Source organism: Paenibacillus sp. (assembly GCF_035645235.1).
Lineage (GTDB): Bacteria > Bacillota > Bacilli > Paenibacillales > YIM-B00363 > Paenibacillus_AE.
This window is the reverse complement of sequence record NZ_DASQMZ010000211.1, coordinates 1-47,739: the sequence shown is the minus strand read 5'-3', so window position 1 is coordinate 47,739 and position 47,739 is coordinate 1. Positions and strand designations below refer to the sequence as shown.

The window sequence follows — 47,739 nt, the reverse complement described above, 5'->3', positions numbered from 1 at the left end:
CGGGCGCGCCTTGCGCGGTCGATCCACGCGTTGAACGCGATGCGGCGTACATACGCTTGATTTATCGGCGCGCCGCCGGTTCGGACGAACCGGCGGAACGCCTTTTCTAACGTGTCTTGCATGAGATCGTCCGCATCCCACCGATTGCGGGCGACGAATCGGCAATATTGTTGCAGCGATGGCAAGAGCGGCGCTACCGCGCGTTCGAACGCGGGCGCGTCGCCGATCGACGGCTTCTCCTTGGCGCCAAGGATCAACATCGAAGGGATCCCTCCTTCGTCGGATTACGCTTATCATAACGAAAACGCCGCCCGAAAAGATACGGGCGGCGCCAAAAATCAATCGTTCGTAAATTTGCGCGTCAGCGACGGGATCGCCGACGCCGGGCGGAAGCGCAGCGCCGACCACGTGTCGTCCACCGCGATTTGGGTCACCGCCTCGTACCCCGCGTCGCGCACGACCTTCCAGCCAGCGTCGCGGTTGATGTCGGTCTTGATCTTCGACGTCTTCTTCGGATACGAAAACCAAAGCAGCCCGTCCGGCTTAATCGCCGCGAGCGCCGTCCCGGCCTTCTCCTCCAGCTCCGCGACGCTCGTAACGAACAGATGCACGAAGTCGTACGTTCCGTTCTCCCCCGCCGGCTCGGCGTCGAGCGCCACCCCCTCCGGCACCCCGCCTACGACGGCGCCATAGTCGCCGCCCGGCGCGTGCAGCGCCAGCGCGCGCGACGCTTTATGCAATTGCAGCTTCTTCCATACCTCCGCCATTGAAAATCGATTGTCCCCTTCCGGTCCCGCAGGTATAATGATTCCATTCTGCCATGAAAGGCCCGTGAACCTCAACGTCATGCTAGCCTCTTTATTTTTCTCCGGCTTCGCCCTCTCGCTCAGCCTCTGCCTCGATCTCGGCACCGTCAACGTCGCGATCGTGCGCGAGGGCATCGCGCGGGGCTTCTGGCCTTCGTTCCTGATCGGCGTCGGCTCCTCGTTCGGCGACCTGACCTACGCCGTGCTCGCCACGACCGGCGTGGCGCTGCTGCTCGGCTACCCCGCGGTCCGATGGTCGCTCTGGATCGGCGGCACCGCCGTCCTGCTCTATTTCGCCGCGACGATGGTTCGCGCCGCCGTCCGACCAAAGCCGATCGACGCCGCCGAACCGGACGGGGCGCCGCGACGGTCGCTGCGCCGCTCCTTCTTCTGGGGTTGGGGGCTCGCCGTCGCATCTCCGACCTCGATCCTGTGGTTCGCGACCGTCGGCGGCAGCGTCGTGGCGAAGTCTCCGGTTCGCGGAGCGACGGCGCTGACCGTCTTCCTCGCCGGCTTCTTCTGCGCCGGCATCCTCTGGTCGCTCGGCATGGCGCTGCTTTCGTCGGCGAGCGGGCGGCGGCTCGGGCCGGCGTTCGTGCGCACGATTTCCGCGATGTCCGCGCTGCTGTTCCTGTACTTCGCCGTCACTGTGTTTCTGGACGGGTATACGTCCCTACTCGCACCCGCAAGCCTAGAAAAATAGCCGCTTACCGCCCGAAACCCGTCTATACCGATCTACGAGTGCCACATAGAATACACCATCTTCTGCGAAAGAGGTGCATTCCATGGCAAATAGCGATGTCAGATTGGCCTTGTTCTCGGGCCGGGATTTCGAGGGGCGGCGCATCCTGCTCCGGCGCGGCGGCGTCGCGGTGCGCGACGCGTCCGCCTTCCGCTTCGACAACCAGCTGTCCAGCTTCCGGCTGCGCAACACGGCGAACGGCTCCGACGTGACGCTCATTTTGTTCGCGAACACGAACTACCGCGGCGACTTCCGCGTCTACCGCGGCAACACGGCGATCTCGGACCTCGGCAATTTCAACGACCGCATGTCCTCGTTCATCGTCGTCGGCCGCCGGCTGACGGACGCGCAGGTACAGCAAATCCGCAATACGCGGACGGCTCCGACGGACGTTCTGCATATCCGCTCGTAATCGTTTCCGACGCTCGGACACAAGACGGGGCGATCCCATGAAGCTATACGCTTCCGGGGTCGCCCCGTCCTTTTCCATAATGTTGCGTGTAACCGCGCGTTATGCGCCGAGCTGCCGCTTGATCGTCCGGATCGCCGCCATGTGAAGCCCTTCGTGATACAACGAGTAGCCGACGAGCGCGCCGATCGTATCGAAGCGCCCGTCGAACCGGGAAAACGGCACGACCGTCGGCTCGAGCAGCTTCTCGCCGAGCAGCGTTCGAATGCGCCCCGGCTGCTCCGTCAGCCGGCAGCCGAGCTCCGCGAGCGACGGCGGCTCCCCCGTCCAATCCATCGGCTTCGTCCCGTTGGCGAACAGGTCGATATAAGGCTGCGGCACCTCCAGCGGGAAGCCGGCATGATAGAACGCCAGCCGCTCCTGCACCAAATAGATGTGCCCGAGATGCCAACGGATCGTATTATTGAAGCCTTCCGGCTGCACGTCCGCCTCTTCCTCGTGCAGCGACTCCACCGCTTGCAGCGTAATGGAGCGGATCACGTCCACCTGCGTCAACAGCGCGCTAGCGTTCACTGCCTTCCCTCCTCATCGTCAGCGAGACGCCGCGGCGACCGCCTCTACGTATTTCCGCGCATTGGCTTCGAGCTCGTCGAACTTGCCTTCCGCGATCAGCTTCTTATCCACCAGATTGCTGCCGAGGCCGACGCCCGCGACGCCCGCCTTCACGAAATCCGCGATATTGTCCAGATTCACGCCGCCGGTGACGATCATCGGGATTTGATCGAGCGGGGCTCGAATGTCCTTCAGATAGCCGATGCCGAGCGACGCCATCGGGAACAGCTTCACTGCCCGAGCGCCCGCCTTCCACGCGCGCACGATTTCCGTCGGCGTCATGACGCCCGGGAACACGTCCACGCCTTGCTCGATGCCGTACCGCACGACCTCTTCGTCGAGGTTCGGCGAGATGAGAAACTGCGCCCCGGCCGCGACCGCGACCTTCGCCATCTCCAGGTCGAGCACCGTGCCCGCCCCGAAATACGCTTCGCCTTCGTATGCCTTGCGCCACCGCTCGAGCGAGTTCATCGCGCCTTCGGTGTTCATCGTCACTTCCAGCACCTTGATGCCGCCGCGAAGGAGCGCTTCGGCTCCGCGGTCGGCTGCCTCTCCCGAGACGCCCCGGAAGATCGCTACGATCTTGTGATGTTCGACGACTTGCAATACGTCCATAAATTTCCGCGCCTCCTCGACTGAATGACTTCATCTTACCATGGGGTTGTGTTATGATGGAAGCAATTTGAAGGCAATGCTACCTTTTTCGCGAAGGTACAACCTCGTAGGCACATCAACCGGGTTGTGCCTTTTTTGCGTTTTCCCATAAGCCTGAAGGAGGATCCCGAACATGATGAAAGAAGCGTTGTATCATCGCCCGAAACTGAATTGGTCGTTCGCGTACGACGAACGCACGATCGTGCTGCGCCTGCGGGCGAAGCGAGACGATCTCGCGGAGGCGGACGTCCTGTACGGGGACAAGTTCGAGCCGTTCGACAAGATGAGCGAGGCGCCGATGCGGCGCGCGTTCGCGGACGAGCTGTTCGAGTACTGGGAAGTCGACGTGCAGCCCGAGTTCAAGCGTCTCGCGTACGCGTTCCGGTTGCGTTCCGGGGAGGAGACGTATTGGTTTTCCGAAAAGGGGATCGGCTCCGCAGCCCCCGACGAGCATTTCGGCATGTTCGAATTTCCGTTCCTGCACGCCTCGGAGCTGTTCCGACCGCCGGTCTGGGTGCGGGACGCGGTATTTTATCAAATTTTCCCGGAGCGCTTCGCGAACGGCGACAAGTCGAACGACCCCGATTCCGTCCTGCCGTGGGGCGGCAAGCCGGAATGGTACAACTACTTCGGCGGCGACTTGCAGGGCGTGCTGGACCGGCTCGACCATCTGAGCGAGCTTGGCGTCAACGCGATTTACTTCACGCCGCTGTTTCAGGCGCGAACGAACCATAAATACGATACCGAGGACTATTTGCGCGTCGACGCCCACTTCGGCGACAACCGGCTCCTGAAGAAGCTCGTGGACGCCTGCCACGCGCGCGGCATCCGCGTCATGCTCGACGCGGTGTTCAATCACGCGGGCGGCACGTTCGCGCCGTTCCTGGACGTGAAGGCGAAGGGCGCGGCGTCCCGGTACGCCGATTGGTTTCATGTACGCAGCTTTCCGCTGGAAAAAGTCGACGGCGTTCCGACCTACGACGCCTTCGCCTTCGAAGACCACATGCCGAAGCTGAACACGGCGAATCCGGAGGTGCAGGAGTACCTGCTGCGCGTCGCGCGTTACTGGATCGAAGAGGTCGGCATCGACGGCTGGCGGCTCGACGTCGCCAACGAGGTCGATCACGCGTTCTGGCGCAAATTCCGCGACGTCGTCAAGGCGGCGAATCCGGAATGCTACATTCTCGGCGAAATGTTTAACGACGCGATCATGTGGCTGCAGGGCGATCAATTCGACGCCACCATGAACTACCCGTTCACCGGCACCGTGCTGGACTTCTTCGCGCGCGGCAAGCTGGACGCCCGCGGCTTCGCGGACGCGCTGCAGCGTCAGCTGGCGTCGTATTCGCGGCAGGTGAACGAGGCGATGTTCAACCTGCTCGATTCGCACGACACGCCGCGGCTGCTGACGGTTTGCGGCGGGGACGCCCGTCTGCTTCGTCTCGCGGTGCTGTTCCAGCTGACGTACCTCGGCGCCCCGTGCATCTACTACGGCGACGAGGTCGGCATGGCCGGCGCGGGCGACCCCGACTGCCGCCGCTGCATGGTTTGGGATCCGGCGGCGCAGGATCGGGAGCTGTTCGCCTTCTATCGCGAGGCGATCGCGCTCCGCCGCGCGCACGCCGCGCTGCGCGGCGCGGGCGGCATCCGGTTCCTGCTCGCGGAACCGGGCGACGCGCGCGTGCTGTACGAGCGCGCCGGCGACGGCGAACGGTTCCTCGTCGCGCTGAACCGGGACAAGGCGGAAGCGGCGTTCCCGCTTCCGGAGGCGCCCGGCGTCCGTTGGACGCCGGCGTTCGCGAGCGCCGGCGCGGCGCTCGCAGGCGGCGGCGCGGCGCTGACGCTGCCGGCTTACGGCTACGCCGTCCTGCGCGCCGACGCCGCGCGCTAGCCGTCCGGCCCGGCGGCGGCCCCGGCTTGTCTTTCGCGGAGGACGGTTGTTTTTCCCGCGTTTTGCGAATCCTACCATGGATCGCCTATAGCGGAGCGTTTTCTGATACAATGGGGGAAGACGCTAGGCGATGAGGACGGAGGCAACGCGCATGGATTATATTATTTTGGACATCGAGTTCAACGGCCGCAAGTTCGCGAGCGACCTGCCGATGGAGGTCATCGAGATCGGGGCGGTTCGGCTCGGCCCCGACTTGCAATATATAGACGAGTACACGTCGCTCGTGAAGCCCGTGTATTTCGCCAAGCTGAACAGCTTCATCAAGGAGAAGACCGGCATTCCGCAGGAGGGCATCGACGCGGCGCGGGGCTTCCCCGCGGTTGCCGCCGAGTTTCGCGCGTGGCTTTCCCGGAGCGAGGAATTCATCTTCGTGACGTGGGGCGGCGAAGATATGAAACGCATCGTGCTGGACGCGCGCATGCACGGCCTCGACGACGCGTACTGGACGGCGATCCCGTATTTCGATCTGCTGAAGGGATACATCCGGTACAAAAACGTATCCAACGACGTGAGCGTCGAGGCGGCGCTCGTCGACCTCGGCCTGACGAACGAAGGCTCCGCGCACCGGGCGCTGGACGACGCGCGGATGACGGGGGACATTTTCAAAGCGGTGTTCGACAAGCTCGACTTCGAGCGGACCCAGTATTATAAGGACGTATTCTCTAACGCCAAGGAGCGGCGATTCGTCAAAAATTCGATCCGCATGATGGCGATGCAGAAGCTGCCGCAGACGTGGGACGTCATGAAGGAGCGTTTTCTGAAGGACAAAGTCAACCTGGACGATCCGCGCAAGGCGGCCGAGCTGGAGGCGTATTTCGCCGCGGAGGTCGAGGCCCGGGCGAAGAAGCCGCCGAAGGCGCCTCGCCCGGCGGCCCCGCCGGAGGACGGCGCGGATGCGGCCGAGGCGCCGGAAGCCTCGCAGGGACAGGAAGCGGGGTGGCCCCGATGAAGAAGAAAACCGACGCGGAGTACGACAAGGAATACGCGCTGCTCAAGGAGCGGCTCGGCCTCGACAAGGACGTGTCGCCGGACCAGCTCCGGACCGCCTTGAAAGGTCTCGTCAACGAGAAGGTCATCGCCGATTACAAAATAAAGAACGAGAAATAGCGCAATACGGGAGGAGCCCGTACACGTCCAGGAGGCGTTTGCGGGCTCTTTGCGCTTTCGGTTACCGGAGTTCTCCGCTAACTCGCCCCATTTTCCCCGTTTTCCCGCCCACTTACCGGAGTTCTCCGCTAACTCGCCCCATTTCCGCCGATCGCGCGTCCCGCCATAATATTCGTTCTTGCACAACATGACCAATCATGATAACTATGTAATATCAATCTAAGGAGAAAGCCCCTCATGATATCCTTCTTTCGTACGTACGCCAAACTGATCGCCTTCCTGCTCGGGATGTCCCTGCTCGGCAGCCTGACGGTGATTCCGTATTTACGCTATACGACGGTGCTGCCGCCGGGGCTGAACGTGCCGATCGACGCCGTGCTGTTCGCGAGCGTCATCAACTTTACGATCAACAGCTTCATCGCCATTCTCGTCGGGCTGACCCTCGGCCGCCGCGTCGGGCTGGGCGCGCCGCTCCTCACCGCTTGGCTCGCGAAAGACAGCGGCGCCGCACAGGCGCTGTCGAAGCGTAACGGCGCTCCGTTCGACGGCAAGTCGCTGCTCGCCACGGTCGCGTTCGGCGTCGTCGCCATCGGGCTGACGTACCTCGTCGACCTCGGGTTCCAACCGCACCTGCCGCCTACGCTGGCGGGAGGCGCGACGGGCGAGGACGTCGTGCCGTTCTGGGCTGGGCTCCTGACCATGTTCCACGGCGGCATCAACGAGGAGCTCTGGATGCGGTTCGGCTTCATGTCATTCGTCGCGTGGCTGCTGGCTGCCCTGTTCGCCAGAAGAAACCAAAGCGCCGAGCGCAAGCCCGCGTGGATCTACGTCGTCGCCATCGTCGCCGCGGCCGTCCTGTTCGGGGTCGGGCACTTGAGCGCCGCGCCGCTCATGTTCGCGGAGGTGACGACCGTGCTCGTCGTTCGCATCGTCGTCGTCAATGCGATCGCGGGGTTGGCGTTCGGATACTTATATTGGAAGAAAGGACTCGAGCACGCCATGCTCGCCCACATGATCGGGGACGTCTTCCTGCACGGCGTCATCGGATAGCTCCCGTAAATCGCATCGGCACAGCGCACCCGCCTTGGGGCGTCCTGAAGTCAAATGACGAAAAATACAGCTATTTCCTTCTCTGTCGCGGCATGTAAGCGCATTCTTGCAAAAATGCACGACTGCGCGCATACATCAAAAAACCCAGTCCGTCCCCGGACTGGGTTTCGCTCGCTTTCCGCTCAATCATGCGTCGCGCGGCCGTCTCCCGTGATCGGGAACGGCTCGCCGAGAAACTTCGGCTTCGGCTGCGTCGTGTGGACGAGCAGGAAATCCTTCGCCCGCGCGAGCTTCTCCCGCGCCTCGTACCGAGCCGCGCCGACGTATTCCCGCGGGTCGCTCGCGACGCCGAACGCGTCGATGCCGAGCGCGCGGCCGACGTAGACGGCCCGCTTCAGATGGTAGCCTTGCGTGACGACGATCGCCTTCCGCACGCCGAAGACGTCGCGCGCGCGGTACATGCTCTCGTAGGTGCTAAAGCCCGCATGGTCCATAAAGATGTCCTCGGGCGGTACGCCGCGATCGAGCAGGAACCGCTTCATCGCGTTCACCTCGTCGTAGTGCGCTTGCCCGTTGTCCCCGCTGACAATGATTTTCGGCGCCTTGCCCGCCTCGTACAACGCCAGGCCCGTCTCCAACCGATCGTGCAGCATCGGCGACACGCTCGTCTCCGAATATACCCTTGCGCCAAGCACAACGATCGCTTCCGCCTCCGGCGCCTTCTCCGCCGACACGAGGAACGGCGCGGACGCCGTCTCGACGCGCGCGTTCATCGCCGCCAGCGCCGCGACGAGCGCGACGGCCGCGATGACGAAGCACGCGAGTGCCCTTCTCCACAGGAGTGACATCGCTTCTCCCCCTATATCTCTACTCGGTCGTATAGGTAGAGACGCGTCGACAAAGCAGAAAGTTTCGGACGTTTCGGAAAATGCACCCACCGACGCCCCGCTTAGCCGTCCCGGCGTCCTCCGCGCGGCCCGGCCCGTTCGGCGTCGATCGGCCGGAAGCCGAGCCGCAGCGCGGGAGAGTCCGGAAGCAGCCGGAAGTCGCCGGCCGCCGCGTCCGCGAAGCGCGGATCGGCGACGACGGAAGCGAGATCGTTGCCGGTCGCCGCTTGCCAAGCGGCCAGGTCGGTCTCGTCGTCGACGAGAAAGCGGGCGTCCGCGTAGCGGAACGACGCGGCGACGACCGTTCGTCCCGAGACGTCCCAAAACATGTTCAGGTCCGAGAGGAAGCTCTTCGGCCGGTCTTTGCGGACCGCGTACATCGGCTGGCCGTCGGAGACGAAGATGTTCCGAAGCAGCGTGAACGACGTATGCGCCGTCTCGCCCCGCGTCAGCGCCGCCTGGCCCTCCCCGCAGAACGCGAAAATATTGTTGCGCACCGTATTTTCGCGCCCGTAATGCTGATGGAAGCCCTGACTGCTCGTGCGATAACAGATATTATCCTCGACAAGCACGTGCGCGCTGCCTTCGTCGTGATAGACGCCCCACCCGCCGTAATTTTTCTTCTCGATGTCGGAGATGACGTTGCCGCGCACGACGGTGCCGGGCTGGACGCCCAACACGTACACGCCGCCCATGTCGCTCAGCAGCCCTTGCCCAAGATCGCGAATTCGATTGTACTCGATGCGGTTGTTCTTGGACACATTTTCCCCGTAGCCCCATACCCATCCGGTCGAGATGCCCGTGTAGAAGAAGTCCTCGATCAAATTATGCGATACCTCGTTATCGAACGCGTGCGCCAGCAGGATGCCCGTCGCGCTGTGAAACACGCGGCCCCCGCCGGACAACGCGTTGTCCGTCAGCGTATGGCCGCCGCACCGGCGAGCCACTGGCCCGCTCGCGTCCGAACCGCCGACCTTCACTCCGCCGGCGCCCAAGTCGCGCAGCGCGCAGCCGACGACCCGGATGCCCGCGCAGCCGTCGCCGATCTCGAGGCCGTACCAGCCGACATGCGCGATCTCGCAGCGAAGGAAGACGCAATCCCGCGCGCCCGTCAGCGAGACGACGCCCGGCACGTGAATCGCCGCCTGCGGCGCCGCCGCGAAGTCGATGCCCGGCCGCCCGAACCGCTCGCCCCCGCCCGGCGGCAGCGAGGCCTCCGTATGACGGAAAGCCAGTCCCTCGAAGGTCAGCCCTTCCACGAGCCGACCCGCGTCCGGATCCCCCGCGAGCACGAGCAGCTGATGAGCGACGGGCGCAATCGCCTCGAAGCCGTCCAGCGTCTCCTCGGGATGAGGCACGTAGTAGACCTTGCCCGCCGGGCGGTCGAGATACCACTCCCCGGGCTCCGTCAGCGCTTCGAAGACATTTTCTACGTAGTAGTCCGCGCAGCGGGGAACATAATCGTCCTTTAATACGAAAATGCTCCTCCGCGACGACCGCACCGTCCGCGCCGCCGCGTCCACCGCCGCGATCGGCATATGCTCGTCCGTCCAGAAATGCGGAACGACGACCTCCACGTCTCGGAGGTTGCGCCACTCGGCGTCGATGTGCCCGGGGGCGAATTCGAACGTGTCCGTCCCCTCGAACAGCTCGTCGTCGAACGACATGCCGGGTACGCCCGCCATCCGGTACAGGCCGGACTTCGGCAGCCGCGGACGCCGGCGCCGTTCGCCGTTCGTCCACAGCTGGCGGAACGCCCAGCGGCCGTCCGCCGCCTCGGGCACGTCGCACACCCACGCGCGCCGCCCGCCCTCCAGCGACGTCTCGCGCCACCCTTCAAGACGGCGACCGCCGTCCAGAACGGGCGTCTCGCCGGGGTAGGCGGCGTAGACGGCCGGAGCGCCGCCGTCCTCGGGCCCGAAGACGAGCGGCGCCTCGAGCCGGTACGTCCCGCCGCGCAGCAGCACCCGATCGCGGCGCTCGGCGCGCATCGCGGCTTGGGCCCGCGCGACCGTCGCGAACGGGCCGTCCGTGCGGGCGGCGTTCGGCTCGGGCAGCCCGCCCGACCAGCCGTCGTCGCCCGCGGGCGAGACGTAATACGCGCTCGCGCCGCCGCTCACGCTTCGTACCCCGGCCGGCCCGCGAGCAGCGCCTCGTCCGCGGAGCGGCGCCACGGCGTATCGTACGACGGACGATACGCGTAGCGCGTCATGCGAAGGCGCAGCGTTACGCCCGCGCCCGGCTGCAGCAAGACGGCGACATACTTCCCGCCGACCTCCGTCCGTTCGGTGACCTCGCCCGCCGCGTTCAGCGTCTCGACCGCGTCGATGCGATGCTCGCCGAACGAGCCGCCCTGAATGATCGTCTCGCGCGACTCGGTCGTCGAGACGTTGACGAGGTGCAGCCGAGCGAAATCCGCCCCGAGCTCATCCACGAGCGCGGCGACGTCCGCCGGCAATCCCGGTCGCTTGCGGTCGGCGTCGAAGTACCGCACGCGCGCATGCTGCAGGCCGCCGTGCGACAAGTGCATCGGCGCGCCCAGCGTCAGCTGCAGCAGCCCTTCGAAATATACGGGGCAGTATTCCTGCCATTTATGAATGCTGGAAATATCTTCGACCGAAAATCCGTCGGTCGTCCACCGCTTCGGATCGCCCTCCGGCGAACGCAGCTTCGCCAGCTGGCGGTGCAGCACTTCGAAATTCGCCTCGAGGATGCGCTCCGGATAATCCGGACGTTCGCCGCGGATGAACTGAAACCAGGGCATCCAATTCGCATTGAAGTGCTTCGTGTTTTTCCCGTTCGGCCCCGTGCCCGACCGGCTCGGCACGTCGATGTCCCGCGAATGCTCGGGCACGTCGACGCGCAGCACGCGCGCCAAATCCTCGTCCGCCATCGACGCGTACCACAGATAGATCGGATACAGCGGGTTCGCGGGTTTATAATCGGTCCAGCCGGCGTCGTAATGCTTATGCGGCACGACCCATTGCCCGCCTTCCTCGCGGCCTCGGTTCCACATCTCGTCGATCTGCGCGCGCGCAAGCTCGAGATACGTCGGATCCCCGGTCAAGAGCGCCGCGTTCATCGTGCCGTTCAGCACCGGCTCGATGATCGTAAGGAAGCCGTGCGGCCAGCGCCAGCCGTAGTAGCCGCCCCACCATTTTCCGTCCATGTATTCCCCGATTTTTCCGGAGAGCCCGACGTTGTCCGGGATAACGCCGCCGTTCGCTTTGGCGCGCTCCGCCCAAGCCGTTACGTATTCCTCGACCCAGCGGCGCAGCGACTCGTCGCCCGTGTACATGTAAGCGTGGGCGACGAGCGACGTCGCGTTCAGGTTGAGCGGCACGTCGCCCTTCGCCATCCGCTCGTTCATGATGCGCAGAATATGCGGGTACACCGCGTCGTCGCTCCAAGGACATTTGCCGCTCGCGAAGTCGACGCCCGGAATGTCCTCGAACGGCGCGGGATAATCGTCGAGCACGTCGCGGTGCGTCGACCAATCCTCCGCCGACATCTCGAAGCGCGGGCCGCGGCTGCCGTTGATCGGAGAACGGATGAGCTTGCGCTCCGGGTCGTAATTCGGCGCCGCCGGGTCCTCGCCCGTGTACATCTTCGCGAAGCGCACCGCCCGCTGCCGGTCGCGCGGCGACGCCGGGTCGTTCAAGCCGAGGAAGTAGAAAAACAAATACCCTTCCCCATGATGCATCCAGTCGTAATACGCGTCGAACTCCCGATGAATTTGCCCGTATTCCGTCCATTGCCACGTAATGCCCTCGTACACTTCCCGCGCAAGACGGTACGACTCCTCGCTGCCGCCGAGCGTGTACAGCAACGACAAATACATAAAGCCCTCGTACGGATCGTCGGAGCCGTCCATGCCCGGCCAGTCCTTGCGCCAAATGAGCGTGCCGTCCGGCCGGACGTACCGTTTCGCGAACTCGACCGCAGCGTCGTTCAGCGCGTCGAACAACCGGCGCTCCAGCAGCGCCCAAGCCGGCGGCACGCGCCGCTCCTTCGCCTCGAGCCGCGGAATGATGTTCCCGTTCATCGCTGTCTCCCCCATCGGTACGTAAATTGTTCGAACGTCGCGCGGCCGTGCGGCGTGCCGTACACGCCGCGCGCGAACACGCCGACGCGCGGCGCCGTGAAGCAATGAAACCGCGGCGCCCGGTCCGGATACAGGAACGCCGCCGGCACCGGCGCGCAGGCGGGCGCATAGGCCTTGCCATCCTCGCTGTAGGAAAGACGCATCGCGCCGCCGTCCGCCTCGTCGAGCTCGACGCGCAGCGCGAGCCGGTCGCCCGCGCCGATCGAAAGCGGCATCAGCGCAAGGGTTTTGCGACGAACGCTTTCGAAAATTTCTACCTGCACGAACAGCCCGTCATGCTCTTGCACCTCGTGCAGCCGCTTCACGTCGAACATCTGCCCGGACGTCTGGCCGACGCCGCGCCGTACCGTGAACGCCAGATAGCCGTCCGTATCGCGGTACATGACGAGACCCGCCTCCTCCCCGAGGGACGCCGGCTCGAACGTCAGCGACGTCTCCGCGACGAACGACAGATGCCGCCAGCGCCGCGTCGCGATCAACGTCTCCTGCGGACTGTACGGGATGAACGGCAGGCAGCGGATTTCGAGCCCCGCCTCCGTGAGCGCATAGCCCCCCGGCAACGGATGTCGCACCCACTCCCACTCGGGAGACAGGCGCGGCCCGTCGAACCGATCGATCGTCTCCCCCGCCTCGTACAGCGGCTGGCCCGCCGGCGCATCGAGCGTGACCGTCTCTTGCGGCGCCCCGTCCTCGCCGACGACGAACCAGCCGTCGTCCGTCCAGGCGACGTCCGCAAGGAACGTCTCGCGTCCGAGGGGGCAGTCCCCGCCCGGCGTCAGCGGCCGTCCGCCGAGATGCACCATGAACCAGCGGCCGTCCGGCGCCTCGACCAGCTTCCCGTGGCCCGCGCGCTGGAGGCGCCGCTCCGGGTCCCGCTGCTTCAGCACCGGGTTATGCGGACAAGGCTCGTAAGGCCCCCACACCGACTTGCTGCGGGCGACCGTCTCCATATGGTCGAAGAACGTGCCGCCCTCCGCCAGCATGAGGTAGTACCAGCCGTTCCGCTTGACGAGATGCGGCGCCTCCGGCGCGGCGCCGCCCGTGCCCGGCCACACCTGCTTCGCCTCGCCGACGAGCCCCGAGCCGTCCGCCGCCAGCTCGTGCACCCAGCCGCCGCCGAACGCGAGATATTTCCGCCCGTCGTCGTCGTGGAAGATCGACGGGTCGATGAAATGATGATTGAGCGGCACGCCTTCGCTGTACGGCCCCTCCGGCCGGTCCGCCACATACAGGATGTTCGTGCAGCGCGGACGGCCGTGGTAATACGGCACCACGACCCAAAACTTGCCGTCGGCGTAAGAGATATCCGGCGCGAACACGCCGAACGAATCCGGGATGCCGACGAGGTCCAACTGTTCCCGGCGCATAATGACATGCCCGATCGTCTCCCAATGGACAAGGTCCTTCGAGTGCATGACCGGGACGCCGGGGAAAAATTGGAACGTCGACGTCACCATATAGTAATCGTCGCCGACGCGCACGATGGACGGATCCGGGTAATCGCCCGGCACGATCGGGTTGCGGAACGCGGCCGTCATACCTTCCCCTCCCTCCGGCGGAGCGCCAGCGCGCCGTCGCCGTCCCACGCGTAAGGCTCGACGACGACGTCGGCGCCCTCGCGCGACACCGTCGCTTGCGCCGTCCGCCCGGTCGCCGGATCGAACCAGACGCCTTCGTATTCGCCCCCTTCGAGAAGCGTCGCCGTCAATCGGCAAGGCGACGCCGCGTACGCGGCCAGGACCTCGCCGTCCCTCGTCGCCGAAGCGGCCAGTTCGGCCGGCGCGGGCTCGGCGGCCGCGAGCTCGGTCGGCTCGAGTGCCCACCAAGGAAGCGCGGCGATGAACGTCTTCAGCCGTGCCGCGTCCGCGCCGCCCTCCGACCGAAGCGCCGTCTCCCACGGCATCGGCTCGCCGTACAGCGAGAAAGCGTACGCCGTCTCCTCGCGATGCCACGGCCACAGGCCGTGGTTGCCGAAGGTGAGGCCGGCATTGCCGCCGGACAAGACGCTGACCCACTCCACCGTTCTTACGTACGCCCGATCGCTCGTCCGGCCGCCGTCGTCCCCGATGCGGATGTTTTCATAGCATGGCTCACCGTTCAGCACCGGCCGCACCGGCGCCAGCGACCGGGCGACGGCGCCCTGCCGCCTCGCGTTCGCCGCGCTCTTCCTCGAATGGCCCGACTGGTACATATGGAACGACAGCCAAGGCTTCTCGTTCGCGACGTCCGGCGTCGCCATGCCTCCGACCATATGCACCGTCAGGAGCGGCGGGTAAGGCGACGCCGCGACAATCGCCCGCGCGGCGGCGTCGTACACCGGCATCGTCTCCGGCCGGGCGAAGTCGGTGTCGCCGCTGACGAGCCACACGGGACCGTAAGCGGCGTACCGCGCCGCGAGGAATCGGGCGTATCGCGCGGCCGACGCTTCGTCGAAGACGAACGGCCGCGGCACCTCCAAATCCCAGTTCAGGTTCGTGCCCGGCGCGTAGTTAAACCAGATCGGTACGAGCGCCGGCACGATGCCCGCCTCCGCCGCGGCCGCGACGATGCCGTCCAGCATATCGAAGTACGCCGGGTTCGGCTTGTCCAGATCGTAGCCGCCGTCCGCGTCCCGCTCGAACGGCTCGCGCCGCGGCGCGCCGGAGGCGTCCCATTGGGGCAGCGCGCCGATCTGCGCGACATTGAACCCTTGCTCCCGGCGAACGGACAAGTACCGCGCCCACTCCTCTCGCTCCCCGTGCGCCGTCACCGACCAGACCGTATCGCCGAGCCAGAAGAACGGCGTGCCGTCCGCATGCGCGAACGCCCGCCCGGACGGGTGAACGCCGAGGAAGCCGTGGCGAAACAGCGGATTATCGCCTTCGTACGGCGCTGCCTCGACGGTTCCCGCCCGTCCGTCCAAGCCCGGATCGGCTGACGACGTGCCCCACCTCCAAGTTCCCGCCTCGCTCGGGGCGAAACGCGCGCCCCACCGGCGCCCTTCCTTCCAGAAGCCCGGCACCTGCGCGAGCCGCCCGGACGGCGACTCGATCGTCACGGTCAGCTCCAGCTCAGCGTAAGGCCGCTGTGTTTCCCGCTCCGCCGTAAACTCCAACTCGACCGCCTGCCATACCCCCGCGCGTCGTTCCATCTCTTGGGCTCCCCCTTAAAACACCGTATTTCCCTGAAAAAGCTCATACACCTTCGCTTGATCCTCCGCGTTCAGGCCGCGCCCGTCGCAGAGCGCGACGTTCATGCGCAGCGCCGCGAGCGTCGCGACGCCGCTGAGCGTCACGTGGATATCCGGGTTCGCGAAGCTGAAACGCATCGCCGGCTCGATCAGTCCGCCCGGTCCTTCCTTCGTGCGCAGGAAATCCAGCTTCGCGATGCCCTCCCGGGCGCGTGCCAGCGTCTCTTCCCCGAGGAAGGGCGCCGGCGTCTCCGCCAGGATGCCCATGCCGAGCACGCTGCCGTTGATGACGCCGAGATTCAGCTCGCGCGCGAGCGGCAGCAGCGCGTCTTTCGCCGTATGGTCCAGCAGCATGTAGCGGGCGTAAAACTGGACTGAGTCGAAAGAACCGGTTCGCATATACCGCATCAATAAATCCAAGTGCCTCGTGCTGACGCCGAGGAAGCGCACCTTCCCGTCGTCCCGCAGCTTCTCCAGCGCCGGAATCGCTTCTTCGACGATCAGCTCGAACGGCTGCGTTTCGACGTCGTGCAGCTGCACGAGGTCGAGTCGATCCGTCCGCAATCGCTGCAGACTGTCCTCGACGGATTGTACGATCGTCTTATAGTCGTACCGCATATCGGAGCGCGCCGCCTTCGAAGCGAGCACGACCCGCTCGCGGTACCCGCCCTCGAGCGCCCGGCCGATGCGGCGCTCGGATTCCCCGCGGCCGTAGAGCGGCGCGGTGTCGATAAAGTTAATGCCCGAGTCGACCGCTTCGTGGATGACGCGCTGCACCTCCGCCTCGTCGGTCGCGCCGAAGTCGCCGGCCAGCGGGGCGCCGCCGAGACCCATTTTCGAAACCTTCAGTCCCGTCTTTCCGAATACCGTATACTCCATTGGAACCTCACTCCTTCTTCGTCGCCGGCGTCTTGACCGGATATTCGCGAACCCCGGGCGCCTCCCGAACGCGGCGGGTCAAGCCCATCCGCTCGAACGGCAGCGGCTCGAAGCCGAGCGCGAGCGCCGGACTGTCCGGTCGCAGCGCATACGGATGCGGGCCGTCCGCGTCGAACGACGGATCGGCCTCGACGCTGCCGCGCTCGAGTCCGAGCTCGAGCCACTCGGCGAACGTCAAGAACCGTTCATACTCGCGATCCGTGACGCGCACCGTCGTCGGCTTCCCGTACTGCCAGACGAGGTTGTTTTCCCATACGTTCGTGTCGAGATCGAGCCGCCCCTGGGCGTCCCGCGACGTGTCGAACCGGTAGAGCACCGCCTGCTCGCCCGCGGAGGCGAAGACGTTGCGGCGCACGACGTTGCGGCGAAGCCCGACCCCGCGCGTACGCAGCGCACGGTATTCGACTTCCTCGCGCCAGCGCCGGAACTTCGCCAGCTCCTTGGCCGTATCGAGGAAAAGATTGTTTTCGATCGTGTTCTCCTGCCCCGCATGGAGGTACAAGCCGCCTCCCGGCGTCCGGTACGTGACGTTGCCGTACACCTCCACGCCGCTCGTAAAGTCGTCCAAATAGATGCCGAAGGCGAACGCCGGCGACATCCATACGCCGTTCTCCGCGTGATAACCTAAAATATCATGAATCCGGTTATATCGAATTTTCGTGCCGTGCATCGTTAAGTCGCGGTCGACGAGGTAAATCGCCGCCGTGTCGCTCGTCTCCACGTTGACGTGGCGAATGTGGTTGTACTCGATGACGTGGTCGTTCCCCCGGGACTGGACGCCCCAGCGCGGCCCGTCGTGAATCAGGTTGTGCGCGACGCGGATGCCGACGCCGTGGATCGAGATGCCGGCGACGCTCTTGAGCTCCGTCCCGATATGGTGAACGTAGTTGTTCACCGCCTCGTGTCCACAAGGGTCGAACCGGCCGGCGAACGGGCTGCGGACGCCGCCGGACAAGTAGATGCCGTGGCTTCCGGTTTCATAAATATCGCAATCGACGACGGCGTTCTCCCGGCCCCCGAGTCCCGTCACGCCGGCCGCTCCCGTGTAGCGCACCGTGCAGCCGACGACGCGGCAGCCCGATACGTCGCGCATCAACACCGCCGTGCCGCTGCAGCCCTCGAGCGTCAAGCCCTCCAAGGTGACGAAGCCGCGCGGGGTCCGTTCCGGCATCCGTTCGGCGTAGTGCGTGTAGGTGCCCGACTCCGACCAATCGATTTTCTCCGCGTACAGGTCCTCCCGCTGCTCGCGTTCGCCGCGCAGTTCGATCAAGTGCTCCGCCGTAGGCAAGTATACCGCGACGTCCTCGGCGGCGGCGCCGTCGGGCGGATAGAAATACAGCGTGTCGGTTTCGCGATCGAGGTACCATTCCCCCGGCTGCGTCAGCTCCTCGCGCACGTTGCGGAAATAAAACCGGTCGCCCGGATAGATTTCGTACAGCGCCGGACGCGCCAGCACGACTTCCCCGGTGTCGGGATCGTAGCTGCGCAAGGGCACGATATCGTTCGTCCAGTTGAATCGCGGATAAATGAACAACTCGATCCGATCCAGGTTCGACCACGTCTTCAGCCGCGGGTCGCGGCAGACGAACCGGTCCCGCTCCCCGTGGCCCCCCTCGTACATATTTACGGGATCCCCTTCGACGTACAGCCATCCCGCGCCGTACGGATTGTCCGCATCGAACTTCGGGTACCGCGCGATCCGCTGCTTCTCGCCGCGGTACAGCAGCTGCGAGAAGCGAAGGCCCGCGAGGCCGGCCGCCGCCAGATCGAGCTTGACGACGCCGTCCGCGTGCGGACGGAAGCCGCTTAGCTCGACGCCTCCGGTCACGATCGCTTCCCCGTCGCCCGCCGCCCGGATGATGACAGGCCGCTGCGCGTCGCCGAGGTCCTCCCCCTCCAGCAGCAACCCTTCCGGAGCCGGGTACTTGCCGCGATGCAGCAGCACCTCGAAGCCGTCCGGCGCCCGTCCTTCGCGCCGCAGCTCGCGCATGCGTTCGATCGCGCCTCGCAGCGTTCTTAACGGCGAACTCGCCGTGCCGTCGGCGTCGTCCCGGCCTTCCGGCGCCAGATGCAGCGTATTCTTCATATCGGTTCGTTACTCCCTTCGTCAATGTCTTATCGGCGCCTCGACATCCTTCTCGCGATGCGCCGGCGTCACCCGCAGCCGTACGAGCTCGCCGCCTGTTACGCGACCCTCGACGACGGCGCCCCCCGGCGCGAGAAGCCGAAAATCCGCGTCCCACGCCTTGGGCCACGCCGGGCAGACGAAGATGCGCTCCCCGTCGCATTGGAGCAGCATCGCCTGCAGCGCCGTATTGGCCACGCTCCCGTGATCCTGATCCGGCATCCAGTCGAAATTCGGGCCCCAGAACGCCGGGAAGCGCGCGCCGGCGAAAAACTTGCCGTAATTTTCGGCGACGTACGAGCGGGCGGTTTCGGCGAGCCCGAGCTGAGCCGCTTGAATCGCGTCCTGCCGCCAGCCGCCCGTCCGCGCGAAGCGTCGCCGCTCGAACGTGCGCCGCCCCTTCTCGAGCTCGGGCGTGCCGACCGCGGCCAGACGGTACGGGAAGATCGCGTACAGCTCGACGTTCTCCGTGTTCATCAACTCCCCGAACACCGCTTCCGCAGGCGCGTAGACGACCGATCCGTCCTCGGCGGTCGTCTCCGGCACGTCCGGCAGCCGGTCCCGCAGCGCCGTCCACTCCGCTTGCAGCGCCGCCCATGCCTCGTCGCCGCCTGCGCCCCCCGGCGCCGGCAGCCGGAGCAGCCGGTCGAGCACGACGCGCAGCCCCGCGAGCTCGGGCAGCGGATTGACCGCCTCGTGCCAGTTCTCGAGCGCCTGCGCCGGCTCGATCCGCAGCCGGCCGCCTTCGTCCGTCGGGTATCGAAGGGCGAAATAGCGCAGGCAGGAGACGATGACCGGCAGCGACGCCGACTCGAACGTGTCCCGGTCGCCCGAGTACGCGTAGTGCTCCAGCATGAGCAAGCAAAGCTCGAGGTTGTTTTGCGCGTAGTGCCGAATGTAGGCGTTGTCGACCTGTCCGACCGGCTTGCCGTCGCGATCCCATCCGTAATCCGGGTTCAAGTAAGCCCCCCAGAACGTCATCGTCTCCGGGAAACACGCGCCTTCGTGCCCATAGTACCGCCGCGTCCGCTCCTCCGCCAACTGCAAATTGTTGCGAAACATGTAAAATAACGCGATCATCAGATCGAAATCGCCCGCCGCCAGCATCGACCAGTACGGCAGCCTCGTGTTTTGGAACCAATACCCGCCGCCCCAGCGGCGCTCGTCGGCGTCGAAGACGCCCGAGTAGCCGTATCCGTCGTCGTAGGCGACGTCGAACGTAAAGATCGAGCCGTTGAACTTGATCGGATACGCGCCCCTCCCGCCGCAGGCGTTCATGAAGCGCTGCAGCGCGTACCCTCTCGATACGACGAACGCCTCCTCCGCCGCCTCGGGGCTCGCTCCGCGCACTTCGATCCGGCTGCGCGACCAGAACGCCCGCCACCACTCCTGATGCCGGTCGTACGCCGCCCGCCGCTCCGCCGCCGTGCGCGCCGCCGGCGCCGCCTCGGCCAAGGCGACCCAGTCGTCGCCGCTGGCCGTCTGCGCCGTCAGTACGCGAATGGAAATCGCCGCTTCGGTCGAAGGCGCCGACGTCGTCAACGCGCGCGCGCCGGACTTCGCCCACGCGCCGCCCTCGCCGCGCACGATGCCGCCGAACGTCCGGTGCAGCAGCGGATCCGGCGCGCCGTCCTCTATCAGCCGCTCCAAGCCTTGCAGCCGTAAGCCGTCCGCCCAGACGGAGCGTTCGTTGCGGTGGTACCACGCGATGCGCGGCTCCGCGCCGCCGACGACGACGTCCCCGTCCTCGACGACCGGCCAAGGGGCACCCGATAAATTGGCGGAGCCGAGCGCATGCCCCTCCAGCGTCTTCGCCGCGTCGCGCCACGTCTCCAGCGACGCCGTCAGCCGGAAGGCGCGCGCGCTCTCCGCCTCCGCATAGATGACGGGGGCATGCGCATCGACCCACAGGCGAAGGAACACCCGCTCCTCGCCCTCGCCCGCTTCGATCCGAATCGTCCCGCGCTCGAGGTCGAGCTCCTGCAGGAACGGCCGCCCGAGCGCGAACGGGTTCGGCTCGAACGACAGCCGCAGTCGGCCCAGCTTGAGCAAGCGTCCGCTTTCGCTCCAGGCGTCCGTTTTACCGATATAAAACAACAGGTCGCCGTCCGGCTCCGCCCAGACGTTCAATCCGATATCCCCGTTGCCGAGCGGCATCGATTCGGCCGCGCCGCGGCTCGGGGCGTCCCAGCGCACATCGTACCGCCGCACCCAGGCGCTTCCCTGCTCGGTTCCCGGGTCGTTCCGCGCCGCGTCCGTCATCTTGTCTCCAGCCGCAGCTCCGCCGCCCGCAAGCCGATCGCCTCCGCCTTCACGACGAGCTCGCCGGCTTCCTTCCCCGCCTGCACGATCGCCAGCGCATAGCCGTTGAACGCGCGGCGATACGGCGCCTTGTCGGACTCGTGGCTCGACGGATCGCCGTTGCCGACGCCGATCAGCTTGCCGGCGCCTTCGACCGTAAACCGAACCTCGTTGTCGGCGGTCGGCACGACGCGGCCCCGCTCGTCGACGATCGAGACGCGGATCATGGAGACGTCGCGGCCGTCCGCGGCGATCGTCGTCCGGTCCGCGGCAAGCGCGATGCCCGACGGCGCGCCCGTCGTCTCGACGACGTGCGTCGTCGCTACGGCGCCGCCGCGATAGCCGCGAGCTTCGATCGCGCCCGGCTCGTACGGCACCTTCCACTCCAGGTGTCCGAGCTTGTCGACCGGCTGCGCCCCGAGCGAGCGTCCGTTCAGCAGCAGCTCGACGGTCTCGCAGTTGCTGTACACCCAGACGTCGATCGTCTCGCCCGTCCGGCCGTGCCAGCTCCAATGCGGGAACAAGTGCACGACCGGCTCCTCCGTCCAATTCGCCTTGTAGTAGTAGTAGTTATGCTTCGGGAAGCCGCAGCTGTCCATGATCCCGAAGTGCGAGCCGATCGCCGGCCAGTTGTACGGCGTCGGCTCTCCTTTGTAGTCGAAGCCCGTCCAGACGAACGTACCGGTCAGGAAGCGATGCTCGGCAAGGCTCCGCAGCACCCGCTCGGGACTGACGCACCATGGGGCCAGCTTCGTGCCGTACTCGGAGCAATACGCCTTCCGTTCGTCGTCCGCGTAGATGCCCCGGGTCACCGTATACGAAGCGCTTTCGCTGCCGATGACGATGCGGTCCGGGTACGTCGCCTTGTCGCGGATATCCCGGTCGTTATCGTAGGTGCCGTAATTGTACCCGACGATATCGACGGCGTCGGCGTAGCCGCCCGTATGGTAGCCGTGGTTCATCGAGGCGACGACCGGGCGCGTCGGGTCGAGCTTGCGCGTCCGCCGCGCCAGCGTATCCAAAATGCGGGCGCCCGTCTTCGTGCCCTCGAGCACCTCTTCGTTTTCCATGCTCCACATAATGACGCTAGGGTGATTTCGGTCCCGCCGAATCAAGCTTTCCAAGTTGGCGAGCCCCGCGGGCGAGCTGTCGAGCTTGCGGTTTTCGTCCATAACGAGCATGCCGAGCCGATCGCACGCGTCCAGCAGCTCCGGCGTCGGCGGATGATGCGCGCAGCGGTACGCGTTGGCGCCCATCTCCTTCAGCAGCTCGATCTTGTATTCCTGGATTCGGTCCGGCAGCGCCGCGCCGACGCCCGCGAAATCTTGATGCACGCATACGCCTTGGATGACGAGCGGCTCGCCGTTCATAAAGAACCCGTCGTTCTTCGTGAACTCGATCGTGCGGATGCCGAACGTCGTCTCGTACGTATCCGCCGTCTCGCCGTTCCGCAGGATACTCGTGACCGCCCGATACAGGTTCGGGCGGTCCGGGTGCCACAGCCGCGGTTCGGCGACGATCGCTTCGTGCGCGAACGCGCCCTCCGCATCCCCCTCGAGCCGTTCGTCGCTCTCGACGCGCGCGACGCTCTTGCCTTCCGCGTCGAGCAGCTCCGTCACGAGGCGGAAGTCGGCGGCTTCTCGCAGCCCGTTCACGATTTCCGTCTCGACGCGCACCTTCGCCCGCGCCGCGTCGACCTCCGGCGTCGTCACGAACGTGCCCCATTCCTTCACCCGCAGCGGATCGGTCTTCGTCAGCCACACATGGCGGTAGATGCCGCAGCCGTCGTACCACCAGCCCTCGTACTCGGAGGCGTCGACGCGGACGAACACGACGTTGCGCCCCTCGTCGCCGTAACGGAGGACGTCCGTAATGTCGTACGTGAAGCTCGTATACCCGCTCGCCTGCGTCCCGATCAGATGCCCGTTCACCCACACGGTGCTGTTCCGCATGACGCCGTCGAACCGCAGCGAGAAGCGTTTCCCTTCGTCCTCGGCCGGAATCGAAAACAGCTTCCGATAGCAGCCGATGCCGATCGCAAGATGCGCCCTGCCCTTCGGGTAGTGCTTTACGTAGCTCTGCTCGATCGCCCAGTCGTGGGGCAAATCGACGAGCTCCCACTTTTTCGGATCCATGACCCCTTCGGAGAACTCGTCGGAATACGCGATTTCGAGCCACTGCCCGTGCTCCGGCTTCTCGCAGTCCGTAAAGCCGCCCGTCCGTCCGGCCTTCACCGCGTATGGAATCGGGATGTCCCCCCGATGGAAATACCACCCCTCGTCGAACCGCATCGTCTCTCTTGCCGCGGCCTTGCCCGTCATGACGCTCTTCATCCTTTCCCTCTCGTCTCTTGTCGCTCGGACGCCGACCGCAGCGCCGCCTCGACGAGGCGCAGCGCCGGAATCATGTCCCGAATATCGTGCGCCGTGCGGCGCGATGCCCGGACCGAACGAATATAATCGTCGACGATGCCGGCGACCCCGACCGGACCGCCGTCCGCCGTCTCCGCCGCGGGTCCGGAGAACCGTTCCTCGCCGTCCCTGCCGCGCAGCGTCAGCCGTCCGCCCTCGTACCGAAGCGACCCCTTCGCCCCCTCGAGCCGGAAATCGCCGAGCCAAGGCGTCAGCTCCGCGGACGCCGCCCAGGTCGCCGTATATTGCAGCCGGACGCCATTGTCGGCGACGGCCAAAATCGCCGCGTTCGTATTCGGCTCGATCGACCAGGACGGGGTCCAAGACCACGCGTACACGCGCTCCCAGCGCACGCCGAGCAACGCATGGATCGCCCCGGCATGATGATACGTCAGGTCCTCGAGCATGACGTGGCGATACGCACTCGCCCACGCGGCATCCAGGTTCTCCCGGCGGCAGTTCCATTCGATTTCGAAAACGTCCCCGAGCGCGCCTTCCCCGATCCAACGCCGAGCCGCGCGGATCGCCGGGTCGTACCGATACGCTTCCCCGATCGCGATCGTGCGCCCCGTCTCCTCCGCCAGCGCCAGCAAAGTCTCCCCCGCGTCCGGCTCCGGCGGACGGAGCTTCTGCAAGTATACGTCATGGCCTAGGCGCGCCAGTCGCTCGACGAGGGCCATCGGCGTCTTCGCCCAAGGCGGCGTCGCCATCGCGACGAGGTCGAACGACGTCGTCCCGAGCGCCGTCTCCAGGTCTTCGAATTCCGGGACGCCCTCATAGCAATCCGACTCCCGATGTGCATCCACCAGTCCGACCAGCTCGACGTCCTCGCGCGCGAGCCACTGCGGCACCCATTCCTTCGTCTTCCCGATAACCAGCACCCTCAGTTTCCGATCCATGTCCGTAACGCTCCTTCGCCCTTCCGCCTTCGGCGGGTAAAGCAATCCCTGCGCAGCATGGCCGCGCAGGGAGCTCCCCGACCGTAACGAATTACGGCTCGTATTTTATTTTCCGTTCGCTTTGCGCCATTCGTCGATCTGACGCTGCACTTCTTCGCGTACCTTCTCGACGCCCGCCTTCTGCAGCTTGTCGAGATATTCCGGCAGCACCTTCGCCGGATCGACCGCGCCCGTTCCGAGACCCGGGCTGTACTGGTCGCCCAGCGCGGAGATGTTCGCGATCTCCGCCTTGACGTTCTCGTCGTTGAACGAGAAGCCCATGAGCGGGGACGGCGTCGCCGTCTCGTTCTCGTGCTTGACCGCGTCCATGATTTCTTGCGATTGGCCTTCAACCAAGTAGCCGTTGAACGTGTTGCCGAACACCCAGTTCGTGTTCGGGTTATATCCTGCGTCCGGGTTAATCTTCACCATGTTGTCGGACAGCTTCGAATAGTGCGTGCCTTCGATGCCGAACGCGAGCAAGTTGTAGAGATCCTTATTCGTGTTGAGCAGGTTGATGAACATCATCGCGCGCCCCGGATTTTCGGACGTGCGGCTGATCGCTTGCATCGTCGTGATGATCGTGTTCGTCCCCGTGTACGGCTCCGTCAGGTAGACGTATACGACGTCGTGGCCGCCGTTGGACGCCTTCTCGCCGACTTCCCCGCCCGGAGGCATGACGTTATCCTTGACGACCGCGAGCTTGCCGGTCTTGACGATATCGTCGAACGCTTTTACGGTAGCGGCGTCTTTATTGACGAGGCCCTTCTCGTACCATTCGCGAATCATCGTTACGTTGTTCTTATACGCTTCCGTCTGCGGGATGACGATCGCTTTATACGGATCGTCCTTATGGATGCCGATGACGTGGGCGCCGACATACTCGATGCCGTTCGCCATCGCCGAGAAGCCGCCGTTGCGGTCCATGCCGAACGGAACGATGTCCGGCTCGCCGGCTGCGACCTTCTCGAGGAACGGCTGGATGTCGCGCTCGGTCTTGATCGCGCTCGGATCTAAGCCGTACTTGTCAGCGAAACGCTTCTGTACGACGAAGCCCTCGCGGTTCGTGACCGTCTGATAGTTCGGCACGGCGTAAATTTTGCCGTTCACGCGCGTTGCGTCCCATACGAAGCTCGGAATTTCCGCTTGAATTTCTTTGCCGTGCTCGGCGAGCAGGTCGTCGAGCGGCAGGAATGCGCCCTTCGTGACGTTCGGGCCGTAGAAGAACGCCCAGTTCGCGGTCCATGCGATATCGAATTTCTCGCCGGAGGCGACGACCGTGTTCATCTTTTGCGTGTAATCGCCGAAGTCGATCGGCTTGAGCGTGACCTTCGCGTTAATCGCTTCCAATGTAATCTTGTTGACTGCGTCTTGAATCTTCTGCAGGTCCGGCTGGTTCGACGGCTGCGGGTAGTACCAAACCAGTTCGACTTCCTCGAGCTTCGGTTCTTCGGCCGGCGCCGGATCGTCTTTCGGCGTCTCCGCCGTCGTCCCGTTGGAGTTGGAATCCGCCGGAGCCGGAGCCGGCTCCGTGCCCGAACCGCCGTTGGAGCAAGCGCCAAGCACGAGCATCAAAGATAATGCCAGCACCGTCAAACGAAGCATAGTTTTTGGAAACCCTTTCATCTTTACTGACCTCCTACGAATATTTTTATTGTATCTTAAACCGTCCGGGACTGTTAGCCCCCGGACGACCTAAAACCGGGCGTAATGCATACGTTGCGGTTGTCAGCCTTTCAACGAACCGACCGTCAGGCCGCTGACGAAATACCGCTGAAAGAACGGGAACACGAACATCATCGGTCCCGCCGCCAGCACCGCCATCGCCATGCGCGCGGACAAGCTCGGGAAATCGGCCAGATCGATCATGACGTTCAATCGGCGCAGGTTGGTGGACAAGAAGTCGATCGTGTTCATCATGCGATACAGCATGAGCTGCAACGGAACCAGCTTCTGGTTGTCGATATACAGCAACCCGAGCCACCAGTCGTTCCAGTACATGAAGGAGATGAACAAGCCGAGCGTAGCGAGCGCGGGCGTCGACAGCGGTAGAATGATGCGGAAGAAAATCCGCAGTTCCCCGGCGCCGTCCATCTTGCACGATTCGATAATTTCGCCCGGAATTTTTTGAAGGAAGCCCTTCATGAGCATAATATTGAACGGGCTCAGCAAGTAAGGAATGATCAGCGCCCAGAGCGTATCCTTCAGGTGCAGGTACTGCGTAATTAAGATGTAGGACGGCACCAAGCCGCCGCTGAACAGCATCGTGAAGAAAATGTAAAACGTGGTGACGCGGCCGTACCGGTAATCCCGCCTGGAAATCGCGTACCCGATCATCGCGGTCATCAACAGGCTCAATATTGTGCCCAAGATTGTCACGAGGATCGTGATGCCGTAGGCGTTCAGCAGGACGCCCGGCGATTGCAAAATCAGCTTATACGCGGTAAAGTCCAGCTGCTGCGGAAGGAACCGGTACCCGTTCGTCAGCAGCGTCTTCTCCTCGCTGATCGAGATCGAGATGACGAGCACGAGCGGCATGATCATGAGGATCGAGACGACGGTAAACATCGCATTGATGCCGACTTGCGCGAAATTCATTTTCGATTGCGTTGTCATATCCGTCGCTCCTTTACCACAACGAGTTCTCGTCGTTTATTTTTTTAATAATGTAGTTTGCCAGCACGACAAGCACGAGTCCGACGACGGATTGGTAGAAGCCTACGGCCGTCGACATGCCGATATCGCCGATGTTCTTCAAGGCACGGAAGACATACGTGTCTACGACATCCGTCACCGAGTAGAGGAAGCTGGAGTCGTTCGGGATGAAGTAGAACAATCCGAAGTCCGCCCGGAAGATGCCGCCGATGCTCATGATCAGCAAGATCGAAATCAGCGGCGCCAGCAACGGGAGCGTAATGCGGAACGCCATCTGCGTCTTGGTCGCTCCGTCGATGCGCGCAGCCTCGTAATAAGACGAATCGATGCCGAGGATGCCGGCGTAATACACCAGCGTCGAGAACCCGACGCCCTTCCATAGGCTGACTAAAATCAGAATCCAAGGCCAGTACTTCGCTTCGTTGTACCAGAACACCGGGTCGAGTCCGAACTGCATCAACACCTGGTTCATGTAACCGTGGTTATGATCGAGGAAGCCCGTCACGATATAGCTGATGACGACCCACGATAGAAAATAAGGAAGGAACATCGCCGTCTGGTGCACCTTGATCCATCGTCTCGTGATTTCGTTAAGGAGCACCGCGAACAGCAGCGAAAACACGAGTCCGACGACGATGAACGCGACATTATACAGGATCGTGTTACGCGTTACGATGAAAGCGGTCTGCGACGTAAAGAAAAACTCGAAGTTTTTGAACCCTACCCAGTCGCTGCCGAAAATCCCCTTATCGTAGCGATAGTCCTTGAAGGCGAGCACCAAACCCGCCAGAGGCAGGTATGCGAAAATAAAAATGTAGACGACTGCGGGTAAGCCAAGCACGAAGAGCTCGATATTCTTTTTGAATAAGCGCCATTCCGTCAGAATGCCTCTCAAGCGGATCACCTCTCGAATGTGTTGCTTGTCGTTGTTGTACCCTCACTATGCACGAGGAAGAAACGGAAGGAAACTGTAAATAATAAACTGCAATCTCCGGATAGATCTATGGCCGAAAAACCTTGATGCGGCGCGGGTTTTCGGCGGCCACTATACGATCGGAACCGCACTGTACAATGGGAACCGGCAGCCGTTCCCGACGCGACCCCAAGCGTAGGCCCGATTTCACAGTCCGCCCGACATGCGCGCCGGGAACGTAAGAAAAACGCCTGACGGCGTCCTCTTGGTTCGAGCGGATGCATCATCCGTGCGAGAAGGCACCGACAAAAAATACAGCTATTTTTTCCCCTGTAGCCAAATGTAAGCGCATCCTTGCGATATTCATAAATGTAAAATTGGTACGACCGGTACGACCGACGCACGCATTCGTAGGTCGACCGCCAATTCCTGTTCTGATGGAAAAGGGGACCCGTCGCCGGATCCCCTTCTTCGTCGCCGCGGTTGCGGCAGCCTGTTATTCGACCGTGATTTCCAAATCCGACACGACCGCCGTCGCCTGCTCGGCTCCGCCGGACGCGAGCGCCACGCCGACCCGCAGATCGCCCCGCGGCTCGACGGCCGCGCGGCCGGCTTCCGTCCAGTAGCCTTCAGTGCCCTTGCCATAGTACGCGGTAACGATACCGTCCTCGAAGACGAGCTTCAGCTTCGCCGGGAACGACAGCGCAACGGTCGAGCCGTCCGCGATCGCCGTGCCGGGAATCGAGTCGGTGCCGCGATACTTCAGCGACGCGACGCCCGCGGCGTCCACGCCGAAGTACGCATGCTTCGAATAGGTGCTGTCGTTCTTACGAATCATAAGCCCGACGCTGGATGTCGGATGCGCCGCGTCGAACTGCTCGATCGTCGCGACGATCGTCACCTTCCCCGTCGCCGGTACCGTGCGCATCAGCGCCGAGAAGTCGTCCACGATGCCGCCGATGCCGCCGCCTGAGGCGCTGAATACGTAATCGCCGTCCTGCGCGGAAGCGAAGCCTTCGCCGAAGCCGTAATTTTTGAGGCTCCATCCGTTCGGCTGCTGCGGGCCGTCGGTGCTCGGCTTAATGTACAAGCTTCGCACCGCCAACCGGGTGACGCCTTGGTACGTAACGCGGGCGGTCATTTTTACCCGGCCCTCTTTATACGTCTGCAGAACGCCGTCCTCGCTCACCGTGCCGACGTCCGGACGGTCTACCCAATACGTCACGGCCGCTTGCGACAAATCGACGGATTGTCCGTTCGTCAGCTTCCCCGAAAGCAGCAGCTTCGTGCTTCCGCCCGCGAACAGCGCACCGTTCTCCGGCACGATCGTCGCCGACTGGAGAATGGCGGGATATACGCCGAAGCCGAGTTCGGCGGTCAAGCCGCTCGCCGCGGCCGTAATCGTCGTCTCCCCGAGGGCGACGGCCGTCACCCGTCCGTCCGCCGTCACGGACGCGACCGACGGATCGGCGCTGACGAACGTTACGCCTTCGTCCATCCGCTGCGATCTGCCGAATTCCGACGTCGCCTTCGCCGTCGCCGTCGCTTGGCCTCCGACGAGCAGTCCGGTCTGCGCCGCGTGCAGCTGCAGCGAGGCGAGCGCATCGTCCACCGCGACGTCGATGTCGGCGACGGCGGTCGCCCCGCCGGCCGCGACGGTCACCCGAATTTGCGTCAGGCCCTTGCCCGCAGCCGTAACCGTACCGGTGGTCGCATCGACCGTCGCCACCGAAGGGTCCAGCGATTCATAGGAAATCGACGCTGTACGGAGGTCCGCCGCGAAGCCCGCCTCGGTGCGGCCGCTCACCTCGAGCGCCGCCTGTTCGCCGGTCGAGAGCGCCAGCGAAGCCGCCCATGGGCCTTCCGTTCCGGCCGGCTGTACGAAGGCGCGCGCGAGCGGATCGAGCGGATCGGCGTACGGGAAGTCCGGCGTCGGTCCGATGCCCCCGAGCAGCACCTCGCGGATGCCGAGGCCGAACGCCGGCGACGCGTATGCGAACCGATAATCGCCGCCCGCCGCGTCGCGCAGCAGCGGATCCTGCTGTAAAGACGATTGGTCGAATTTATTGTTGTACAGCTGCTTCCATTCCTCCAGGTCCAGGGCGCCCGGAATGCTCTTGACATTGTACTGTCCCGTCGGATGATAGAACAAATTGGCGTCGGACGCCGTCACCGCGTTGTCCGTCCACGTGTCGAGCGAGAATACGGCTTCCCCGGAATCGTATACGAGGTTGTTCCGGAATTCGAACGCTTCCCGCGGCAAGCCGCCCGGCGAGGACGCGAACGTCGCCATCGATACGTTGTTGTTAACGATAATATTGTTGATGATTTTCGTCCCGATGCCGCGCGCGAAGATCGCGCTGCGCAGCTCGCCTGCTTTCCCTCCGTTCTGGAGGTTCGCGATCACGTTGCCTTCGATCAGCGTCCCGTTCACGTCGTCATCCATATAGATGCCGTGGCCGAACGAAAATTCGATCTCGCTGTCATGAATGTAGTTATACTTGATCTGGTTGCCCGTACCGGCGCCCCAGGCGTAAATCAACCCGGTGTCCTGCGTGTTTTTGTTCATCGCGTAGACGTTGTTGTAAGCGATCAAGTTGTCTCTCGTATGCTTGAATAAATGCCGATTTTCCAGCGTGTACGTCACGCCCTCGATCGCTTTCCCGAGCAGATGCGTCGAGTTCGGCCCCGACAAGGAAATCGCGTTGCGCGGTCCGTCGTGGATCAGGTTGTGCGTCACCGTGTTTTCCCCGGAGTTCGCCAGCGTGATGCCCGCCGCGCCGGCGCTCAGGATGCCCATGTCGTACATATGGTTGTTCACGATGCGATTGCGGAAGTTCTTATACGCCAGCGTCTCGTAGTTGGTCGAGATAAATTCGACGGCGTCGTTGCCGACGCTGCGGATCCGATTGCCCTCGACGGCGATGTCGTTCGCGTAATTGACGGCGGTAATGCCGAAGCCGCCGACGTTTTCGATCACGCTGCCGCGGATTGCGATATGCTCCGCGTTTTCCATATGAATCGCCGCATCGGCGTACGCCGTCAAGCCGGACGCCCGATCGGTGCCGGTGAACGTCAGCCCTTCGAAGACGATATGCCGCACTTTGGCTTCGGGCGAGCTTCCCTTCAGCGCGATAAGCCCTTTCGTCTTCGGCGCGACGACGGCGCGCGTCTCGATCGACGCCTCGCGAGGCCAATAATACAGGTCGCCTGCGGCCTTATCCAAATAAAACTCCCCGGGGGCATCCAGCAGCTCGAGCACGCCCATGACGTAGTAGCGGGATCCTACGCCCATCTCGTACGGCGTCTGGCCGACGAGCGTCGCATGGCCGCTCGCGTAATCGATCGACGCGAAGGCGTTAATGCCGCTCGCCCAGCTCCAGTCGCCTGCCGGTCCGCCCGGCAGCGCAAAAATTTCCAATCCTTCGATACTGTCCAGCACCGGGATATCCCCCGCGCCGAAGTAGAACGCGCTGCGCGGATTCGCCACGTCGTATCCCGTCACCCGGCTGTAGCCTTCGTTCGGGTACCGCGCCTTCACCGCCCATTCGCCGTTCTCCGTCAGCGTGTCGAACGACCAATCCGTCCCGACATGCGCCCGGTAGATCGAGCCCTGATACGGCTCCCAGCCGGTCACCGCTTGACCCGCGTGCAGCACCGGCGTCTCGCCCGGGTAGTTCCGGTACACGACATCGAAGCCGTTCGTACCGGAATCCTGCTCGTCGAACCGGAGCGTCTCGTCGAAGTAATAATCGCCGCCGCGCAAGTACACGACGATATCTCCCGTCATGTTATCGTTCAACGCGCGCACCGCGTCCCTGGCCTTTGCTACCGTCCGGAACGGCGACGCTTTCGCGCCGTCGTTCGCGTCGTCGCCCGACGCCGGGTCGACGTACAGCGCCAGCGCGGCGGCTTCGCCCGCCGCGTGCGCCGCCGCCGGGCGGCCGAGCCAGGCAAGGCAAGAGAGCGCCAGGACGGCCGCCAGCATGGCGTTCGTCCAGAGGTTCCGTTTTCGCATTGTGTCCGCTTTCATCCCGATCCCTCCTCGTTCCTGTCCTAGAATGTATGAACGAACCGAACCAGCAGCTGCGCCGCTTCCGCGCGGGAGCCGTACTGTTGGCCCTGGAATTGGCCTTGCGGATATCCGTTCGCCCACCCGAACGCGTAGGCCTGCAGCACATACGGCTGGTCGGCGGCGTCGATGCGATGGAAATCCTTAATCCCGGCGGCATAGGATGGTGCGTTCTCCGCCTCGATGCCCGAGCGCTCGAGCGCCCGGCCGAGCACGCGAACCATCTCCGCGCGCGTCATGTGCCGCTTCCGATCGGCGAACTCGTCTTCCAGCACGAGCCCGAGCGCCTCCGCCCGCGCCATTGCGTCCCCGTCCCCGAGCGATGCGCAAGGGTTATCGAGGGTTGCGCAGTAAGCGTCTACCGCCCATGCGACGAATTCGTTTCGCTGCATCAGCTGATTCGGCTGGAACCGCACCGCTTCGTTGTTCACGACGCCGAGGTAGCTGAGCAGGTGAATCGAGTCGTAATGCCAATCCGTCTTCGCGACGTCGGTAAACAACAGATCGACGAGCTCCGTCGGCGGCACGTACGTCTCGTAAGCGAACCCTTTGATCTGCACGGGCTTGCCCGCCATCGCGTATACGCCGAAATATCCGGCTTCGCGGATCGGCTCGGACGCGTCAAGCTTCTGATACACCAGAGTGCCGTCGACGTACAACTTCAGCTCGACGGCGTCGCCTTTGTCGAGCGCGCTCGCCTTGATGCGGTGGTCCGCGCCGCTGTTCACGATGCCGTTGTTTTCGACCGTCTCGAACATCAGATTCGCCGTCGTGCCGTCGGCCGTGCGCTTAAACTTCTGAATTTCGATGACGTCCTCCTTGAACACGAACAAATAGCCTTGGTTTTCCCACCAGATCGGGCGGTCGTAGCTTTCCATTCGCAGCGCGAAGCCGGGCCATGCGCCCTCCAGCACGGCGTTGAACGTAAAGTCGAACGCTTCGTTGCGGAACTGCGGCTCCTTGTACGCGGCGATCGCGTCCGTGCCGGACACCTGCACGCCGCCCGGAATGCCGGCGATCTCGCCGCCCGACGCGCCGATCGCCCATAGGTCGGACGTATCGATGCCGAACAAGAAATTCGTCACCGTCACCGGCTTGCCGGCCATCGCATAGATGCCGAAATACCCTTCGTCCGTTACCGGCCGGTCGACGTCTTCCTTCTGGTAGACGAGCGCCCCGTCGACGTACAGCGTCAGAAGGACGCCCGCGGCCGTATCCGTCGCCGCCACCTTGATGCGGTGGTCGACGCCGCTCGCGACGATGCCCGCATTGTCGACCGTCTCGAACATCGTGTTGCTCGTCGATTGACCGTCGTCGGCCAGCTTGAATTTTTGAATTTCGATGACGTCCTCTTTGAACACGAACAAGTACCCTTCGTTATTCCACCAGATCGGGAAGTCGTAATTGTTCATGCGCAGCGCGACGCCCGGCCATGCGCCCTCGAGCTCGGCGTTCCACGTAAACTCGAACGTCTCGTTCTTGAACGTCCGGCCCGCGTAGCCGGCGACCGCGTCCGTGCCGCTCACCGTGACGCCGCCCGGCGTCCCGACGACCGTGCCGCCCATATCGCCGATCTCCCACGGTCCCGACTTCTTGCCGAACGTAAAGTCGGTGATGCGCACCGGCTGCCCCGCCATCGCGTAGACGCCGAAGTAGCCCGAGCCGCGAATCGGATCGTCCGCATCCAGCTTCTCGTAGACGAGCCGTCCGTCGATATGCAGCTCGAGCCGCACGCCTTCCAGCGTGTCCACGGCGGATACTTGCACCCGGTGGTCCGTGCCGCTGCCGACGATGCCGGCGTTGACGACCGTCTCGAACATCCGGTTGCTCGTCGTGCCGTCTTCGCCCCGACGGAACTTCTGGATCTCCAGCACGTCCTCTTTGAAAACGAACAAATACCCTTCGTTATTCCACCAGATCGGGTTTTCGTAATTGTTCATGCGCAGCGTCACGCCCGGCCAAGCGCCCTCGAGCTCGGCGTTCCACGTAAACTCGAACGTCTCGTTCGCGAACGTCTGCCCCGTGTACGCGGCTACCGCGTCCGTGCCCTGCACGACGATGCCGCCTTCGATCGGCTGCACCTCGTCGCCCGACGGCACCGACGTCCACGGCAGCGCCTCCGTCGTACTCTCCGTCGTCGCCGCTTCCTCCGCCGCCGCGGTCGATAGAAGCGTACTCCCCAATGCGATCGCCAAACAAAGCGATACCCATCTTCTCATCCTTCTGCCTCCCCTTCGCCTTGAAAATGATTCGCCACGTTAATGAATGGAAACGCTTTACCGTTTCTGCATGCGCCGCCGCCTCCTCAACGACTGGTCGGGAAATCGGCTTCATTATGGCAAAGTCCGCGCGGGAGACAAACTGTATATCCGGGTTTTCGACTATAACATGGGAAGTTGCAAGGCTGTGAAAATGAAACTGTACGCGCTGTCCATAAGAAAAAACAGGCGCCGCTTATCGCGACGCCTGTCTGACCCGGTACTCTCCCGGGGTGACCCCGTACCGCTTCTTGAACACCCGGAAAAACTGGCTCTCGTTGCCGAAGCCGACCTTCTCCATGATTTCCTTCACGGTGTACCGTTCCTTCTCCAACAGCTTCACGGCGTACCGCAGACGCACGTCGTTGATGTACTCCGCGACGCCGATGTTCTCGCGCTTCTTAAACTGCCGGCCCACGTATTTATCCGACATGCCGAGCGAATCCGCGACGGACTGCAGGCTGTGGTTCATATTCATATAGTCGGATTCGATCATCTCTTTGATCGTGTCGACCAAAATATCGTTCTTGTCTTCCTCCGTCTCCGCGCGGTTTTGATCCGCGAAACGGGCGAACGTCTTCTGTATATACTCGGACATATCGTCGAGCGTCTCTTGCTCGAGCACCTTCTGGTTTAACGCGGCGAACGGAATGGAGACGCCGGCCTTCCGCTTATCCATTCCCTTGGCCGTTTGCTGCAGCAGGAAGACGAGATGAAGCACGGCATGAATGATCCGCTCGTACGACAGCTCCTTGAAAGAATCGAACAGCTTGGCCGTGAGGTCCCGGAACGCTTCGACGTTGCCGAGATGAATCGACTCGACCCACCGGCGCTCCAGCTCCTGCGGCGGTCCGGCGTCCTCCCGTGCCGCCCGCTCCTCGATCCGCGCCGGCGTCACGACCGAGCCGCGGCCGAACACCAGCCGGTACAGCGCCTGATCCTCCGCGAGCTGATACAGCTCGGTGATCTTCTCGTGCCCCTCCCGGAACGGGCTGACGGAAGCGGTCAACGACAGCTTATAAAACCGCTTGATGACGTCTTGAATTTCTTTCACGAGCGCCGCCGTCTCCTCCGTCAGCCGCGCCGGGTCGTCCCCCTCCCCCGCGCTGATCAGGACGGCCAGCTTGCCGTCCCCGACGTCGACCGCCTCGTTCCGGTACCGCTTCGAGACGATCTCCTCCGAGATGTTCGTAATGGCGAACATGAGGAGCTTCCGGTCCGCGTACTCCGTGCGCTGGTCGAAAGCTTTGTAGTCGTCGATCGAAAGCAGCGCCACCCCTTTCGCGCCGTTCGGCCGGATGTGAAGACCGTTCTGCTCGATGCATTGGCGGAACTGCTCCTTCGTGAACGACGAACTGTTCGTGACGATCGTCCGCAAATAATAATTTTTGGCGATGTCCTTCGTCGCGTCGTAGCTCTTGCGAATGAAGCGCATCTCGTCGGTCACGCGATTGTACACGCCCAAGATGTAATTGATTTCGTCTTTCTCCTGCAACGGCCCGCTGTCCGCGCCGCCGATCTTGGCGACCATCTGCTGGATCGGCCGGTACAGCCGCTGAGAGACGACGAAGGAAATAACGACCGACAGCAGCAACAGCGCCGCCGCGATCGAAAAATACGTCCATCGCAGCTTCAAAATTTTCGAGAAGACGACGTCGTACGGCTGCAAGGACGCGATGCGCCAACCGTTTTCTAAGGTAATATACGTAAAGATCGTCTTCTCCGAACCGACGGTGGCGGTGAGGAAACCGGTTTCGGCGCCGGTCGCGGAAATATGCGCCGTCAATATGCGCGACACCTCGTCATGGTCGGGCTCGCCCGGCCGCGAGGGGTTCAGGATGAGCCCGTTCTCGTCCATGACGTACGTCGTGCTGCCTTCCGAAGCGAGATCGTTGATGACCTGCAAATTATCGAAGAACCAATCCGTCCGCACGTTCATCATCAGCGTGCTCTTGTTCCGCGTCGTCGGGTCGCCGGATACCGCCTCGAACAAGAAGAAAGCGAAAAATTCGATCGCCCCGCCCTCGTCGGATCGGAACGGAATCCATTCGGTGTTCGGCGCGACGGAGCCGGCCTTGAAATAATTGGAGATCACGCCGTAAATTTTATCCTCGAGCGGCTTGATCCGCGGATCCATCGGGTAATATTCCGTCGAGTAGAACGTATCGTTATAGCTGTTGTAAATCATGATGGAATCTAGAAAATTCGTCGTCGATACCGTGTTCTGCAGCTTCCGCAACGGGGGGTACACGTCCTCGATCGCGTTCTCGTCGTTGTAAAACAGGTTCGCCATCTCGTAATCGTTGTAAATCGACCAACCCAAGTTGTGCACGATCTCGCTTAAGTAATCGATATTGTATTTCGTCTGCGCCAGCACCTTGCGGTTCGCCTCGTACTGGACGTCCAAACCGGTTTTTTCCGAATAGTAGAACAATACCGCGGAAGACAGCATCGAGGTCAAGACGACGAGCAGCAGGATCGTGAGGAGTAGCCGCTGTAAATATTTGCGGGATCGGTACATTTTCAGAAAAAACATCCGTTTCGCCCCTCTTGCCGTGATGGTATGAATGCCGCTTCGCGCCGAACCGCCTTCCGCGGGATGCTACCAGGTCGGGTTCTCCCTTAACCAGTCGAAGACGCGGCGATGGTACGGACTGAAATCGGGATCCGGAATGCCGGACGGCGGAATCGACGGGTCGCCGTAGCCGAGCTGAAACATATCGTGGTGGTACACGTGGTACGCCCCGGCCGCGCGTACCGTTCGAATTTGCTCGATATGCAGCTCCGGCGTCGTCCCCTCCCGGCCGCCGAACTTCAGCGTGCCGGTACGTGCCGGCTCGTCGTCGATGACAGGCTTATTGTATTTCTCGATCAACATCTCGAGCTCCATGACGGCCAGCTTGTAAAACTCTTCTTCCGAGCGGTTCGTATGCGGCGTCAGCACGTCCACGAGATCGTTGTGTTCATGCGAGCCCAAGTACCTGGAATCGCGATAGCCCGGCGAATTCGTCACGATGCGGACGTAATCGATCGCCTTGATCGTCTCGTACAGCGGCTGGACGTGGACGGAATTTTCGTTCCAAATTTGCAAAATGAGATTGCGATACGGCAGCAGCCGCGTCGCCATCTCCGCCGCCGCGCGCTCGTGCGCCCAGATCGGGAACGGCGAAATCGGATGCTCGTAGCGCTCCACGACGAAAAGCACGACCTCGACCGTCATGTCGAGCGCGTCGGCTTGCTCGAGCAGCCTCTCGAGGCGCTGGAAGTAAAAGTCTTTCACCTGACCGTCCGCCGTATACAACGTGTGATCCGGATCGACGTCGATGAACGTCTTCACCTTCGGATTCAAATCCCATTGGCACCACACGCGAAGCATATTGACCCCGTTCGCCTTAAATTTCGCCAGCCAGGCCGCTCTTTCCTCCTCGCTTCGATTGAACGCTTCGTTGAACAGCGCGTTGAAGAAGCTAAGGCCTTGAAGATAGTACGGACGGTCGTTCAGGCGGAAGCGGCCTCCCTTCACGTGAAGGCGTTGGGTTTTGTACGCGGATAACATCGGTATCGCTCCTTTATGCTCTTGGATTCGCTCGCGCCGTTAGACTTCGCCGTCCGCCGCCTCGAACGAAAATACGCATTCCAGCTCGCGCCAGATGCGCTCGGACGCCGGGGTATCCGTCCACGGCTCGAAATGCGGATCCATCACGTCCTGCCAGCCGTCGGGGGTGCGGTTCGTATCGAGCTTCCCTCGACGCGGACGCCCGCTGAGGCTGGACGGCAGCTCTTGGTACGAGAAAATCAACCGCTCGTGGGAGCCGATGATATACGTCTGGTTGAATTTCTCCGGCTGTTCCTCCTGCAGCTGATAGTGGTAAAACACGTAGCTCGCGTACTGCTCGGGCTTCAAGCGGGCGAGCGAGCCGACGCGCCGTTCCACGACGCGACCCTTCCGCCAAGACGCCCAGTCGACGGGCACCCCGTCGTGGAATATATCGTTCATCGGCGCGGCGATGCGCGGGCGCTGTTCGCCGGGCCACGGCGCGAGCATCGCCCTCAGCGGCGGCGGGATGTCCGGCCGGAACGGGAGCGCGTTCGTCTCCGCCTCTACGTAGGCGAACAACTGCGACTCCCACCGGTACACGGCGCATACCCGCGCGCCTGCCTGCCTCAACGCCCGTTCCAGCGCCTCCGCCGATTCGCGGACGGTCTCGGCGAGCCGTTCGCCTTGCCCGTTCGCGATCGCCAATCGGTACATCAGTCGCTCCACCATCGTTACATTCCCCATTCCGCATAGATTTCTAGTTTTGTTTCATACCGCCGATCCTCGAGGGAAAACCTGACAATCCCCCGACAAACATTTCGTCGACGGAACGGAAAAACCCTTCCTTGCGACCTCGCATGCACCCTGCCGGTACCCTACCGGCGTCTGTCCGCCGCGCGACCCACACCCGGCGCCATCGCCATGGTATCCTTCCTATTCTTGCACTTCCGCGGGACAGCGGAAACTGTACAATTGGTAAGATTCCTGTACAATCGGTACGTGCCGAACCGCGGCGGTCGACTTGTTAAGCAACTTTGCAATGAAAAAGGAGCCCCCCTTTCGCCGTCATACATGACGAAAAGAGAACCCCCCGTGCCGTGCCGGTCACCACGCGTCTTCCGCCGGCGAGGCGACCGGCTCGCGCCATCCCTGCATCGCGAGCAAATACGCGGAAGCGGCGTTCAGGTCTTCGACGTGGAATGTCGGACAGCCGTCGGCCTCCGCGTCGGCGTACGCCCGGTCGAAGACGAGCAGCACGACCGGCCCGGCGCTCTCGAGCCGGTTCAGCCGCACCCAGTCTTCCCGCTCCCGCAGCAGCGCGACCGTGCCGGCCGTATCGCGAGGCAGGCGCCTCCGTACAATCTCCCGCATCGCTTCGTCCGCGCCTACGATCGTCAGCAACGACTCGGTTATCGTCATGTCGGCACCCCTTCCCGCGCGATATGCACCGCGCAAATTTTAAACTCCGGCATGCGGCTGATCGGGTGGAGCGCGTCGCTCGTCAGCCGGTTGATCGACCGGTCGTCGCCCCAGTGGAACGGGACGAACACGGTTGTCGGGTGAATGTCGTCGGTGACGCGCACCGGGAACGCCGCCGTGCCGCGCCTCGACGTCAGCCGCACCCGGTCGCCAGGCCGCAGGCCGATCCGCTCGGCGACGGACGCGTGCAGCTCCGCGACCGGCGTCGGCGCCTTCGCGTCGAGCGGCTCCGTGCGGCGCGTCTGCGTGCCGCTAAGATATTGGCTGCCTACGCGGCCGGTCGTCAGAATGTACGGGTATTCGCGGCTCGTCGTCTCGGCCGGAAGGCCAGGGCGGATGCCGTGCAGCCTCGCCTTCCCGTCCGCGTGGGCGAACCGTTCCCCGAACAGCCGCGGCGTGCCCGGATGCGATTCCGACGGACACGGCCAGAAGACGCCGCCCCCCCGCTTCAATCGCTCGTACGTAATGCCGCTGTAATCGGCGGGCGCGCCGGCCGTGGCGAGGCGCAGCTCCTCGAACACGTCCTTCGGCGAGCGGAACGGGAAGTGGCGGCCCGCGCCGAGCCGGCTCGCGAGCTCGCACAGGATGAGCATATCAAGCTTCGCGCTGCCCGGCAGGTCGAGCGCTCGCGCCCGATGAAAGACGCGGCCTTCCACGTTCGTCAGCGTGCCCTCGGCCTCAAGGAACGACGAGCCCGGCAAAAACCAATGCGCGAGCCGCGCCGTCTCCGTCTCGAACAGGTCGATCACGACGAGCAGCTCGAGCTTCTTCAGCGCCGCTTCGACGCGATGCGCGTTCGGGCTCGAGACGAGCGGATTCGAGCCGAGCACGAGCATCGCCTTGATCTCGCCCGCTTCGATGCGCTCGAACAGCTCGAACGCGGACACCCCCTTGCCCGGCAGCGAATCGGGGTCGACGCCCCACACCTCGGCGACCTTGCGCCGCGCCTCCGGGTCTTCGATCGACCGGTACCCCGGCAGCTGATCGGCCTTCTGCCCGTGCTCCCGTCCGCCTTGCCCGTTCGCCTGTCCGGTGATCGCGCCGAAGCCGCTGTTCGGCCGGCCGACGCGGCCGCACAGCAGCGCCAAGTTAATGTAACCGAGCGTATGCTCTACGCCGTTCACCTGCTGCTCGAGGCCGCGCGCCGTCAGCACGACGCCGCTCTCGGCCTTGGCGAAGCCGCGGGCGATCGCTCGAATCTTCTCCTCGAGGATGCCGGTAATCGAAGCGACATACGAAGGCGTAAACGCCCGCACCGCCTCGGCGACGGCCTCGAGGCCGCTCGTGCGCTCCGCCACGTACGCCGCGTCGTACAGCTTCTCGTCGAGGATGACGTGAAGCAGCGCGTTGACGAACACCGAATCGAAGCCGGGCTGCAGCTTGACGTGGATGTCCGCGATCTTGGACGTCATCGTCTGCCGCGGGTCGATCGTGACGATCGTCGCGCCCGCCTTCTTCGCCGCGAGCAAATACGGCATCATCGTCGGCTGGCACTCGGCGACGTTCGTGCCGGCGAGGATGATGTATTTGGAGCCGGCGATGTCGTCGAGCGGCAGCGTGAGGCCGCGGTCGAGCCCGAAGGCGCGCAGCTGCGCCGCCGCGGCGGACGACATGCAATAGCGTCCGTTATAGTCGATGTACCGCGACTTCAGAGCGACGCGGGTAAACTTCCCGAGCAGGTAGCACACCTCGTTCGTGAGCGATCCGCCGCCGAAGACGGAGACGGCGTCGTTCCCGTACGCGGCCTGAATCGCGGCGATGCGCGAGGCGATCTCCCCGAAGGCGGCGTCCCAGTTCTCCGGCTGCCACGGCGTCGCCTCGATGTCGCGTCCGGCCGCGACCCGGCGCACGAGCGGCATCGTAATGCGGTCCGGATGAACGGCGTGGCGCGGAGAATGATAGCCCTTCTGACAAAGACGACCCGTCGATACGGGGAACGACCCGCTCGGGCGCACGGCTAGGCCGGGTTCCTTATCCGTCAACTGCAGCTCGATGCCGCACTGCATGCTGCAGAACGGGCAATGCGATTTCAGCACCGGCTCGCTCATACCGCGTCCACCCACACGACGCCGTCCTCGACCGTCGCCCGGAACGTGCGGACGGAGCCGTCGTCCGGCTTCTGGACGAGCCCGTCGTTCAGGTCGATCTTGCGATCGTGCATCGGGCAGAACACATAATGTCCGCTCACCATCCCCTCGGCCAAGACGCCGTGCTTATGCGGGCATCGGTTTTCCACCGCCCGCACCGTGTCGTCGCTCAGGCGGAACACGGCGAGCTCGACGTCGCCCGCGCGCACCGTCTTCCCCGTGCCGACCGGCAGTTCCTCCAGCATCGCCAGCCGCACCCGCTTCGCCGCGGCCGCTCCCGCGCTTCCCGTCGTCGTCATCTGCAGCGCCTCCTTCTCCACCCTTATGTTCTCTGTCGGCCAAGAGCCGCAACGCGGCGCTTTCCCCGGTCACGCCGTTGTCGTCGTCGTCGCCGTCTCGATCACTTCGTACAAGTCCCTGCGAATCGCCGCCGTCTCCGCCGCTTCCTTCCACGGATCCTTCGTAACGGAGAGCGCTTCGTCCATCCGCTTGCACAGCGCCTGCCGCTTCTCCGCGTTCTCGACGACCTCCCGAATCCGATCGAGGCCGACGCGGACGACCCACTCCGACGTTCGCTCGCCGTAATTGCCGGTCTCCCGGTAATACTGCAGATACGCCGCGATATACGACATGACGTCTTCCTCCGTCTTCACCGTCGCGAGCAGATCGCCCGCCCGCACCTTCACGCCGCCGTTGCCGCCCGCGTACAGCTCCCAGCCGCCGTCGATCGCGACGACGCCGAGATCCTTAATGCCCGACTCCGCGCAGTTGCGGGGGCAGCCCGAGACGGCCATCTTCACCTTGGCCGGCGTGTTCAGCCGCTCGAACTTCTTCTCGAGCGCGATGCCCATGCCCATCGAATCCGCCGTGCCGAACCGGCAGAAATCCGCGCCGACGCACGTCTTCACCGTGCGGAGCGCCTTGCCGTACGCATAGCCCGACGGCATGTCGAGATCGGTCCACATCGGCACGAGGTCTTCCTTCTTCACGCCGAGCAGGTCGATACGCTGGCCGCCCGTCAGCTTCACGGTCGGCACGTTGTATTTCTCCGCCACTTCCGCGATTTTTTTCAGCTCGGAAGGCGTCGTGACGCCGCCGTACATGCGGGGCACGACGGAATACGTGCCGTCCTTCTGGATGTTCGCGTGCATGCGCTCGTTCACGAAGCGCGACGTCCGGTCGTCCCGATACGTCGAAGGATGGACCATCGACAAGTAATAATTCACGGCCGGGCGGCACTTGGAGCAGCCCTCCGGCTCTTTCCACTCGAGCACGTGCATCACTTCGCGCACGTGCGTGAGCCCCTTGTCGCGAATCGCCGCCACGACGTCGTCGCGCGTCAGCGTCGTGCATCCGCAAATCGCGCTCTTCGCCGCGGCCGCCGGGTCGAACGCGTCGCCGAGCGTCGTCTGGAGCAGCGCCGAGACGAGCGGCTTGCAGCCGCCGCACGAGCGCGACGCCGTCGTCGCGTCCTTGACGCCGTCGACCGTCGTCAGGCCGCATTCGCGAATCGCGGAGCAGATCGTCCCTTTCGAGACGCCGTTGCAGCCGCAGATGATCGCGTCGTCCGCCATGCCGGCGACGAGCCCTTCCGTGCCGCCGCCGTTGCCGCCTTCGATGCCTTCGTGGAGCAGCTTCGTCATTTCCATTTTCGAAATATCCGCTTGAGACTTGATGAGCTGCATGAGCCGCGTGCTCTCCGACGTATCGCCGAACAACACCGCTCCTACGATCTTCGAACCCTTCACCAGAACCTTCTTATAGATGCCGGACCAGTCGTCGTGCACCCGGATCGCCTTCGTCTCCGCGTCCTCGATGAACTGTCCGCCCGAAAACACGTCGACGCCCGATACCTTCAGCTTCGTGTAGACGACGGAGCCCTCGTACGGGGCGCCCTCGACGCCGGCCAGCCGCTTGGCGAGCACCGCCCCTTGCTCGTAAAGCGGAGCGACGAGGCCGTAGGCGACGCCGCGATGCTGCGCGCATTCGCCGACCGCGTAAATGTCCGGCGCGCTCGTCTCGAGCCAGTCGTTCACCGTGATGCCCTGCACGACGTCGAGCCCCGCGTCCTTCGCCAGCGCCACGTTCGGCCGGATGCCGACCGCCATGACGATCAGGTCCGCCTCCGTCCACGTGCCGTCCGCGAACTTCAGCCCCGTCGCGCGCTCCCGGCCGACAATTTCCGCCGACGACTTCTGCATCAGGAACTTCATGCCTTGCGCCTCGAGCGCCGTCTGCAGCAGCTTCGACGCCGTCGGATCAAGCTGACGCTCCATCAGATGCTCGCCGATGTGGACGACCTCGACCTGCATGCCGAGATTGAGCAGCCCGCGCGCCGCCTCAAGCCCGAGCAGCCCGCCGCCGATGACGACGGCCTTGCGATACTTCTTCGCGGCCTCGCGCATCAGCTCCGTGTCCCGGATCGTCCGGTAGGCGATGACGCCCGGCAGCTGGGCGCCCGGAATCGGAATGACGAACGCGTTCGAGCCGGTGGCGACGACCACCTTGTCGTACGCTTCCGTCATCGCGCCCGCGTCCCCCTCGCTCGCGACCGTCTTCGCCGCCGCGTCGAGCTTCGTCACGCGCTGCCCCGTGTACAGCCGAATGCCGTTTTTCGCGTACCAGTCGTAGTCGTTAATATAGATGTCTTCCTGCTTTGTATCGCCGGCCAGCACGTAGCTCAGCATAATCCGGTTATAGTTCGGGTACGGCTCCGCGCCGTATACCGTAATGTCGTATTTGTCGGGCGCGAGCTTGAGCAGATGCTCGATCGCGTTCACGCCCGCCATCCCGTTGCCGATCAGCGCCAGCTTTGGTTTCGCCATGATGACCCACTCCTCCTCATTGATATCCATCCACGCGCCGTGCCGCTTCCTACGCCTTCACCGTCCGGTCCGCCGCCGCGCGGCCGCCTTCGCCGATCCACGTCCGCTTCCATTGCCCTTGCGCCGCGACGACGACGACGATGCAGACGAGCGCGATCGCGCTGAGCACCAGGAAGCCGGACGCGAACGAGCCGGTCGCGAGCTTCAGGTTGCCGAGAATTTTGGGGAGGAAAAAGCCCCCGAGGCCGCCCGCCGCGCCGACGATGCCCGTAATGACGCCGATCTCCTTCGCGAAGCGCTGCGGCACGAGCTGGAACACCGAACCGTTGCCCATGCCGAGCGCCATCATGGCGACGAACAGCATCGCCGTGGTGGCCGCGATGCCAGGCAGCGTCGAGATACCCGCCATCATGAGGGCGACGACGCCGTAGAGCGCTAGCAGCATCCGAATGCCCCCGAGCTTATCCGCGAGCCAGCCGCCGACGGGACGGAAGAAGCTGCCCGCGATGACGAGAAGCGTCGTGAAGTCGGCCGCCCGGACCGGATCGAGCCCGTATTGCGTGTTATAGAAAATGGTCAAGTAGCTCGTCATGCCGACGAAGCCGCCGAACGTGACGCTGTACAGGATGCAAAATACCCAAGTGTCTTTCATCTTCAGAACCGAAGCGTAGTCGGCCAGCTTCTTCGGCGCCGGCTGATTCGGGCTGTCCTTCGCTAGCAGCGTAAAAACAATGAAGCAAAGCGCGATCGGGATGAGCGCGAAGCCGAAGACGATGTGCCAGTCGCCGTAATGCTGGGCGATCCGGTTCGCGAACAGCGTCGTGAACACGGTGCCGCTGTTGCCCGCGCCGGCGATGCCCATCGCGAGGCCTTGGTACTGCGGCGGGTACCAGCGGCTCGCGAGCGGCAGCGCCGCGGCGAAGCTGGCGCCGGCGACGCCGAGCAGCAGCGCGACGAGGTACAGCTCGCCGAGCGAGGAGGCGAACAGCCACCCCCAGACGAGCGGAATCGCCGTCAGCGCCATGCCGATCTGCGCCGTGCGCTTCGGCCCGATAACATCCGTCATCCAGCCGAGCACGAGGCGGAGGATCGAGCCGCCGAGCACCGGCAGCGCGACGAGATTCGCTTTCTGCGCGGCGTTCATTTCGAAGTCGGAGGCGATAATGACGGCGAGCGGTCCGAGCAGCACCCAGATCATAAAGCTGATGTCGAAATAGAGGAACGAGCTGAATAAAGACGGCTTGTGCCCTGCTTTCATGAACCCTTTCGCTTCCATGGATCATCCGCTCCCTGTTTCTATTTTGGAAAATGATAAAAAGGCCGCGCATCGCTACGGGTTGCCCCTTCGCGATCCACGGCCTCTTTGCCTAAGACGCGCACAACGTTGTGCGTCGCCTTCTGTTTAGTTGTGTAAGGTCACAGCGTTGTGACTGGTTTTATTATAGGAGAGTAAGCCTGTACATGTCAACGATTATTACACGGTAAATTTTAAAGTTCTACATTTCATTGATTTGTGTTATATTTACGTTACCTATAGTATCGCGTCAGACGATACATCCCCTCATCGGACAGGAAGTGAACGCATGCTGCAGTCGTTTCTTATCGTACGAGACCGCCCCTCGCCGAAGAAGCCGCCTCCGCTCGGATTCGGCTCGCTCTCGTTCGGCATCGAGGACGAAGAGCCGGAATACGCGGAAGACGCCCGCTTCGACGCGCCGGACGCGCTGCTGTCCGCCGCGGGCCTCCGCGTCCGGGAGACGGTCCTGCCCGACCCTCTCTCCGACATGGATGTGAGCAATGTTGACGCCATCATTTTCTGCGTGGCCTATAGTTCGCTCTTGAAACGCGCCCAGCCGTTGGAGTCGCGCTTGCCGGTGCTTTGGTGGTGCGAGAACGAGCCGGTCGTTCATAACTGCGTGCTGTCCGACGCGATCGACGGCATGTTGTACCCCGGGCTGACGGTGTCCGAGCTGCATTGGGCGTTGCTGCTGTCGTCGAAGCATTATTTGTCCCGCACCCAATGGAAGCAGGAGCGCGAGCAGCTAATCGCGCGGCTCGAAGATCGGAAATGGATCGACCGCGCTAAGTCGATCCTCAGCGAGGTGAAGTCGATCACCGAGGCCGAGGCGTACGAGTTTCTGCGCAAGCAGGCGATGAACGAACGGCGCCGGATGGTGGACGTTGCCGTTTCCATCGTGAAGGTATATTCTTTACTCCGAGAGCAAAATCCCAGGGGGCGACCGCGATGATAGAACTATTGAAGGAAGTCGGCAGAGGCAAACGCGGCGCGCGCGACTTAACGTTCGACGAGGCGGCGCTGGCGGCCGAACGCATTCTCGAAGGGCAGGCGACCGACGCGCAGATCGGCGCGTTCCTCGTCGCCGAACGCATCAAGATGGAAAGCACGGACGAGATCGCGGCGTTCGCGGAGGCGCTGCGCCGCGGCAGCCTGAAGCATCCGATGGAAGGCGCGATCGATTGCGCCGGGCCGTACGACGGACGGACGAAGTCGTTTTACGCGACGTTGCCGACGGCGTTCGTGCTCGCGGCGTGCGGCGTGCCCGCGACGCTGCACGGCTCGCAGCCGCTGCCGCCGAAGTGGGGCGTGACGCTGCCGGACGTCATCGCGCAATGGGGCGTCGACGTCGCTGCGGAAGCCGGACTCGAGCGGCTGCTCCGCGCGGCGGACGCTTCCGGCTTTTTGTTCGTGCCGGCGGAGCTCGGCTGCCCGAAGCTCGCGCGCGTGCGCGACATCCGCACGCAGCTCGGGCTGCGCACGGTGTTCAACAGCGCCGAGAAGCTCGTGCGCTACTCCGACGCGCCTTACTTGGCGTTCGGCGTGTTTCACGGCACCGTCTTCGAGAAGATGGCGCAGCTCGTCGCCCGGCTCGGCTACCGGCGCGCGATCATCGTGCAAGGCTCCGAAGGATCGGAGGACTTGCCGGTGCATAAGCGGTCACGCTTGTACCTCGTGCAGGACGGCGCGGCGGAGCTGATGATCGTCGATCCGGAGGTGTATCAGCTGCAGGGCGAGCCCGAGGAGACGGATTGGACGGCGGAGCGGCAGGCGGCGACGGCCGTCGCCGTCCTACAGGGCGCGGCGCCGCTGCCGTACACGGACATGACGATTTTGAACGCCGGCGTCCGGCTATGGCTGACCGGCGCGGCCGGCACCATCGACGAAGGGCTCGACCTCGCCCGCGTCACGCTGTCGTCCGGCCAAGCGTTGAAGAAATACGCGCAATGGCTGGAGCTCGCCGCCGGCCGCTAAACCCGGCCGGCGGGCGGCGGTCCGCACCCGTCGGATCGCTCCCTCCATGGCGATGCACTGTCGACGCTTTGGAGCGGGTCGATAAGATGAACTTTTGGCGACGAGTCCTTTTTAGCGTATGCGTCGTGCAATCAGGAAGGCGTGGGTCATACGCTCCCGTATGCCCACGCCTCCTGCCGTTTACCGGAGTTCTCCGCTAACTCGCCCGCTTTTCGCCGCATTTCCGCTGACTTACCGGAGTTCTCCTCTAACTCGCCCGATTTCCGCCGTTTTACCGCCGATTTACCGGAGTTCTCCGCTAACTCGCCCGCTTTTCGCCGCATTTCCGCCGATTTACCGGAGTTCTCCGCTAACTCGCCCACTTTTCGCCGCATTTCCGCCGATTTACCGGAGTTTTCCGCTAACTCGCCCGATTTCCGGCACATTTCCGCCGCC

Annotated in this window: 36 protein-coding genes; 8 read left to right on the top strand and 28 right to left on the bottom strand. The window is 63.7% G+C overall.

The annotated features are described in order from the left end of the window. Positions 1 to 260: RNA polymerase sigma factor (locus VEZ38_RS20080; protein ID WP_324896721.1), on the bottom strand; the 260-nt coding region annotated here is incomplete at its 3' end. Between the two features lie 78 nt (positions 261 to 338). Then, a complete protein-coding gene (locus VEZ38_RS20075; RefSeq protein WP_324896719.1) occupies positions 339 to 767 on the bottom strand; it encodes a hypothetical protein in 429 nt (142 codons plus the stop codon). Between the two features lie 79 nt (positions 768 to 846). Here VEZ38_RS20075 and VEZ38_RS20070 point away from each other — a divergent pair, with 79 nt between their 5' ends. Further along, positions 847 to 1,509 carry a LysE family transporter gene (locus VEZ38_RS20070; RefSeq protein ID WP_324896717.1) on the top strand — a complete coding sequence of 221 codons (663 nt, stop codon included), beginning with the start codon at positions 847 to 849 and terminating at the stop codon, positions 1,507 to 1,509. Between the two features lie 82 nt (positions 1,510 to 1,591). After that, positions 1,592 to 1,960, top strand: coding sequence for a hypothetical protein (locus VEZ38_RS20065; protein WP_324896715.1), 369 nt, complete (start codon positions 1,592 to 1,594; stop codon positions 1,958 to 1,960). A gap of 99 nt (positions 1,961 to 2,059) precedes the next feature. On the opposite strand, the gene VEZ38_RS20060 is transcribed toward VEZ38_RS20065, so the two are convergent. Together VEZ38_RS20060 and VEZ38_RS20055 are read right to left on the bottom strand one after the other, a co-directional pair. Then, positions 2,060 to 2,530, bottom strand: a complete 471-nt coding sequence (locus VEZ38_RS20060; protein ID WP_324896713.1) for a DinB family protein — start codon at positions 2,528 to 2,530, stop codon at positions 2,060 to 2,062. A gap of 18 nt (positions 2,531 to 2,548) precedes the next feature. Continuing rightward, positions 2,549 to 3,184 (bottom strand): bifunctional 4-hydroxy-2-oxoglutarate aldolase/2-dehydro-3-deoxy-phosphogluconate aldolase, encoded by a 636-nt coding sequence (locus VEZ38_RS20055; RefSeq protein ID WP_324896711.1) that lies wholly within the window; start codon positions 3,182 to 3,184, stop codon positions 2,549 to 2,551. A 172-nt stretch (positions 3,185 to 3,356) separates the two neighbouring features. Here VEZ38_RS20055 and VEZ38_RS20050 point away from each other — a divergent pair, with 172 nt between their 5' ends. The 4 genes from VEZ38_RS20050 (at position 3,357) to VEZ38_RS20035 (ending at position 7,331) form a co-directional block, all read left to right on the top strand. Next, positions 3,357 to 5,114, top strand: a complete 1,758-nt coding sequence (locus VEZ38_RS20050; protein ID WP_324896709.1) for an alpha-glycosidase — start codon at positions 3,357 to 3,359, stop codon at positions 5,112 to 5,114. Between the two features lie 151 nt (positions 5,115 to 5,265). Further along, positions 5,266 to 6,123 carry a 3'-5' exonuclease gene (locus tag VEZ38_RS20045; RefSeq protein WP_324896707.1) on the top strand — a complete coding sequence of 286 codons (858 nt, stop codon included), beginning with the start codon at positions 5,266 to 5,268 and terminating at the stop codon, positions 6,121 to 6,123. Continuing rightward, the gene (locus VEZ38_RS20040; protein ID WP_324896705.1) at positions 6,120 to 6,281 is read left to right on the top strand and encodes a hypothetical protein; all 162 of its coding nucleotides are present in this window, start codon (positions 6,120 to 6,122) and stop codon (positions 6,279 to 6,281) included. The genes VEZ38_RS20045 and VEZ38_RS20040 overlap by 4 nt, the downstream gene beginning before the upstream one ends. Before the next feature lie 237 nt (positions 6,282 to 6,518). Then, positions 6,519 to 7,331, top strand: a complete 813-nt coding sequence (locus tag VEZ38_RS20035; protein ID WP_324896703.1) for a type II CAAX prenyl endopeptidase Rce1 family protein — start codon at positions 6,519 to 6,521, stop codon at positions 7,329 to 7,331. Positions 7,332 to 7,513: 182 nt separating this feature from the next. Here VEZ38_RS20035 and VEZ38_RS20030 read toward each other — a convergent pair whose 3' ends face one another. The 23 genes from VEZ38_RS20030 to VEZ38_RS19920 form a co-directional block, all read right to left on the bottom strand. Then, entirely contained in the window at positions 7,514 to 8,179 is a 666-nt protein-coding gene (locus tag VEZ38_RS20030; RefSeq protein ID WP_324896701.1) for a SanA/YdcF family protein, read from the bottom strand. Positions 8,180 to 8,280: 101 nt separating this feature from the next. Then, on the bottom strand, positions 8,281 to 10,338 hold the full coding sequence (locus VEZ38_RS20025) for a right-handed parallel beta-helix repeat-containing protein (RefSeq protein WP_324896699.1): 2,058 nt from the start codon (positions 10,336 to 10,338) through the stop codon (positions 8,281 to 8,283). Beyond that, on the bottom strand, positions 10,335 to 12,263 hold the full coding sequence (locus tag VEZ38_RS20020; protein WP_324896697.1) for a hypothetical protein: 1,929 nt from the start codon (positions 12,261 to 12,263) through the stop codon (positions 10,335 to 10,337). Before VEZ38_RS20020 ends, VEZ38_RS20025 begins: the two co-directional genes overlap by 4 nt. Next, positions 12,260 to 13,861 (bottom strand): glycoside hydrolase family 43 protein, encoded by a 1,602-nt coding sequence (locus VEZ38_RS20015; protein ID WP_324896696.1) that lies wholly within the window; start codon positions 13,859 to 13,861, stop codon positions 12,260 to 12,262. Before VEZ38_RS20015 ends, VEZ38_RS20020 begins: the two co-directional genes overlap by 4 nt. After that, a complete protein-coding gene (locus VEZ38_RS20010) occupies positions 13,858 to 15,453 on the bottom strand; it encodes a DUF4038 domain-containing protein (RefSeq protein WP_324896694.1) in 1,596 nt (531 codons plus the stop codon). The genes VEZ38_RS20015 and VEZ38_RS20010 overlap by 4 nt, the downstream gene beginning before the upstream one ends. Positions 15,454 to 15,468: 15 nt before the next feature. Next, positions 15,469 to 16,371 (bottom strand): aldo/keto reductase, encoded by a 903-nt coding sequence (locus VEZ38_RS20005; RefSeq protein WP_324896692.1) that lies wholly within the window; start codon positions 16,369 to 16,371, stop codon positions 15,469 to 15,471. A 7-nt stretch (positions 16,372 to 16,378) separates the two neighbouring features. Beyond that, on the bottom strand, positions 16,379 to 18,517 hold the full coding sequence (locus VEZ38_RS20000) for a right-handed parallel beta-helix repeat-containing protein (RefSeq protein WP_324896690.1): 2,139 nt from the start codon (positions 18,515 to 18,517) through the stop codon (positions 16,379 to 16,381). Between the two features lie 21 nt (positions 18,518 to 18,538). Beyond that, positions 18,539 to 20,818 carry a DUF5703 domain-containing protein gene (locus VEZ38_RS19995; RefSeq protein ID WP_324896689.1) on the bottom strand — a complete coding sequence of 760 codons (2,280 nt, stop codon included), beginning with the start codon at positions 20,816 to 20,818 and terminating at the stop codon, positions 18,539 to 18,541. Then, the gene (galA, locus tag VEZ38_RS19990; protein WP_324896688.1) at positions 20,815 to 23,190 is read right to left on the bottom strand and encodes a beta-galactosidase GalA; all 2,376 of its coding nucleotides are present in this window, start codon (positions 23,188 to 23,190) and stop codon (positions 20,815 to 20,817) included. The genes VEZ38_RS19995 and galA overlap by 4 nt, the downstream gene beginning before the upstream one ends. Further along, positions 23,187 to 24,167 carry a Gfo/Idh/MocA family oxidoreductase gene (locus VEZ38_RS19985; RefSeq protein ID WP_324896687.1) on the bottom strand — a complete coding sequence of 327 codons (981 nt, stop codon included), beginning with the start codon at positions 24,165 to 24,167 and terminating at the stop codon, positions 23,187 to 23,189. Before VEZ38_RS19985 ends, galA begins: the two co-directional genes overlap by 4 nt. A 105-nt stretch (positions 24,168 to 24,272) precedes the next feature. After that, positions 24,273 to 25,832 (bottom strand): ABC transporter substrate-binding protein, encoded by a 1,560-nt coding sequence (locus tag VEZ38_RS19980; RefSeq protein ID WP_324896685.1) that lies wholly within the window; start codon positions 25,830 to 25,832, stop codon positions 24,273 to 24,275. Positions 25,833 to 25,934: 102 nt separating this feature from the next. Then, on the bottom strand, positions 25,935 to 26,822 hold the full coding sequence (locus VEZ38_RS19975) for a carbohydrate ABC transporter permease (protein ID WP_324896683.1): 888 nt from the start codon (positions 26,820 to 26,822) through the stop codon (positions 25,935 to 25,937). A 13-nt stretch (positions 26,823 to 26,835) separates the two neighbouring features. After that, positions 26,836 to 27,756 carry an ABC transporter permease gene (locus VEZ38_RS19970; protein ID WP_324896681.1) on the bottom strand — a complete coding sequence of 307 codons (921 nt, stop codon included), beginning with the start codon at positions 27,754 to 27,756 and terminating at the stop codon, positions 26,836 to 26,838. Between the two features lie 514 nt (positions 27,757 to 28,270). Further along, a complete protein-coding gene (locus tag VEZ38_RS19965; protein ID WP_324896679.1) occupies positions 28,271 to 31,807 on the bottom strand; it encodes an Ig-like domain-containing protein in 3,537 nt (1,178 codons plus the stop codon). 23 nt (positions 31,808 to 31,830) lie between these two features. Next, positions 31,831 to 34,065 (bottom strand): S-layer homology domain-containing protein, encoded by a 2,235-nt coding sequence (locus tag VEZ38_RS19960; RefSeq protein WP_324896677.1) that lies wholly within the window; start codon positions 34,063 to 34,065, stop codon positions 31,831 to 31,833. A gap of 235 nt (positions 34,066 to 34,300) precedes the next feature. After that, complete coding sequence (locus VEZ38_RS19955) at positions 34,301 to 36,640, bottom strand: helix-turn-helix domain-containing protein (protein WP_324896675.1); 2,340 nt, start codon at positions 36,638 to 36,640, stop codon at positions 34,301 to 34,303. A 66-nt stretch (positions 36,641 to 36,706) separates the two neighbouring features. Next, a complete protein-coding gene (locus VEZ38_RS19950; RefSeq protein ID WP_324896673.1) occupies positions 36,707 to 37,660 on the bottom strand; it encodes a hypothetical protein in 954 nt (317 codons plus the stop codon). 39 nt (positions 37,661 to 37,699) lie between these two features. Continuing rightward, the gene (locus VEZ38_RS19945) at positions 37,700 to 38,371 is read right to left on the bottom strand and encodes a hypothetical protein (protein ID WP_324896671.1); all 672 of its coding nucleotides are present in this window, start codon (positions 38,369 to 38,371) and stop codon (positions 37,700 to 37,702) included. Between the two features lie 375 nt (positions 38,372 to 38,746). Then, positions 38,747 to 39,061 (bottom strand): hypothetical protein, encoded by a 315-nt coding sequence (locus VEZ38_RS19940; protein WP_324896669.1) that lies wholly within the window; start codon positions 39,059 to 39,061, stop codon positions 38,747 to 38,749. Continuing rightward, positions 39,058 to 41,169 carry a molybdopterin oxidoreductase family protein gene (locus tag VEZ38_RS19935; protein ID WP_324896667.1) on the bottom strand — a complete coding sequence of 704 codons (2,112 nt, stop codon included), beginning with the start codon at positions 41,167 to 41,169 and terminating at the stop codon, positions 39,058 to 39,060. The genes VEZ38_RS19940 and VEZ38_RS19935 overlap by 4 nt, the downstream gene beginning before the upstream one ends. Further along, a complete protein-coding gene (gene nirD / locus VEZ38_RS19930) occupies positions 41,166 to 41,507 on the bottom strand; it encodes a nitrite reductase small subunit NirD (RefSeq protein ID WP_324896665.1) in 342 nt (113 codons plus the stop codon). Before nirD ends, VEZ38_RS19935 begins: the two co-directional genes overlap by 4 nt. 69 nt (positions 41,508 to 41,576) lie before the next feature. Further along, positions 41,577 to 44,033, bottom strand: a complete 2,457-nt coding sequence (gene nirB / locus VEZ38_RS19925) for a nitrite reductase large subunit NirB (protein ID WP_324896663.1) — start codon at positions 44,031 to 44,033, stop codon at positions 41,577 to 41,579. A 49-nt stretch (positions 44,034 to 44,082) separates the two neighbouring features. After that, positions 44,083 to 45,309: a nitrate/nitrite transporter gene (locus tag VEZ38_RS19920; protein ID WP_324896661.1), complete on the bottom strand. Its 1,227-nt coding sequence runs from the start codon at positions 45,307 to 45,309 to the stop codon at positions 44,083 to 44,085. 307 nt (positions 45,310 to 45,616) lie between these two features. On the opposite strand from VEZ38_RS19920, the gene VEZ38_RS19915 reads away from it, so the two are divergent. Continuing rightward, entirely contained in the window at positions 45,617 to 46,282 is a 666-nt protein-coding gene (locus tag VEZ38_RS19915) for an ANTAR domain-containing protein (RefSeq protein WP_324896659.1), read from the top strand. Continuing rightward, a complete protein-coding gene (locus VEZ38_RS19910) occupies positions 46,279 to 47,304 on the top strand; it encodes an anthranilate phosphoribosyltransferase (protein WP_324896657.1) in 1,026 nt (341 codons plus the stop codon). The genes VEZ38_RS19915 and VEZ38_RS19910 overlap by 4 nt, the downstream gene beginning before the upstream one ends. Before the next feature lie 146 nt (positions 47,305 to 47,450). On the opposite strand, the gene VEZ38_RS19905 is transcribed toward VEZ38_RS19910, so the two are convergent. Further along, the coding region (locus VEZ38_RS19905) for a hypothetical protein (protein ID WP_324896655.1) at positions 47,451 to 47,739 on the bottom strand (289 nt) is incomplete at its 5' end.

Excerpts from the sequence above, each read along its gene's own strand:
- VEZ38_RS20055 (WP_324896711.1), bottom strand. The coding sequence starts at position 3,184 with ATGGACGTATTGCAAGTCGTCGAACATCACAAGATCGTAGCGATCTTC.
- VEZ38_RS20010 (WP_324896694.1), bottom strand. The coding sequence starts at position 15,453 with ATGGAACGACGCGCGGGGGTATGGCAGGCGGTCGAGTTGGAGTTTACG.
- VEZ38_RS20075 (WP_324896719.1), bottom strand. The coding sequence starts at position 767 with ATGGCGGAGGTATGGAAGAAGCTGCAATTGCATAAAGCGTCGCGCGCG.
- VEZ38_RS19975 (WP_324896683.1), bottom strand. The coding sequence starts at position 26,822 with ATGACAACGCAATCGAAAATGAATTTCGCGCAAGTCGGCATCAATGCG.
- VEZ38_RS20000 (WP_324896690.1), bottom strand. The coding sequence starts at position 18,517 with ATGAAGAATACGCTGCATCTGGCGCCGGAAGGCCGGGACGACGCCGAC.
- VEZ38_RS20045 (WP_324896707.1), top strand. The coding sequence starts at position 5,266 with ATGGATTATATTATTTTGGACATCGAGTTCAACGGCCGCAAGTTCGCG.
- VEZ38_RS20005 (WP_324896692.1), bottom strand. The coding sequence starts at position 16,371 with ATGGAGTATACGGTATTCGGAAAGACGGGACTGAAGGTTTCGAAAATG.
- VEZ38_RS19995 (WP_324896689.1), bottom strand. The coding sequence starts at position 20,818 with ATGACGGACGCGGCGCGGAACGACCCGGGAACCGAGCAGGGAAGCGCC.
- galA (WP_324896688.1), bottom strand. The coding sequence starts at position 23,190 with ATGAAGAGCGTCATGACGGGCAAGGCCGCGGCAAGAGAGACGATGCGG.
- nirD (WP_324896665.1), bottom strand. The coding sequence starts at position 41,507 with ATGACGACGACGGGAAGCGCGGGAGCGGCCGCGGCGAAGCGGGTGCGG.
- VEZ38_RS19915 (WP_324896659.1), top strand. The coding sequence starts at position 45,617 with ATGCTGCAGTCGTTTCTTATCGTACGAGACCGCCCCTCGCCGAAGAAG.
- VEZ38_RS19955 (WP_324896675.1), bottom strand. The coding sequence starts at position 36,640 with ATGTTTTTTCTGAAAATGTACCGATCCCGCAAATATTTACAGCGGCTA.
- nirB (WP_324896663.1), bottom strand. The coding sequence starts at position 44,033 with ATGGCGAAACCAAAGCTGGCGCTGATCGGCAACGGGATGGCGGGCGTG.
- VEZ38_RS20050 (WP_324896709.1), top strand. The coding sequence starts at position 3,357 with ATGATGAAAGAAGCGTTGTATCATCGCCCGAAACTGAATTGGTCGTTC.
- VEZ38_RS19940 (WP_324896669.1), bottom strand. The coding sequence starts at position 39,061 with ATGACGATAACCGAGTCGTTGCTGACGATCGTAGGCGCGGACGAAGCG.
- VEZ38_RS19960 (WP_324896677.1), bottom strand. The coding sequence starts at position 34,065 with ATGAGAAGATGGGTATCGCTTTGTTTGGCGATCGCATTGGGGAGTACG.
- VEZ38_RS19935 (WP_324896667.1), bottom strand. The coding sequence starts at position 41,169 with ATGAGCGAGCCGGTGCTGAAATCGCATTGCCCGTTCTGCAGCATGCAG.
- VEZ38_RS20035 (WP_324896703.1), top strand. The coding sequence starts at position 6,519 with ATGATATCCTTCTTTCGTACGTACGCCAAACTGATCGCCTTCCTGCTC.
- VEZ38_RS19945 (WP_324896671.1), bottom strand. The coding sequence starts at position 38,371 with ATGGTGGAGCGACTGATGTACCGATTGGCGATCGCGAACGGGCAAGGC.
- VEZ38_RS20040 (WP_324896705.1), top strand. The coding sequence starts at position 6,120 with ATGAAGAAGAAAACCGACGCGGAGTACGACAAGGAATACGCGCTGCTC.
- VEZ38_RS20065 (WP_324896715.1), top strand. The coding sequence starts at position 1,592 with ATGGCAAATAGCGATGTCAGATTGGCCTTGTTCTCGGGCCGGGATTTC.
- VEZ38_RS20020 (WP_324896697.1), bottom strand. The coding sequence starts at position 12,263 with ATGAACGGGAACATCATTCCGCGGCTCGAGGCGAAGGAGCGGCGCGTG.
- VEZ38_RS19920 (WP_324896661.1), bottom strand. The coding sequence starts at position 45,309 with ATGGAAGCGAAAGGGTTCATGAAAGCAGGGCACAAGCCGTCTTTATTC.
- VEZ38_RS20030 (WP_324896701.1), bottom strand. The coding sequence starts at position 8,179 with ATGTCACTCCTGTGGAGAAGGGCACTCGCGTGCTTCGTCATCGCGGCC.
- VEZ38_RS19965 (WP_324896679.1), bottom strand. The coding sequence starts at position 31,807 with ATGAAAGCGGACACAATGCGAAAACGGAACCTCTGGACGAACGCCATG.
- VEZ38_RS20070 (WP_324896717.1), top strand. The coding sequence starts at position 847 with ATGCTAGCCTCTTTATTTTTCTCCGGCTTCGCCCTCTCGCTCAGCCTC.
- VEZ38_RS19980 (WP_324896685.1), bottom strand. The coding sequence starts at position 25,832 with ATGAAAGGGTTTCCAAAAACTATGCTTCGTTTGACGGTGCTGGCATTA.
- VEZ38_RS19910 (WP_324896657.1), top strand. The coding sequence starts at position 46,279 with ATGATAGAACTATTGAAGGAAGTCGGCAGAGGCAAACGCGGCGCGCGC.
- VEZ38_RS19985 (WP_324896687.1), bottom strand. The coding sequence starts at position 24,167 with ATGGATCGGAAACTGAGGGTGCTGGTTATCGGGAAGACGAAGGAATGG.
- VEZ38_RS20015 (WP_324896696.1), bottom strand. The coding sequence starts at position 13,861 with ATGACGGCCGCGTTCCGCAACCCGATCGTGCCGGGCGATTACCCGGAT.
- VEZ38_RS19950 (WP_324896673.1), bottom strand. The coding sequence starts at position 37,660 with ATGTTATCCGCGTACAAAACCCAACGCCTTCACGTGAAGGGAGGCCGC.